Origin of the sequence: Paracoccus sp. M683 (genome assembly GCF_007096355.1) — a bacterium.
GTDB lineage: Bacteria > Pseudomonadota > Alphaproteobacteria > Rhodobacterales > Rhodobacteraceae > Paracoccus.
Map to the genome: position 1 here is coordinate 1 of NZ_VKDF01000002.1, position 55,712 is coordinate 55,712.

55 protein-coding genes, 1 pseudogene and 1 riboswitch are annotated in these 55,712 nt (G+C 63.9%); of the genes and pseudogenes, 33 read left to right on the forward strand and 23 right to left on the reverse strand.

The features are described 5' to 3' along the window. A partial coding sequence (locus tag FNJ84_RS21910) for a hypothetical protein (RefSeq protein WP_185968406.1) occupies window positions 1-294 on the forward strand: 294 nt, incomplete at its 5' end. A gap of 6 nt (window positions 295-300) precedes the next feature. Here FNJ84_RS21910 and FNJ84_RS03205 read toward each other — a convergent pair. From FNJ84_RS03205 to asd, 5 genes are all read right to left on the reverse strand, one after another. Then, window positions 301-930 (reverse strand): sulfite oxidase heme-binding subunit YedZ, encoded by a 630-nt coding sequence (locus FNJ84_RS03205; protein ID WP_143791499.1) that lies wholly within the window; start codon window positions 928-930, stop codon window positions 301-303. Then, window positions 930-1,838, reverse strand: coding sequence for a protein-methionine-sulfoxide reductase catalytic subunit MsrP (gene msrP / locus FNJ84_RS03210; RefSeq protein ID WP_143791500.1), 909 nt, complete (start codon window positions 1,836-1,838; stop codon window positions 930-932). The genes FNJ84_RS03205 and msrP overlap by 1 nt, the downstream gene beginning before the upstream one ends. A 294-nt stretch (window positions 1,839-2,132) precedes the next feature. After that, complete coding sequence (recQ, locus tag FNJ84_RS03215; RefSeq protein ID WP_143791501.1) at window positions 2,133-4,169, reverse strand: DNA helicase RecQ; 2,037 nt, start codon at window positions 4,167-4,169, stop codon at window positions 2,133-2,135. Further along, a complete protein-coding gene (locus FNJ84_RS03220; protein ID WP_143791502.1) occupies window positions 4,169-4,462 on the reverse strand; it encodes a YggT family protein in 294 nt (97 codons plus the stop codon). Before FNJ84_RS03220 ends, recQ begins: the two co-directional genes overlap by 1 nt. A 12-nt stretch (window positions 4,463-4,474) precedes the next feature. Beyond that, entirely contained in the window at window positions 4,475-5,632 is a 1,158-nt protein-coding gene (gene asd, locus FNJ84_RS03225; protein WP_221931926.1) for an aspartate-semialdehyde dehydrogenase, read from the reverse strand. Between the two features lie 133 nt (window positions 5,633-5,765). On the opposite strand from asd, the gene FNJ84_RS03230 reads away from it, so the two are divergent. From FNJ84_RS03230 to FNJ84_RS03245, 4 genes are all read left to right on the forward strand, one after another. Further along, window positions 5,766-6,326 carry an acyl-CoA thioesterase gene (locus FNJ84_RS03230; RefSeq protein ID WP_143791862.1) on the forward strand — a complete coding sequence of 187 codons (561 nt, stop codon included), beginning with the start codon at window positions 5,766-5,768 and terminating at the stop codon, window positions 6,324-6,326. 84 nt (window positions 6,327-6,410) lie between these two features. Further along, window positions 6,411-7,769: an MFS transporter gene (locus tag FNJ84_RS03235; protein ID WP_143791863.1), complete on the forward strand. Its 1,359-nt coding sequence runs from the start codon at window positions 6,411-6,413 to the stop codon at window positions 7,767-7,769. Continuing rightward, a complete protein-coding gene (mepA, locus tag FNJ84_RS03240; RefSeq protein ID WP_143791503.1) occupies window positions 7,766-8,650 on the forward strand; it encodes a penicillin-insensitive murein endopeptidase in 885 nt (294 codons plus the stop codon). The genes FNJ84_RS03235 and mepA overlap by 4 nt, the downstream gene beginning before the upstream one ends. Next, on the forward strand, window positions 8,623-9,528 hold the full coding sequence (locus tag FNJ84_RS03245; RefSeq protein ID WP_143791504.1) for an esterase-like activity of phytase family protein: 906 nt from the start codon (window positions 8,623-8,625) through the stop codon (window positions 9,526-9,528). The genes mepA and FNJ84_RS03245 overlap by 28 nt, the downstream gene beginning before the upstream one ends. Before the next feature lie 34 nt (window positions 9,529-9,562). On the opposite strand, the gene FNJ84_RS03250 is transcribed toward FNJ84_RS03245, so the two are convergent. After that, complete coding sequence (locus FNJ84_RS03250) at window positions 9,563-10,099, reverse strand: hypothetical protein (RefSeq protein ID WP_143791505.1); 537 nt, start codon at window positions 10,097-10,099, stop codon at window positions 9,563-9,565. Window positions 10,100-10,282: 183 nt separating this feature from the next. On the opposite strand from FNJ84_RS03250, the gene FNJ84_RS03255 reads away from it, so the two are divergent. Then, window positions 10,283-10,894 (forward strand): queuosine precursor transporter, encoded by a 612-nt coding sequence (locus FNJ84_RS03255; protein ID WP_143791506.1) that lies wholly within the window; start codon window positions 10,283-10,285, stop codon window positions 10,892-10,894. Window positions 10,895-11,167: 273 nt separating this feature from the next. Here the strand turns inward: FNJ84_RS03255 and thiC are convergent, their stop codons facing one another. The 3 genes from thiC to FNJ84_RS03270 form a co-directional block, all read right to left on the reverse strand. Then, a complete protein-coding gene (gene thiC / locus FNJ84_RS03260) occupies window positions 11,168-12,973 on the reverse strand; it encodes a phosphomethylpyrimidine synthase ThiC (protein WP_143791507.1) in 1,806 nt (601 codons plus the stop codon). A gap of 89 nt (window positions 12,974-13,062) precedes the next feature. Then, a riboswitch (TPP riboswitch) is annotated at window positions 13,063-13,183 on the reverse strand. An 87-nt stretch (window positions 13,184-13,270) separates the two neighbouring features. Then, window positions 13,271-14,446, reverse strand: a complete 1,176-nt coding sequence (locus FNJ84_RS03265; RefSeq protein WP_143791508.1) for an acetyl-CoA C-acyltransferase family protein — start codon at window positions 14,444-14,446, stop codon at window positions 13,271-13,273. Window positions 14,447-14,550: 104 nt separating this feature from the next. Beyond that, a complete protein-coding gene (locus FNJ84_RS03270) occupies window positions 14,551-15,312 on the reverse strand; it encodes a DeoR/GlpR family DNA-binding transcription regulator (RefSeq protein ID WP_143791509.1) in 762 nt (253 codons plus the stop codon). Between the two features lie 138 nt (window positions 15,313-15,450). Here FNJ84_RS03270 and glpD point away from each other — a divergent pair, with 138 nt between their 5' ends. The 10 genes from glpD (at window position 15,451) to FNJ84_RS03320 (ending at window position 26,063) form a co-directional block, all read left to right on the forward strand. Further along, window positions 15,451-17,001 carry a glycerol-3-phosphate dehydrogenase gene (gene glpD / locus FNJ84_RS03275; RefSeq protein ID WP_143791510.1) on the forward strand — a complete coding sequence of 517 codons (1,551 nt, stop codon included), beginning with the start codon at window positions 15,451-15,453 and terminating at the stop codon, window positions 16,999-17,001. Next, window positions 16,998-18,068: an ABC transporter ATP-binding protein gene (locus FNJ84_RS03280; protein ID WP_143791511.1), complete on the forward strand. Its 1,071-nt coding sequence runs from the start codon at window positions 16,998-17,000 to the stop codon at window positions 18,066-18,068. The genes glpD and FNJ84_RS03280 overlap by 4 nt, the downstream gene beginning before the upstream one ends. 25 nt (window positions 18,069-18,093) lie before the next feature. Next, window positions 18,094-19,185 carry an ABC transporter ATP-binding protein gene (locus FNJ84_RS03285; RefSeq protein WP_143791512.1) on the forward strand — a complete coding sequence of 364 codons (1,092 nt, stop codon included), beginning with the start codon at window positions 18,094-18,096 and terminating at the stop codon, window positions 19,183-19,185. Further along, complete coding sequence (locus tag FNJ84_RS03290) at window positions 19,185-20,051, forward strand: carbohydrate ABC transporter permease (RefSeq protein WP_143791864.1); 867 nt, start codon at window positions 19,185-19,187, stop codon at window positions 20,049-20,051. The genes FNJ84_RS03285 and FNJ84_RS03290 overlap by 1 nt, the downstream gene beginning before the upstream one ends. Beyond that, window positions 20,051-20,872 (forward strand): carbohydrate ABC transporter permease, encoded by an 822-nt coding sequence (locus FNJ84_RS03295; RefSeq protein ID WP_143791513.1) that lies wholly within the window; start codon window positions 20,051-20,053, stop codon window positions 20,870-20,872. The genes FNJ84_RS03290 and FNJ84_RS03295 overlap by 1 nt, the downstream gene beginning before the upstream one ends. A 181-nt stretch (window positions 20,873-21,053) precedes the next feature. Continuing rightward, window positions 21,054-21,368, forward strand: a complete 315-nt coding sequence (locus tag FNJ84_RS03300; RefSeq protein ID WP_143791865.1) for a DUF2160 domain-containing protein — start codon at window positions 21,054-21,056, stop codon at window positions 21,366-21,368. A gap of 41 nt (window positions 21,369-21,409) precedes the next feature. Next, a complete protein-coding gene (locus FNJ84_RS03305) occupies window positions 21,410-23,122 on the forward strand; it encodes an ABC transporter substrate-binding protein (protein ID WP_143791514.1) in 1,713 nt (570 codons plus the stop codon). 133 nt (window positions 23,123-23,255) lie between these two features. Further along, the gene (glpK, locus tag FNJ84_RS03310; protein ID WP_143791515.1) at window positions 23,256-24,731 is read left to right on the forward strand and encodes a glycerol kinase GlpK; all 1,476 of its coding nucleotides are present in this window, start codon (window positions 23,256-23,258) and stop codon (window positions 24,729-24,731) included. A 73-nt stretch (window positions 24,732-24,804) separates the two neighbouring features. Continuing rightward, window positions 24,805-25,386: a lytic transglycosylase gene (locus FNJ84_RS03315; RefSeq protein ID WP_143791516.1), complete on the forward strand. Its 582-nt coding sequence runs from the start codon at window positions 24,805-24,807 to the stop codon at window positions 25,384-25,386. A gap of 89 nt (window positions 25,387-25,475) precedes the next feature. Beyond that, window positions 25,476-26,063: a glutathione S-transferase family protein gene (locus tag FNJ84_RS03320; protein ID WP_143791517.1), complete on the forward strand. Its 588-nt coding sequence runs from the start codon at window positions 25,476-25,478 to the stop codon at window positions 26,061-26,063. A 4-nt stretch (window positions 26,064-26,067) separates the two neighbouring features. Here the strand turns inward: FNJ84_RS03320 and FNJ84_RS03325 are convergent, their stop codons facing one another. From FNJ84_RS03325 to FNJ84_RS03355, 7 genes are all read right to left on the reverse strand, one after another. Next, window positions 26,068-26,472, reverse strand: coding sequence for a carboxymuconolactone decarboxylase family protein (locus FNJ84_RS03325; protein ID WP_143791518.1), 405 nt, complete (start codon window positions 26,470-26,472; stop codon window positions 26,068-26,070). Further along, window positions 26,472-27,287: a cyclase family protein gene (locus FNJ84_RS03330; protein WP_143791519.1), complete on the reverse strand. Its 816-nt coding sequence runs from the start codon at window positions 27,285-27,287 to the stop codon at window positions 26,472-26,474. The genes FNJ84_RS03325 and FNJ84_RS03330 overlap by 1 nt, the downstream gene beginning before the upstream one ends. 66 nt (window positions 27,288-27,353) lie before the next feature. Beyond that, a complete protein-coding gene (locus FNJ84_RS03335; protein ID WP_143791866.1) occupies window positions 27,354-28,514 on the reverse strand; it encodes a TIGR03862 family flavoprotein in 1,161 nt (386 codons plus the stop codon). An 8-nt stretch (window positions 28,515-28,522) separates the two neighbouring features. Then, window positions 28,523-29,551: a DNA polymerase III subunit delta gene (gene holA / locus FNJ84_RS03340; protein WP_143791520.1), complete on the reverse strand. Its 1,029-nt coding sequence runs from the start codon at window positions 29,549-29,551 to the stop codon at window positions 28,523-28,525. Next, window positions 29,548-30,057 carry an LPS assembly lipoprotein LptE gene (gene lptE / locus FNJ84_RS03345; RefSeq protein WP_143791521.1) on the reverse strand — a complete coding sequence of 170 codons (510 nt, stop codon included), beginning with the start codon at window positions 30,055-30,057 and terminating at the stop codon, window positions 29,548-29,550. Before lptE ends, holA begins: the two co-directional genes overlap by 4 nt. Further along, window positions 30,044-32,584 (reverse strand): leucine--tRNA ligase, encoded by a 2,541-nt coding sequence (gene leuS / locus FNJ84_RS03350; RefSeq protein WP_143791522.1) that lies wholly within the window; start codon window positions 32,582-32,584, stop codon window positions 30,044-30,046. Before leuS ends, lptE begins: the two co-directional genes overlap by 14 nt. A gap of 78 nt (window positions 32,585-32,662) precedes the next feature. Then, a complete protein-coding gene (locus tag FNJ84_RS03355; RefSeq protein ID WP_370454556.1) occupies window positions 32,663-33,175 on the reverse strand; it encodes a DUF3576 domain-containing protein in 513 nt (170 codons plus the stop codon). Window positions 33,176-33,417: 242 nt separating this feature from the next. Between FNJ84_RS03355 and FNJ84_RS03360 the strand changes: the two genes are divergently transcribed. Beyond that, on the forward strand, window positions 33,418-34,446 hold the full coding sequence (locus FNJ84_RS03360) for a porin (RefSeq protein WP_143791523.1): 1,029 nt from the start codon (window positions 33,418-33,420) through the stop codon (window positions 34,444-34,446). A gap of 70 nt (window positions 34,447-34,516) precedes the next feature. Then, window positions 34,517-35,170, forward strand: coding sequence for a YggS family pyridoxal phosphate-dependent enzyme (locus FNJ84_RS03365; protein WP_143791524.1), 654 nt, complete (start codon window positions 34,517-34,519; stop codon window positions 35,168-35,170). A 22-nt stretch (window positions 35,171-35,192) separates the two neighbouring features. Here the strand turns inward: FNJ84_RS03365 and FNJ84_RS03370 are convergent. Together FNJ84_RS03370 and ribA are read right to left on the reverse strand one after the other, a co-directional pair. Beyond that, a pseudogene (locus FNJ84_RS03370) lies at window positions 35,193-35,695 on the reverse strand (L,D-transpeptidase). Beyond that, window positions 35,692-36,750 (reverse strand): GTP cyclohydrolase II, encoded by a 1,059-nt coding sequence (ribA, locus tag FNJ84_RS03375; protein WP_143791525.1) that lies wholly within the window; start codon window positions 36,748-36,750, stop codon window positions 35,692-35,694. The pseudogene FNJ84_RS03370 and the gene ribA overlap by 4 nt, the downstream one beginning before the upstream one ends. 133 nt (window positions 36,751-36,883) lie before the next feature. Between ribA and FNJ84_RS03380 the strand changes: the two genes are divergently transcribed. The 3 genes from FNJ84_RS03380 to FNJ84_RS03390 all read left to right on the forward strand — a co-directional run bounded on the left by FNJ84_RS03380 (window position 36,884) and on the right by FNJ84_RS03390 (window position 38,771). Continuing rightward, window positions 36,884-37,570 (forward strand): response regulator transcription factor, encoded by a 687-nt coding sequence (locus FNJ84_RS03380; RefSeq protein ID WP_143791526.1) that lies wholly within the window; start codon window positions 36,884-36,886, stop codon window positions 37,568-37,570. Between the two features lie 422 nt (window positions 37,571-37,992). Beyond that, window positions 37,993-38,391 (forward strand): hypothetical protein, encoded by a 399-nt coding sequence (locus tag FNJ84_RS03385; protein WP_143791527.1) that lies wholly within the window; start codon window positions 37,993-37,995, stop codon window positions 38,389-38,391. Between the two features lie 89 nt (window positions 38,392-38,480). Next, a complete protein-coding gene (locus FNJ84_RS03390) occupies window positions 38,481-38,771 on the forward strand; it encodes a hypothetical protein (protein WP_143791528.1) in 291 nt (96 codons plus the stop codon). Between the two features lie 405 nt (window positions 38,772-39,176). Here the strand turns inward: FNJ84_RS03390 and FNJ84_RS03395 are convergent, their stop codons facing one another. Genes FNJ84_RS03395 through FNJ84_RS03405 form a run of 3 tightly spaced genes read right to left on the reverse strand, consistent with a single transcriptional unit; the run spans window position 39,177 to window position 42,315 of the window. Beyond that, complete coding sequence (locus FNJ84_RS03395) at window positions 39,177-39,944, reverse strand: calcium-binding protein (RefSeq protein WP_143791529.1); 768 nt, start codon at window positions 39,942-39,944, stop codon at window positions 39,177-39,179. A gap of 30 nt (window positions 39,945-39,974) precedes the next feature. Next, the gene (locus FNJ84_RS03400; protein ID WP_143791530.1) at window positions 39,975-40,949 is read right to left on the reverse strand and encodes a glutathione S-transferase family protein; all 975 of its coding nucleotides are present in this window, start codon (window positions 40,947-40,949) and stop codon (window positions 39,975-39,977) included. 43 nt (window positions 40,950-40,992) lie between these two features. Next, window positions 40,993-42,315, reverse strand: a complete 1,323-nt coding sequence (locus FNJ84_RS03405; protein WP_143791531.1) for an MFS transporter — start codon at window positions 42,313-42,315, stop codon at window positions 40,993-40,995. Window positions 42,316-42,468: 153 nt separating this feature from the next. Here FNJ84_RS03405 and FNJ84_RS03410 point away from each other — a divergent pair, with 153 nt between their 5' ends. From FNJ84_RS03410 to FNJ84_RS03465, 12 genes are read left to right on the forward strand one after another with little or no spacing between them, the layout of a single operon-like run. Then, window positions 42,469-43,254 carry an exodeoxyribonuclease III gene (locus FNJ84_RS03410; protein WP_143791532.1) on the forward strand — a complete coding sequence of 262 codons (786 nt, stop codon included), beginning with the start codon at window positions 42,469-42,471 and terminating at the stop codon, window positions 43,252-43,254. A 3-nt stretch (window positions 43,255-43,257) separates the two neighbouring features. Continuing rightward, a complete protein-coding gene (locus tag FNJ84_RS03415; RefSeq protein ID WP_143791533.1) occupies window positions 43,258-44,739 on the forward strand; it encodes an FAD-binding protein in 1,482 nt (493 codons plus the stop codon). Next, complete coding sequence (locus FNJ84_RS03420) at window positions 44,736-45,128, forward strand: DUF4383 domain-containing protein (protein ID WP_143791534.1); 393 nt, start codon at window positions 44,736-44,738, stop codon at window positions 45,126-45,128. Before FNJ84_RS03415 ends, FNJ84_RS03420 begins: the two co-directional genes overlap by 4 nt. Next, on the forward strand, window positions 45,125-46,171 hold the full coding sequence (locus FNJ84_RS03425; RefSeq protein WP_143791535.1) for a hypothetical protein: 1,047 nt from the start codon (window positions 45,125-45,127) through the stop codon (window positions 46,169-46,171). Before FNJ84_RS03420 ends, FNJ84_RS03425 begins: the two co-directional genes overlap by 4 nt. Further along, entirely contained in the window at window positions 46,171-46,446 is a 276-nt protein-coding gene (locus FNJ84_RS03430; protein WP_185968407.1) for a hypothetical protein, read from the forward strand. Before FNJ84_RS03425 ends, FNJ84_RS03430 begins: the two co-directional genes overlap by 1 nt. 60 nt (window positions 46,447-46,506) lie before the next feature. After that, window positions 46,507-47,421 (forward strand): thioredoxin, encoded by a 915-nt coding sequence (trxA, locus tag FNJ84_RS03435; RefSeq protein WP_143791868.1) that lies wholly within the window; start codon window positions 46,507-46,509, stop codon window positions 47,419-47,421. Further along, entirely contained in the window at window positions 47,421-48,050 is a 630-nt protein-coding gene (locus FNJ84_RS03440) for an LON peptidase substrate-binding domain-containing protein (RefSeq protein WP_143791537.1), read from the forward strand. The genes trxA and FNJ84_RS03440 overlap by 1 nt, the downstream gene beginning before the upstream one ends. Beyond that, window positions 48,047-48,268 (forward strand): Trm112 family protein, encoded by a 222-nt coding sequence (locus FNJ84_RS03445; protein WP_143791538.1) that lies wholly within the window; start codon window positions 48,047-48,049, stop codon window positions 48,266-48,268. The genes FNJ84_RS03440 and FNJ84_RS03445 overlap by 4 nt, the downstream gene beginning before the upstream one ends. Continuing rightward, window positions 48,261-48,938: a rhomboid family intramembrane serine protease gene (locus tag FNJ84_RS03450; RefSeq protein WP_185968408.1), complete on the forward strand. Its 678-nt coding sequence runs from the start codon at window positions 48,261-48,263 to the stop codon at window positions 48,936-48,938. Before FNJ84_RS03445 ends, FNJ84_RS03450 begins: the two co-directional genes overlap by 8 nt. 25 nt (window positions 48,939-48,963) lie before the next feature. Then, window positions 48,964-50,286, forward strand: a complete 1,323-nt coding sequence (locus tag FNJ84_RS03455; protein WP_143791540.1) for a histidine kinase — start codon at window positions 48,964-48,966, stop codon at window positions 50,284-50,286. Further along, window positions 50,283-50,927: a response regulator transcription factor gene (locus FNJ84_RS03460; RefSeq protein ID WP_143791541.1), complete on the forward strand. Its 645-nt coding sequence runs from the start codon at window positions 50,283-50,285 to the stop codon at window positions 50,925-50,927. Before FNJ84_RS03455 ends, FNJ84_RS03460 begins: the two co-directional genes overlap by 4 nt. A gap of 57 nt (window positions 50,928-50,984) precedes the next feature. Continuing rightward, a complete protein-coding gene (locus tag FNJ84_RS03465) occupies window positions 50,985-52,148 on the forward strand; it encodes a glycosyltransferase 61 family protein (RefSeq protein ID WP_143791542.1) in 1,164 nt (387 codons plus the stop codon). Window positions 52,149-52,157: 9 nt separating this feature from the next. Here the strand turns inward: FNJ84_RS03465 and FNJ84_RS03470 are convergent, their stop codons facing one another. Continuing rightward, entirely contained in the window at window positions 52,158-53,426 is a 1,269-nt protein-coding gene (locus FNJ84_RS03470; protein WP_143791543.1) for a hypothetical protein, read from the reverse strand. Next, window positions 53,423-55,624: a hypothetical protein gene (locus tag FNJ84_RS03475; RefSeq protein ID WP_143791544.1), complete on the reverse strand. Its 2,202-nt coding sequence runs from the start codon at window positions 55,622-55,624 to the stop codon at window positions 53,423-53,425. The genes FNJ84_RS03470 and FNJ84_RS03475 overlap by 4 nt, the downstream gene beginning before the upstream one ends. Window positions 55,625-55,712 lie beyond the last annotated feature (88 nt).

Here is a 55,712-nt window from a genome sequence, read left to right on the forward strand (position 1 = left end):
AACGTCATACGTCGATTAACGACCAGACCGCCCGCATATCTCTTCAGATATACCATCAATGTCAAAAAGCAGTGGAAACAAAAACAACCAAACCGCGCCATAACCTTTGGCGCCGTCAAGCCGTCCAAGTTCCCAGATTTTCCTTCGGTCGGTTCCTTTTTCAAGGCCTTTCCCGATCCCGTTCAGCGTCTGCCGCCGTTCGGTGAAGCGGTATCTAGGGTCTGCGCCGGATGGGCGCAAGCAGAAAAATCCGAAAAAATGCTGCGGTCGCACAAATATTGGATAACATATTGAATTTACTCAATTTGTTTTCTGAAGAATCTGCGTTCGACGCCTCAGGGGCCGGGGAATCGCCAGCCGCAGCAGCAGCAGAAGCAGAATCGCCCCGAGGATCATCAGGGGCTTCTGCTCCCAGAGTTTCAGGGCCCAGATCCAGTGTATGCTGGCCAGAACGGCCGCAGGATAGACAAGCCGGTGCAACCGCCGCCATCCGGCCGCGCACATCCGTCGAATCGAGGAATCATTCGAGGTGACAGCCAGCGCCACCAGCATGACCAGCGCGCTCATCCCGAAGATCAGATAGGGGCGCTTGACCACGTCGCCCAGCATCTGCTGCCAGCGAAAGCCCATTTCCATGCTGACCCAGGACGCGACATGCAGCATCGCATAGGAAAAGCAGATCAGACCCAGGGCGCGACGGAATCGCATCAGGCTGATTCCGGTGATACGCAGCAATGGCGTCACCGACAGCGTGGCGATCAGGAAATACAGCGCCGTCCGACCCAGGCGATGTTCGATGTCGCGCACCGGCTCGACCCCAAGCCCGCCGGTGAAGATGTCCCAGATCAGCAAGCCAAGGGGAAATGCGCCCGCCAGCCAGACCGCCCAGACCGGGATGCGCCGCAGCCATTGATTGATTTGCCGGGCCATCAATAGTTCTTTGCCAGATCCATGCCCTGATACAGGCTGGCCACCTGATCCGCATAGCCGTTGAAAGGCAGCGTATCCTGCCGGCCGGCAAACAACCCGCTGCCCACGCGCCGCTCGGTCGCCTGGCTCCAGCGGGGATGGTCGACCTGAGGATTCACATTGGCATAGAAGCCGTATTCCTGCGGCTGCATATCCTGCCATGTGCAGCTGGGCTGCTGGTCGGTCAGCGTGATGCGAACCACCGACTTGATCGACTTGAACCCGTATTTCCACGGCACGACCAGCCGGATCGGCGCACCGTTCTGGTTGGGCAGCGGATCGGAATACAGCCCCGTCGCCAGAATCGTCAGCGGATGCATCGCCTCGTCGATCCGCAGCCCTTCTCGATAAGGCCAGTCAAGGATGGCGCGTTGCTGGCCCGGCATTTCCTCGGGCCGCATCAGGGTTTCGAAGGCGACGAATTTCGCGCCGGGCTGCACGCCGATCTTGTTCAGCACCGCAGCCAGGGGCACGCCGATCCAGGGGATGACCATCGACCAGGCCTCGACGCAGCGCAGGCGATAAATGCGTTCTTCCAGTGCGTTTTCGGGGGCAAGGTCGGCAACGGAATAGCTGCCGGGACGCTCGACCATGCCACCTATTTCGACCGACCAGGGGTCGGTGGTCAGGCTGCCGGCATTCCGGGCCGGGTCTTCCTTGCCGGTGCCGAATTCGTAAAAGTTGTTGTAATTGGTGATCTCGGCGATGGTATTCGGCTTTTCATCGGTCGACAGCGCCGAGGGTCGCCCCGTCAGGGCCATCGCCGGCGGGGCAAGGCCCGCCATACCCGCCGCCATGCCTGCGACCATGAACGCGCGGCGGTCCAGATAATCGACCCGCGGCGTAACATCGGACCAGTTCAGCTTCATCTGCGATTTCCTTCCTGTCTTGCCAGGCGGCAATGTCCTTGCAGCATTATGCCACAGGAATGGCCCGAAAGCCCGCCCTACGCGCCGCCCGTTACTGCCCTTCGTTCCTATATAGCCCGCTGTTACAGACCCGCCCGATGACATTCGCGCGACCCCGCCAGTGAATCATCCGCCGGGTCAGAGCGACTGGTGGAACCGGATTTCTGGGCCTGGCTGTCCCAACGGGGGTTTCGCACCCCCGGCTCCGGCCCTTGGCCGGATCTCCCCCGCGGGATATTTGCGCACGGCTGATGATCAGTCGGCTGCGTTGATCTCATCCAGGAAGGCTGTGCCGAACCGGTTCAGCCGGGCCTGATCAAGATGGCGCGACAGGGCATCGTGGTCGGCGGGGCGGGTTTCGGCGATGCGGCGCAATTGGCCGGTCGAGCAGGAAAGCGGCTTGTCAGCGCCCGTCTCGCCCCGGATCAACCGGGCCTGCGCCTCGGCCAACCGGTCGAACAGCACGCCTTCGGGGCGGCCCGCCAGTTTGCGGCGGGCGGGATGCATCTGCGGCGCCTCGCCTGCGATCACCGACAGGAAATCGCGGCCATAGCTTTCCAGCTTTTTCGCGCCCACACCGCTGACCTGCGCCATCTCGTCCAGAGTCTGCGGGCGGCGTTCGGCCATCTCGATCAACGTTCGGTCGGGGAAGATGACATAGGCGGGCACGCGCGCGGCCTCTGACAGGGCGCGGCGTTTGGCTTTCAATGCCGAAAGCAGGGGTTCATCTTCTTCCGCGACTTGCGTGCGCAGGGCGACCGAAGGCTTGGTGCGCATCGCGGTATCGTGGCGCAGGGTGATCTGAGCCTCGCCCTTCAGGATCGGATGTGCGGCGGGCGTCAGGTGCAGGGCACCGTGGCGTTCAGGATCGGGGCGGCACAGGTCGCGGCCCATCATCTGCCGGAAGATCGCCTGCCATTGGCCACGGCTGTATTCGGCGCCGATGCCGAAGGTGGGCAGATGGTCATGGCTGCGGCTGCGGATCTTTTCGGTCGCATTGCCGGTCAGGATGTCGATCAGATGGCCAGCGCCGAACCATTCGCCGGTGCGCAGCATTGCCGACAGCGCCTTTTGCACCGCCTGCGTGGCGTCGAACAGCCTGGGCGGCGCGGCGCAGATATCGCAATTGCCGCAATCTTCGGCCATATCCTCGCCGAAATAGGCCAGCAACTGCCGGCGGCGGCAGCCGGTTGCCTCGGCCAGCCCCAGAAGCGCGTTCAGCCGGCCGTGATCGGCCTCTTTGCGGGCATTCTCGGCAAGGCCCTCGTCGATCTGGGTGCGGCGCAGGCGGATATCGTCGGGGCCGTAGAGGGTCAGCGTCTCGGCCGGGTCGCCATCGCGGCCGGCGCGGCCGATTTCCTGGTAATAGGATTCGATGGATTTCGACAGATCGGCATGGGCCACCCAACGGATATCGGGTTTGTCTATGCCCATGCCGAAGGCGATGGTGGCGGTGACGATCAGCCCGTCTTCCTGCTGGAACCGCGCCTCGACCTCGCGGCGACGATCAGCCTCCATCCCGCCGTGATAGGCGACGGCGGCCATGCCTTCGCGCATCAGCGCATCGGCCAGGGTTTCGGTCTTGGCGCGGCTGGCGCAATAGACGATGCCGGACTGGCCCCGGCGCGCACGGGCGAAATCCATGATCTGCCGGCGGGGGCCATCCTTGGGCTGGAAGGTCAGGCGGATATTCGGGCGGTCGAAGCCGCGCAGGAAGCTGTCGGGGGCGCGACCATCGAAAAGGCGGGTGACGATCTCGGCCCGCGTCTCGGCATCGGCGGTCGCTGTGAAGGCGGCCAGCGGCACATCCAGATCGCGCTTCAGATCACCGATGCGAAGATAGTCGGGGCGGAAATCATGGCCCCATTGGCTGACGCAATGCGCTTCGTCCACGGCGATCGCCGTTACACCGGCGCGGCGCAGCAAGGTCAGCGTCCCGCCCGAGGCCAGACGCTCGGGCGCCATGTAGAGCAGTTTCAGCCGGCCGTCACGCAGGGTTGCAAAGACCTCGTCCGTCTCGGCCTCGGTATTGCCGCTGGTCAGGGCGCCCGCTGGCACGCCAGCCTCGCGCAGGGCGCGGACCTGATCGCGCATCAGGGCGATCAGGGGCGATATCACCACCGTCACCCCGTCCCGCATCAGCGCCGGCAGTTGAAAGCACAGCGACTTGCCCCCGCCCGTCGGCATGATCGCCAGCACATCGCGACCCTCGGCCACGGCACGGACGATTTCCTCTTGTCCGGGGCGGAAACCGTCGAAGCCCCAGACCTGGCGCAGCAGATCCGTGGGCATCAATAGCCCAGGAAGAAACCGGCGTTATTGGCAAGCGCCTGGCGCAGGACGATGATGATGACGAACACCACCAACGGCGCCAGATCCAGCGCGCCGGTATCGGGCAAAAGCCGGCGGATCGGGGAATAGATCGGTTCCAGCAGCCGGTTCAGCCCGTCCCAGATCTGCCCGACGATCGGCTGGCGCAGATTCAGCACCTGGAAATTGATCAGCCAGGACATGATGATGTGGACGATCATGATGAACCAGACCACATCCAGAATCAGCATCAGCGCCTGAAACAGCGTTATCATTGGCCCACCCCCTTACGCTTCGATCAGGATGCGCAGCATCCGGCGCAGCGGCTCGGCCGCGCCCCACAGAAGCTGATCACCAATGGTGAAGGCGCCCAGATAGTCCGGCCCCATCGCCATCTTGCGGATACGCCCGACCGGAATGGTCAGCGTGCCCGTGACGGCCACCGGGGTCAGCTCGCGCATCGTCGCCTCTTTTTCATTGGGGACGACTTTGACCCATTCGTTATCCTCGGCGATCATTGCCTCGATCTCGTCAACCGGCACGTCGCGCTTCAGCTTGAAGGTCAGAGCCTGGCTGTGGCAGCGCATCGCGCCGATGCGCACGCAGAAGCCGTCGACCGGAACGGCCGGTTCATTCGCGCCGCCGATCGCGTCGGGGCCAAGGCCGAGGATCTTGTTCGTCTCGGCCATGCCCTTCCATTCTTCCTTGGACATGCCATTGCCCAGATCCTTGTCGATCCACGGGATCAGGCTGCCGCCAAGCACCGCGCCGAACTGCCGCGATTCATCGCTGTCCAGCATGGCTTGCTGGCGGGCCAGAACCTTGCGGTCGATTTCAAGGATGGCCGATTTCGGATCGTCCAGCAGGTCGCGAACTTCGGCGTTCAGCCTGCCGTATTGGGTCAGCAACTCGCGCATGTGCTGCGCGCCCCCGCCCGAGGCCGCCTGATAGGTCTGGGTCGACATCCACTCGACCAGCCCGGCCTTGTACAGCGCGCCCACGCCCATCAGCATGCAGCTGACCGTGCAATTGCCGCCAACCCAGTTCTTCGTGCCCGACGCAATCGCGTTGTCGATGCCGGGCCGGTTGACCGGGTCCAGCACGATCAGGGCGTCGCCGCTCATCCGCAGGGTCGAGGCTGCGTCGATCCAATGGCCGTTCCAGCCGGCGGAACGCAGCTTGGGGAAAACCTCGCTGGTATAGTCGCCGCCCTGGCAGGTGATGATCGCCTCGCAGGAAGCCAGCGCCTGAATGTCATGGGCATCGCCCAGCGGCGCATCGCCGCGAGGCGCCTTGCCGCCAGCGTTCGAGGTCGAGAAGAAGATCGGCTCGATCAGGTCGAAATCGCCCATCGCGCCCATCCGGTCCATCAGCACCGATCCGACCATGCCACGCCAGCCGACCAGACCGACAACAGGCTTGCTTCCGTTTTTTCCCAGCGCCACGACCCTGTCCAATCCTTGCAGAAAACGACGCCTTCTCTAGTGCAGCATGCCCGGCGGCGCAATGGCTGCCGCACGGTCGCGGTTGACCTTGCCGGGCGGGCGCGTCAATCCGGGCGCAGAAAGGCAGGTGCGCATGTATCCCTTCATTCGTTTCGTCAAGGAAATGGTCAAGTTCCGCTCGGCCCCACCGCTGAAGGTGGATGGCACCCATATCTCGACCCATATGTGCTGGCCCTGGGATCTGGACCCATGGATCGAGTTGAACAATGGCCGCACGCTGACCCTGTATGATCTGGGGCGGATTCCCATGGCCGCACGCACCGGGCTGATCGGCATCTTGCGCAAGAAAGGCTGGGGCATAACGGTCGCGGGCAATTCCGTTCGCTATCGGCGGCGGATCCGGGCGTTTCAGCGGTTCACGATGGTATCGCGCGTGATCGGATGGGACGGGCGTTTCGTCTATATGGAACAGTCGATGTGGCGCGGCGGCGAGTGCTGCAACCACATGCTTTTGCGTTCGGCCGTGACCGGCGCCAAGGGGATCGTGCCGCCAGCCGAGGTGATGCTGGCAATCGGTGGCGACACCGAAAGCCCGCCCCTGCCCGATTGGGTCATGGCCTGGATCAAGGCCGATGCAGAGCGGCCCTGGCCGCCCGTTTTGCCGCCTGACGTGAAAGGCAGCTTGCCAGGCTGATCGCCGATGGGCCTTATGGCAAGATCGGACCGGGGCGCCGCCCCGGACCCCGAGGATATTTGCGTGAAGAAGAAAAGGGCCGCCATGAACCGCAAGCGCATCTGGGGATGGTGGTTTTTCGATTGGGCCAGCCAGCCCTATGCGACGCTGCTGCTGACCTTCATTTTCTCGATCTATTTCGGCGAGGTCGCGCGGACTCATTTCATCGCCATGGGCGAAGGCGCGACCGTCGCTGGCGCGCAGGCACAGACCTTGTGGGGCACCGGGTTGGCCATTTCGGGGGTGATCATCGCCGTCTTTGCGCCCATCCTTGGGGCCATCGCCGATACGACCGGGCGGCGGATGATGTGGATCTGGGTGTTCTCGGCCTTCTATATCGCCGGTTCGCTTGGGCTGTGGTTTCTTGCCCCGCAGCAGCCCGATCTGGTCATGGCGCTGGTGTTTTTCGGGATCGGGCTGATCGGGATGGAATTTGCCACCATCTTTACCAATGCCCTGCTGCCGGCACTGGCGCCCAGGGAAGAGATCGGCCGTATTTCCGGCAGCGGCTATGCCTTCGGCTATCTGGGCGGGCTGGTGGCCCTGGTCTTCATGCTGCTGCTGTTTGCCGAAAACCCGGTGACCGGGCTGACGCTGGCCGGTATTCCGCCGATCTTCGGGCTGGATGCGGCGGCACGCGAGGGCACCCGTTTTGTCGGGCCATTCACAGCAATCTGGTATGTGATCTTCATGATCCCGTTCTTTTTATGGGTCAAGGAACCACGACTGCCGCGCCGCGCATTTGGCGTGGACCGGACCCTTGCCGATCTGTGGCGCCTGATCGCCAGTCTGGGTCAGCGCCGATCGCTGGCGGCGTGGCTGCTGTCCTCGATGTTCTCGCGCGATGCGCTGAATGCGATGTATGCCTTTGGCGGCATCTATGCCGGCACGGTGCTGGGCTGGCCGGTCTTTCTGTCGGGGGTGTTTGGCGTCGTCAGCGCGCTTGCCGCCGCCGTGATATCGCAATTGGGGGGGCGGGCCGACCGAGCCTTCGGGCCCAAGCCCGTCATCATCGTCTGCACGCTGGCACTGATCGCCGTCTGCATCGTCATCGTCGGCATGGATCGCACCATGCTGTTCGGCATGCCCCTGGCCGAGGGTTCGCGCATTCCCGACGCGGTGTTTTTCGCCTGTGGTGCGGTGATAGGCGGCGCCGGCGGCGCGCTGCAATCGGCCAGCCGCACGATGATGGTGCGCCATACCACGCCCGAGAAAGCCACCGAGGCCTTTGGGCTTTATGCGCTGTCGGGCAAGGCCACGGCCTTTCTGGCGCCCTTCCTGATCGCCACGGTCACTGCGATGACGGGCAATCAGCGGATCGGCATCTCTCCGTTGATCGTGATGTTCCTTCTGGCGCTGGTCCTGCTACACTGGGTCAAAACAGAGGGAGAGGCAAAGCAGTGATCCGCAAATTCCTGACAACCGCCGCCATCCTGATGGGTATGGCCCTGCCGGCATCAGCGCAATCGCCGCTGGCCAAGGATGTGTTCGGCCGGGTCGGTGGCCCGACCGGAGGATCCGCCGTCGTGGTCGGCACCTATAGCAAGGGCTGTTTCAACGGTGGCGCCGCGCTGCCCGAAAGTGGGCCGTCCTGGCAGGCGATGCGCCTGTCGCGCAACCGCAACTGGGCGCATCCCGAGACCGTGAATTTCCTTGTCGGGCTTAGTCAGGCCGCCACCAAGATGGGTTGGCGCGGGCTGTATATCGGCGACATGAGCCAGCCGCGCGGTGGCCCGATGATGACCGGCCATGCCAGCCATCAGTCGGGGCTGGATGCCGATATCTGGATGCTGATGCCGCAAAGCCTGAATTTGTCACCAGCGCAGCGCGAAAGCATTTCCTCGGTGTCGGTCGTGGCCTCGAACGGGCTTGGGCTGTCGCGCTATTGGACGCCGGCCCATGCGGCGCTGATCCAGTCGGCGGCAATGGACCGGCGTGTCGACCGTATTTTCCTCGATGCGGCCATCAAGGTCGAGTTGTGCCGCGCCAATGGCAATCGCGGCGCCTGGCTGCAAAAGCTGCGCCCCACGCCCAATCACGACTATCATTTCCACGTCCGGCTGAATTGCCCCGCAGGCAGCGCCGGCTGCCACAACACCGCCACGCCCGTCGCGCAACTGTCGGGCAATGACAATGGCTGCGGCGCGGCCATGCAGGAACTCAGCTATCGCGCCAACCCCTCGACCCGCCCGCGCGGCAAGCCGGACCCGGATTATCGCCACCCCCGCAGCTACCGGCTGAGTGAAATGCCGAGGCAATGCCAGGTTATCGGAACAGCGCGCTAGGGTTCTTTGGCCTTTTCCTGACTTTCCTGCCGGTCGTGCCACCACCCGCGACCGCAGCCAGTCTGGATTATGTCGCAACCTATGTCTGGTCCCTGCCGCAGGACCCGGATTTCGGTGGCTTCTCGGGCATCGAGATCAGCGACGACGGCAAGGGCTTTAACGTGGTGACCGACCGCGCGAACCTGTATTGGGGCAGCATCGACCGCGACCCGTCAGGCCGCATCCGTGGCATGAACATCGCCGGTCGCGCACATCTGCAAGACAGCAAGGGCACCCCCCTGCCCGCCGGTCGGCTGGGCGACAGTGAGGGCCTGGCCATCGGCCGCGACGGCCGGATATGGGTCACCTTCGAGGGGTTGAACCGCATGGCCATGTATACGGACGCGGACCGCCCCGCGACCCGGATCGCGGACCTGCCGCACATCCCCTCGATCCGCAAGAATTCAGGGCTGGAGGCGCTGGCCATTCAGCCCGATGGCACGATCCTTGCTGTCCCGGAACGGTCCGGCGCGCAGGATCGCCCCTTTCCGATCCTGCGTTATCGCGAAGGCGCATGGGACCAGCCTTTTACCATATCGCGCGATGGCGAATGGCTGTCGGTCGGGGCCGATATCGGCCCTGATGGCAGGCTTTACCTGCTGGAACGCGCGTTTCACGGCCTGCTGGGGTTTTCCTCGCGCGTCCGCCGCTTTGACCTGACCGAGGACAGTATCAGCGCGGGGGAGGTGCTGCTGGAAACCCGACCGCTGCAATATGACAATCTTGAGGGGCTATCGGTCTGGGACGATGGGCAAGGGATCCGTCTGACGATGATCTCGGACGACAATTTCCTGTTCGTCCAGCGCACGGAACTGGTGGAATATCGCCTGCGCGAGTGACGGCCGTTCCTGTGACCAGCATGTTCCGGTCTGGTCAGGAAACGCCGCGCATGACCGAGAGAGCCTCGTTTATCGCGTGCAGAATATCCTTGATCCATTTGCGCTTGATCCGTCTTTCGATCTGCTCTTTGAGTGAATTTGTAACAGTCGTCGTCGCTTCTTCGTCGGCATCGGCATCCGTTCCATTACCTGTTGACTGGTCAACCGCGTATTGCAGCGCCTCCATTTCCTCTGCCAATGCACCGCGTCGGACGCCTTCCAGAAAATCGCGTATTTCGGCGGTATCTGCGCGTTCCGGCCCCTCCAGCAGGAACTCCCGCAGCTCGGCCAACAGCGCATTGACCCTGTCCTGATAGATCAGCACGAAGCCGTCATAGCGGCCACCCGTCGCCGAACGCCGGATACGTGCCTGCAAGATCAGTAGCATCAGGGCAAACAACGCCGTCGCCGCCTCAATGTAAGACCGCGACAATTCCGCTAACCTCTCGTCGTCATTAGCAACCCCGTCTGGATAGTCGCGCATACGCCCGGCCAAGTCGTAAAATGCACCTGTTTGGAATCCATATGCCATTTGCCCATCTCCTCTGTTAACGGCAGCGATATTGTAACACGACTCGGGCTCGACCTCCGCTGCGCCTGCTCGGAATGCCGGCTCGGCCTGATTGTTGACAAGTCATGCCGTCTGGGCGTATGCGCCCCGCTGTCCCGACAGTCGGGGCCGAGTTCTTCCGCAACCTTGTAAAACGGAAACCCTATGACCCGTCACCTTCCCGGCATCATTGCCATGGCCGCAATCGTCGTGGCCTCGAATATCCTTGTGCAGTATCAGCTGGGCAATTGGCTGACCTATGGCGCGCTCAGCTATCCCATCGCCTTTCTGGTCACCGACGTGATGAACCGCGTCTATGGTGCGGCGGCCGCGCGGCGGGTGGTGCTGGCAGGCTTTGTCGTGGGGGTGATCTGCTCGTTGATCGCGGCCGGGCTGGATGCGACGACCTTGCGCATCGCCATCGCATCGGGCACGGCCTTTCTGGTGGCGCAACTGCTGGACGTGGCGGTGTTCGACCGGCTGCGGCAGGGGCGCTGGTGGCGGGCGCCGCTGGCCTCGACACTGGTGGGATCCTTCGTCGATACCGCGCTGTTCTTTTCCATCGCCTTCTCGGCCAGCCTGTCTTTCATAGACCCGGCCGATGATGTCAGCTGGGCAAACGAACTGCTGCCGCTGGTTGGAACCGGCCCCGAGGCGCCGCTTTGGGCGTCATTGGCCTTTGCCGACTGGCTGTGCAAACTGGCGCTTGCCCTACTTGCCCTTGTGCCTTTCCGCCTCATCGTTAACAATTTGTTGAGCAAGACCCAAGAAATCTGATTGACAGATTCCGAAACTGTGGCACCCTTTCAATTATAACGGCAACCAATTGAAAGGAGGTGGTCCAGTGTCGAGAGTGATATTGGAGAGAGGTGTCGGAACAGTCAGGGGGGCCGTGGCCTGAGGGCAGCCCTAAGGGTCGTAAACCCTGATTGGGACCGGACGGGTTTCTTCCATCCCTAACCGGACCATCTCCGTGGAACTCGCGGGCCGCCAGCTTCGGGGCGGCCCGTTTTCATTTGTGACGCGGCTGCGGCGCCCTGGCCTGGTGCATCAGCCCGCATCCTCGCTGACCGGCAGATACAGCTGCCCGCCTTCGCGGAATTTCTCGGCCATGCTGTCCATACCCGCCTGACGCTCGGCCTCGGCCCGGATGTCGTGGCTGATCCGCATGGAACAGAATTTCGGGCCGCACATGGAACAGAAATGCGCGACCTTATGGGCCTCGGCCGGCATGGTTTCATCATGCATGGCACGCGCCGTATCGGGATCCAGACCCAGGTTGAACTGATCCTGCCAGCGAAATTCGAAACGTGCCCGCGACAAGGCATCGTCGCGGCGCTGTGCGCCCGGGTGGCCCTTGGCCAGATCGGCGGCATGGGCGGCCAGCTTATAGGTGATGACCCCGGTTTTCACATCATCGCGGTCCGGCAGGCCCAGATGCTCCTTGGGAGTGACATAGCAAAGCATCGCTGTGCCGAACCAACCGATCATCGCCGCACCGATGGCACTGGTGATATGGTCATAGCCCGGCGCAATATCGGTGGTCAGCGGCCCCAGGGTATAGAAGGGTGCCTCGTGGCAGTGGCGCAGCTGCTCGTCCATATTGGCCTTGATCTTGTGCATCGGCACATGGCCCGGCCCCTCGATCATCACCTGGCAGTCCTTGGCCCAGGCAATTCTGGTCAACTCGCCCAGGGTCCGCAGCTCGGCGAATTGTGCCTGGTCATTGGCATCGGCGATGCTGCCCGGCCGCAACCCGTCACCCAGGCTGAAGCTGACATCATAGGCGCGCATGATGTCGCAGATCTCGTCGAACCGCTCATACAGAAAGCTTTCGCGGTGGTGATGCAGGCACCATTTTGCCATGATCGAGCCACCCCGCGACACGATCCCCGTCACCCGCGTGGCGGTCATCGGGATCATGTGCAGCCTGACACCTGCATGGATGGTGAAATAGTCCACGCCCTGCTCGGCCTGTTCGATCAGCGTGTCGCGGAACACCTCCCATGACAGATCCTCGGCGATGCCTCCGACCTTTTCCAGCGCCTGATACAGCGGCACCGTGCCAATGGGCACCGGCGCATTGCGGATGATCCAGTCGCGGATGTTGTGAATATTGCGCCCCGTGGACAGATCCATGACCGTATCGGCGCCCCAGCGGATCGCCCAGACCATCTTCTCGACCTCTTCTTCCATCGACGAGGTCACAGCGGAATTGCCGATATTGGCGTTGATCTTGACCTTGAAATTGCGGCCGATGATCATCGGCTCAAGTTCCCGGTGATTGATATTGGCGGGGATGATCGCCCGTCCTGCCGCGATCTCGGCCCGGACAAATTCGGGTGTCACCAGATCGGGCAGTTCCGCGCCGAAGGGCTGGCCATCGCGCGACGGCATCGCCGCCAGCCGGCCCTCGTTCTCGCGAATGGCGACAAATTCCATCTCGGGGGTGATGATGCCGGCGCGGGCATAGGCAAGCTGGGTCACGGCGCGACCGGCCAGGGCGCGGCGCGGCGCGGGCGAAACCGGAAAGGCGGGAACCAGCCGCGCCCCTTTGGCAAAGCCGTTATCGGCTGCGGTGATCGCCCGCCCCTGATAGCGTTCGACATCGCCGCGCCGGTCCAGCCAATCGCCGCGGGCATCGGCCAGCCCCTGCGTGATGTCGGTCCGCACCGCCTGATCCGTATAGGGACCAGAGCTGTCATAGACCGTCAGCGCGGGCTCGTCCTGAACGGCAATTTCGCGCATCGGCACGCGAATGTCGTGAATCGCGCCGGCAACATGGATCTTGCGCGAGGCCGGCAGCGCGCCTGTGGTAATGCTGGGGGTGGTGGTCTGGGTGGTGACGTGGTCCATCTGGTCCTCTCTTGCGAAAATACCCAGATGAAACGGTGCGCAGAAAGGGGCCAAGCGGCCCGAAAGGACCGCCCCGGCTGATGGTTGGGGGGAACGCCCTTCGGTCTTCCTACGCCAGTATCAACTGGGTCAGGTTCAAAGGGTCGCGTCACCGGGGTTGCCCCCTGTCAGCCTCTCAGTCCCCTAGGTGGGACTCCCCCGACATGGGGGGACCATTGCCCGTTCCGGGGCTCGGGTCAAGCACCATACTGCGTCTGGCCGCCCGCCCCGCTTCAGGGCAGGCGGCCGGGGGTTGGGTCAGACCCGCTCGATGGCGATGGCGATGCCCTGACCGCCGCCGATGCACATGGTGATCAGCCCGGTCTTGCCGCCGGTCCGTTCCAGTTCATACAACGCCTTCACGGTCAGGATAGCGCCGGTCGCGCCGACCGGATGGCCCAAAGCGATGGCGCCGCCATTGGGGTTCACCTTGGCCGGATCAAGGCCCAGCTCCTTGCTGACCGCCAGCGCCTGCGAGGCAAAGGCTTCGTTCGATTCGATCACGTCGAAATCCTCGGCCTTCAGCCCGGTCTGTTCCATCAGCTTGCGCACGGCAGGGATCGGGCCGATGCCCATGATCCGGGCCGGAACGCCGGCAACGGCATAGCCCAGCACACGTGCGCGGGGGGTCAGGCCCGCCGCTGCCGCAGCATCGGCGCGGGCCAGAACGATGGCCGCCGCCCCGTCATTGATACCGCTGGCATTGCCGGCCGTGACGCTGCCATCCTTCTGGAACACCGCCTTCAGCGCGCCCAGTTTCTCAAGGCTGGTTTCCTTGGGATGTTCGTCGGTGTCAAAGGCCACCATGCCCTTGCGGGTCTTGACCTCGACTGGAACGATCTGGTCCTTGAACAGCCCGCCGGCAATCGCCGCCGCCGCCCGGCGCTGCGATTCCAACGCGAATTCGTCCTGCTGTTCGCGGGTGATCTGATGTTCGGCGGCGACGTTTTCCGCCGTGACCCCCATATGGCCGGTGCCCATGGGGCAGGTCAGCGCGCCGGTCATCATGTCCAGCATCTTCTGGTCACCCATCTTGGCCCCGAAGCGGGCCGAGGGCACCGCATAGGGCGCGCGGCTCATGCTTTCGGCACCGCCGGCGACGGCGAAATCGGCATCGCCCAGTTGCAGCGCCTGGACGGCGGAAACGATGGCCTGCGCGCCGGAACCACAAAGCCGGTTGACGTTCATTGCCGGCGTGGTGTCGGGCACACCCGCATCCAGCATGGCCACGCGGCTAAGATACATATCGCGCGGCTCGGTGTTGATCACATGGCCAAAGACGACGGTGCCGATCTGATCGGCGCTGACACCGGCGCGCTGGATCGCGGCCTTGGTCACCGTCGAGGCCAGTTCGATCGGCGGAATCGCGGCCAGGCTGCCACCAAAGGCGCCGATCGCGGTGCGCGCGCCGGACAGGATGACGATATCGGTCATTTGAATTGCTCCCCCATGATACGTTTCGGTGCAACACTAGCGCCGCACCACCAAGGCCGAAAGCCCTGGCGTAACGGCATTTCGCTCATCCGATGACGCGCGGATCAGCCCGCGACGACCACGCGGGTGCCCCATTCCCTGCAACGCTGCATCAGCGGGACGGGCAGCGGGCGGTCCACAAAGACCGTGTCCAAGACCTGCATCGAAATGATCCGCATCGGCGCCGAGCGTTCCAGCTTGCTGAGATCGGTGACCAGAAAGGCCCGGCGCGCCTGTGCGACAATGGCCCGGCTGACGCGGACCTCGGCCATGTCGAAATCCAGCAGATCGCCATCGGCATCCAGCGCCGAGGTGCCGATCACGGCGAAATCCGGCTTGAACTGGGCCATGAACTCGATCGTCAGGTCACCCACCAGCCCGCCATCCGACCGCCGCAGCGCCCCGCCCGCAACCATCACCTCGCAACTGTCATTGGCGACAAGGATATTGGCCACGTTCATGTTGTTGGTGATGACCGTCAGGTTGCGATGGTTCAGCAATTCGCGGGCAACGGCCTCGGTCGTGGTGCCGATATTGATGATCACCGAGGAATTGTCGGGGATTTCGGCCGCGCAGGCACGGGCAATGGCGGCCTTGGCTTCCTCATGCATGCGCCTGCGTTCGTCATAGCCGATATTGCTGACACCGCTTGGCATCACCGCACCGCCATGCACGCGGTCCAGAATGCCCTGATCGGCCAGTTCACTCAGGTCGCGGCGGATGGTCTGGGCCGCGACCTCGAATCGCGCGGCAAGATCATCGACCGAAACGCGACCGCTGGCCTTGGCCAGCTCCAGTATTTCCAGCTGCCGGATGTTCAGAACCATGGACTCTCTCCCCTGACGCCACGTAAGAGGCATGTTCGTTTTCTGTCAATACGAACATTGACGAACTAAAACGAATAATTTCGATTGACAGAACGCACGCGGCCGTGATCGGATGCGCCGCAATGGGAGAGGGGAACCATGCCGGAAACGACCGACCTGTTCATCATTGGTGGCGGCATAAATGGCTGCGGCATTGCGCGTGACGCGGTGGGCCGCGGCCTGTCGGTGCGCCTGGCCGAGATGGGCGATCTGGCGCAGGCGACCAGTTCGAAATCGACCAAGCTGTTCCATGGCGGGTTGCGCTATCTGGAATATCTGGAAATCCGTCTCGTCCGCGAGGCGCTGAAGGAACGCGAGGTGCTGCTGCGCGCCATGCCGCATATCAGTTGGCCGATGCGTTTCGTGCTGCCGCTGGACCCGCATATGACCTTTGAATCGACCACGCCGGTGGGCCGTGCGGTGGCGATGGTCATGCCCTGGACCAAGGGCCACCGCCCGAATTTCCTGATCCGCGCCGGGCTGTTTCTGTATGACAATCTGGGCGGGCGTAAGATCCTGCCGGGCACGAAATCGGTCGATCTGAAAACCGGGGTCGAGGGGCGCCCGCTGCAAGACCGCCTGCAAGCGGCCTATGAATACAGCGATTGCTGGGTCGATGATGCGCGCCTTGTGGCGCTGAACGCCCGCGATGCGGCGGAACGCGGCGCGGATGTGCTGGTTGGCGCCGAGGTTGCCGATGCCCGGCGCGACGGCGCGCTGTGGAAGGTGACGCTGACCGATGGCCGCATCTTCCATGCCCGCGCTTTGGTGAACGCGGGCGGCCCTTGGGTCGGCCATGTGATCCATGACGTGATCCACCTGCCCAGCACGGAATCGGTGCGGCTGGTGCGCGGCAGCCATATCGTCGTCCCCAAGCTTTACGACCACGATAAGGCCTATTTCTTCCAGGGCGCCGATGGCCGGATCATCTTTGCCATCCCGTACGAGCGCGACTTCACCCTGATCGGCACCACCGATCAGGACCATCAGGGCAGCCCTCTCGATGCCGAATGCACGCCTGCGGAACAGCAGTATTTGTGCGATTTCGCCAGCAAGTATTTCAAGCAGCCGGTGACGCGCGATCAGATCGTCTGGACCTATTCCGGCGTTCGGCCGCTTTATGACGATGGCGCGAAATCGGCCACTGCGGCGACGCGCGAATATGTGCTGTCGCTGGATACGAACGGCGCGCCCTGCCTCAATGTCTTTGGCGGCAAGATCACTACCTATCGCAAGCTGGCCGAGCACGCGCTGCAAAAGCTGGCGCCGCATTTCCCGCAGGCCGGGGACGATTGGACCGCAGGCGTGCCCCTGCCCGGCGGGAATTTCCCGGTTGATGGGGTTAGTCGGCTGATCGCCTCGCTGCGGCAGGACTATCCCTTCCTGACCGAGGATTGGGCGCATCGCCTGATCCGCGCCTATGGGCTGGACGCCCGGCAGATCCTTGGCGATGCCCGCAGCGCCGCCGATCTGGGCCGCGATTTCGGCGGCACCCTGTCCGAGGTCGAGTTGCGCTGGTTGATGCGCCATGAATTCGCCCGCCATGCGGCAGATGTCGTCTGGCGGCGCAGCAAGCTGGGCCTGCGCATGCAGCCCGACCAGATCGCCGCGCTGGATGCGTGGATGACCGAGAAAAGGGCCGCAGCATGACGCTGGAACTTCGCAATATCTCGAAATCGGTTGGCGGGCGGGTGCAGATCCACCCCACCGACCTGACCCTGCAACCGGGCAGCATGAACGTCCTGCTGGGGCCAACCTTGGCGGGAAAGACCACGCTGATGCGGCTGATGGCGGGCTTGGACAAGCCCACCGAGGGCCGCGTTTTCTGGAACGGTCAGGACGTGACCGACCAGCGCGTGCAGGACCGCAAGGTGGCGATGGTCTATCAGCAGTTCATCAACTACCCCTCGATGACGGTCTATGACAACGTCGCCTCGCCCTTGCGCCTGATGGGCGTAGGCCGCGACGAGATTGACCGCCGCGTCAAGGCCACCGCCGAGATGATGCGCCTGACGCCGATGCTGGCGCGCAAGCCGCTGGAACTGTCGGGCGGCCAGCAACAGCGCTGCGCCCTTGCCCGCGCGCTGGTCAAGGGCGCCGGTCTGGTGCTGCTGGATGAGCCGCTGGCCAACCTCGATTACAAACTGCGCGAGGAGCTTCGCGCCGAAATCCCGCGCATCTTTGAAGAATCCGGCGCGATCTTCGTCTATGCCACCACCGAACCCGAAGAGGCCCTGCTGCTGGGCGGCAATACCGCGACGCTGTGGGAAGGCCGGGTGACGCAATTCGGCCCGACGCCGAGTGTCTATCGCGCGCCCCGCGACGCGACCACGGCACGGGTGTTCAGCGATCCGCCGATGAACTTCAAGACGGTGAAACTGTCGGGCGGCCGCGCCAGCATCAATCAGGCCAGCTGGGATGCGGCGGGTCTGGCCGATGGCACCTATCTGGCGGGCTTCCGCCCCTCGCATCTGTCGCTGTCGGAAACACCCGGCGCGCTGCCGCTCTCTGCCGTGCTGAACACGACCGAGATCACCGGCGCGCAGACCTTTATCCACCTGCATCACGAGGGCGACCGTTGGGTCGGTCTGGTGAACGGCGTCCATGACCGCGAACACGGCCAGCAACTGACCGTCTGGCTGGACCCTGCGCATATCTATCTGTTCAAGCCCGATGGCGCGCTGGCCCGACCCGCGCCCTATGCCGCCGCTGCCTGAGCCGCCGGTCAGGGGAGGAGACCACATGACCAAGATCACACTGGAAAATCTGGCGCATAGCTATTCGCCCAATCCCTCGAAGGATTCGGATTATGCGCTGAAGTCGATGACCATGACCTGGCAGGATGGCGGCGCCTATGCCCTGCTGGGCAGCTCGGGTTGCGGAAAATCGACTTTGCTGAATATCATCTCGGGGTTGCTGGTGCCGTCGCAGGGGCGCATCCTGTTCGGCGATCAGGACGTGACCCAGCTGCCGACCGCCGACCGCAATATCGCGCAGGTGTTTCAGTTCCCGGTTGTCTATGACACCATGTCGGTGCGCGATAATCTGGCCTTCCCGCTGCGCAATCGCGGCATGGCCGAGGCCGAGGTCGCCAAGCGTGTCGCCGAGGTCGCCGAGATGATCGGCATGGCCGAGGTTCTGGACCGCCGCGCCCGTGGCCTGACCGCCGATGCCAAGCAGAAGATCAGCCTTGGCCGTGGCATGGTGCGGCAAGACGTGAACGCGATCCTGTTCGATGAACCGCTGACCGTGATCGACCCGCATATGAAATGGGAATTGCGCACGCAGCTGAAGGACCTGCACCGCCGTTTCGGCCATACGATGATCTATGTCACCCATGACCAGACCGAGGCGCTGACCTTCGCCGATCAGGTCGTGGTCATGTATGATGGCCGCGTGGTGCAGGCGGGCACGCCGCAGGCGCTGTTCGATGCGCCGGAACATACGTTTGTGGGTTACTTCATCGGCTCGCCCGGCATGAACGTGCTGGACGCGCGGGTCGACGGCGCCACCGCCCATGTCGCAGGCGCCACGGTCGCACTGAATCACGGCTATTCACCCAAGGGCAGCAAGGTCCAGATCGGCGTGCGCCCCGAATTTGCCACGCTGGCTGTGGGCGGCGCGGGCCTGCCCTATGCCATCCGCCGGATCGAGGATGTCGGCCACCACCGCATCGTGCGCGGTCAGGTAGGCCCGCAGGATTTCAACGTGATCGTCCCCGAAGGCCAGCCGATCCCCGAGGGGGCCGACCGCGTGATCGTCGATCCCGCCCATACCCATGTCTATGTCGATGACTGGCGGGTCGCCCCCGCCGCAGCGGAAAGGGCCGCATGATGGATAAACCCGTCAACAACCGTGCCTGGTTCCTGGTTCTGCCGGTTCTGGCGCTCGTGGCCTTTTCGGCGGTGCTGCCGCTGATGACGGTCGTTAACTACTCGATCCAGGACACGTTCGGGAACAATCAGTTCTTCTGGGCGGGCCTAGAATGGTTCGAGGATGTCATCAATTCCGACCGCATCCGCGCCGCGCTTGGCCGCCAGATCCTGTTCTCGGCCATCATCCTTGCCATCGAGATCCCGCTTGGCATCTTCATCGCCCTGAACATGCCCAAGAAGGGCGCATGGGCGTCCTTCTGTCTGGTGCTGATGGCGCTGCCGCTGTTGATCCCGTGGAACGTCGTGGGCACCATCTGGCAGGTCTTTGGCCGCGTCGATATCGGGCTTCTGGGCTATACCCTGGCCAAGCTGGGCATTGATTACAACTATGTCAACGACGCGCTGGATGCCTGGGTGACGATCATCGTCATGGATGTCTGGCACTGGACCAGCCTCGTCGCGCTGCTCTGCTATGCCGGTCTGCAATCCATCCCCGACGCCTATTACCAGGCCGCCAAGATCGACCAGGCGTCGCGCTGGAAGGTCTTCCGCTATATCGAGTTGCCCAAGATGCAGGGCGTGCTGCTGATCGCCGTCCTTCTGCGTTTCATGGACAGCTTCATGATCTATACCGAGCCCTTCGTCGTCACCGGCGGCGGTCCGGGCAATGCCACCACCTTCCTGTCGATCGACCTCGTGAAAATGGCCGTGGGGCAGTTCGACCTTGGCCCGGCAGCGGCCTTCAGCCTGATCTATTTCCTGGTGATCCTGCTGATTTCCTTCGTCTTCTACACCGTCATGACCAAAGATCAGGGGGCGCAATAATGGCCGCTGTCGCAGAATCCAAAGGCCGCGGATCCGCCATCGTCATGGCGATCTACCTGCTGTTCCTGCTGTTGCCGATCTACTGGCTCTTGAACATGTCGCTGAAGACCAACCGGGAAATCCTCGGCGCCTTCAGCCTCTGGCCGCAAAACCCGACGCTGGCCAATTACGCGACGATCCTGACGGACCCGTCGTGGTATATGGGCTATGTCAACAGCCTGACCTATGTGGTGATGAACACGGTCATCTCGATCACCGTGGCGCTGCCGGCGGCCTATGCCTTCTCGCGCTATCGGTTTCTGGGCGACAAACACCTGTTCTTCTGGCTTCTGACCAACCGCATGGCCCCGGCGGCGGTCTTTGCTCTGCCCTTCTTCCAGCTCTATTCATCCATCGGCCTCTTCGACACCCATATCGCCGTCGCACTGGCGCATTGCCTGTTCAACGTGCCCCTCGCCGTCTGGATCCTCGAAGGCTTCATGTCCGGCGTCCCGCGCGAGATCGACGAGACCGCCTATATCGACGGGTATTCCTTCCCGCGCTTCTTCGTGAAGATCTTCATGCCGCTGATCGCGAGCGGCATCGGCGTCGCCGCCTTCTTCTGCTTCATGTTCTCATGGGTGGAACTGCTGCTCAGCCGCACCCTGACCTCGGTCAACGCCAAACCCATCGCCGCGACGATGACCCGCACGGTCAGCGCATCCGGCATGGATTGGGGTGTGCTGGCAGCTGCGGGTATCCTGACGATCATCCCCGGCGCGTTGGTGATCTGGTTCGTCCGCAACTACATCGCCAAGGGCTTTGCCCTGGGGAGGGTGTAAAAATGCCCACCCTGCCGCTTCTTCTTCATGCAAATATCCTGGGGGTCCGGGGGCAAAGCCCCCGGCTGTCGCGGGACGCAAATCAAGGTGCAAGCCAATGACCAAATCCGTCAACACCGGCTTCGCCATCGTCGGCCTGATCTGGCTCGGCTTCCTCTTCTGGCTGACCACCCTTGTGCCCATGAAGGACGAGGCCAAGGACTGGTTCGGCAGCCTCGACCCCGGCGGCTGGATGGCTTGGACCTTTCCATCCGCCCTGTTCTTCACCATCATCGCGGGCCTGTTGATCCTGTTCACCTGGCTCGCCATCCGCTTCCCCGAAACGCCGCGCAAGGGCATGTTGGGGATCATGACGACGCGCGGCGACCGGCTGTTCATCAGCCTGCTCGGCTCGGCCTTCATCTGCCTCATCTGGTTGGGGGTGATGGGGATGCCGGTCTGGGGCGGGCTGGCCGTCGCGCTGATTTACGCCGCAGCGGTATTCCGCTGGGTGTGACAACCGCCGGGTAACCGGCACCAACGGGAGGGAAACCCCAAATGAAACTTCACCTGACGACCGCCATGGCGCTTGCGCTGATGGCAACGGCCGCCCAGGCTGGCATGGACGAGGCCAAAGCCTTCCTCGATGCCGAAATCGGCGACCAATCAACGCTGGACCGCGCCGGCCAAGAAGCCGAGATGCAATGGTTCATCGACGCAGCCGCCCCCTTCGCGGGCATGGAAATCAACGTGGTGTCGGAAACCATCACCACCCATGAATACGAATCCAAGGTGCTGGCCCCGGCGTTCTCGGCCATCACCGGCATCAAGATCACCCATGACCTGATCGGCGAAGGCGATGTGGTCGAAAAGCTGCAAACCCAGATGCAGTCGGGCGAAAACGTCTATGACGCCTATGTCAACGACAGCGACCTGATCGGCACCCATTGGCGTTACCAGCAGGCGCGCAACCTGACCGACTGGATGGCCAATGCCGGCGCCGATGTAACCAACCCGAACCTGGACTTGGCCGATTTCATCGGCGCCTCCTTCACCACGGCGCCAGACGGCAACCTGTATCAGCTGCCCGACCAGCAATTCGCGAACCTCTACTGGTTCCGCTATGACTGGTTCAACGACGAGACGATCAAGGCCGAGTTCAAGGAAAAATACGGCTATGACCTTGGCGTTCCGGTGAACTGGTCCGCCTATGAGGACATCGCCGAATTCTTCACCGGCCGCGAGATCGACGGCAAGCAGGTCTATGGCCATATGGACTATGGCAAGAAGGACCCCTCGCTTGGCTGGCGCTTCACCGATGCCTGGCTGTCGATGGCCGGGAACGGCGACAAGGGCATTCCGAACGGCAAGCCGGTCGATGAATGGGGCATCCGCGTCGATGAAAACAGCCGTCCGGTCGGGTCCTGCGTGGCCCGCGGCGGCGACACCAATGGCCCGGCCTCGGTCTATGCGATCCAGAAATACCTGGACTGGCTGGGCAAGTTCGCGCCTCCGGCGGCTCAGGGCATGACCTTCTCGGAATCGGGCCCGGTCCCGGCGCAGGGCGAAGTGGCCCAGCAGATGTTCTGGTACACCGCCTTTACCGCCGACATGGTCAAGGAAGGCACCCCCGTGGTGAACGAGGATGGCACGCCGAAATGGCGCATGGCCCCCTCGCCCAAGGGTGCCTATTGGCAGGACGGCATGAAGCTGGGCTATCAGGATGCCGGTTCCTGGACGCTGCTGAAATCGACCCCCGATGACCGCGCCAAGGCTGCCTGGCTTTACGCGCAATTCGTGACCTCGAAAACGGTGGACGTGAAGAAAAGCCATGTCGGCCTGACCTTCATCCGCGAATCCACCATCCAGCACCAAAGCTTCACCGACCGCGCGCCCAATCTGGGCGGTCTGGTCGAGTTCTATCGCTCGCCTGCCCGCCTGCAATGGTCGCCCACCGGCACCAACGTGCCCGACTATCCGAAGCTGGCGCAGCTGTGGTGGCAGGCCATCGGCGATGCCTCATCGGGCGCCAAGACCGCACAGGAAGCCATGGACAGCCTCTGCGCCGAGCAGGAAAGCGTGATGGAGCGGTTGGAGCGTGCCGGCGTTCAGGGCGATATCGGCCCGAAGATGAACGAAGAGCATGATCTGGAATACTGGAACACCTTCGCCAAGGAAAACGGCACCATCGCGCCCCAGCTGAAGCTGGAGAACGAGAAGCCGCAGCCGGAAACCATCAGCTATGACGAGCTGGTGAAAAGCTGGCAGTAACAACCATGGATCGGGGGTGGGCGCTGCCTGCCCCCTTTCTTCTTCATTCAAATATCCAGATCCTGGTGGTGATGCCGGGTGCCTCCGGCGGGGATATTTTGATGAAGAAGAAAGCCTGACAAAGAGGAATGCGATGACGATTCTGGCCATAGATCAGGGCACGACCTCGTCGCGGGCGCTGGTCTTTTCTGCAGAGCTACAGGTGGCGGCGACCGCGCAGCAGGAATTTCCGCAGCATTTCCCGCAATCGGGCTGGGTCGAACACGATCCCGATGACATCTGGACCACCACCGCAGCCACCGCACGGGGCGCCATCGAGAAGGCGGGCAACCCGCGCATCGACGCGATCGGCATCACCAATCAGCGGGAAACGACGCTGATCTGGGATCGCAGGACCGGCCAGCCCATTCACAACGCGATCGTCTGGCAGGACCGACGCACCTCTGATCTGTGTGCGAGGCTGAAGGACGAGGGGAACGAGCCCGCCGTCACCGCAGCGACGGGGTTGCTGCTGGATCCCTATTTCAGCGCCACCAAGATCAGCTGGATCCTGGATCATGTCGAAGGCGCAAGGCTGCGGGCCGAAAAGGGCGATCTGGCGTTCGGCACTGTTGACAGCTTTCTGATCTGGAAGCTGACCGATGGCCGCAGTCATGTGACCGATGCGACCAATGCGGCGCGGACAATGCTGTATGACATCCGCAAGGGCCAATGGTCCGAGGATATGTGTCGCCTGTTTGGCGTGCCCATGTCGATCCTGCCCGAGGTTCGCGACAGCGCCGCCGAGTTCGGTGTGACCCGCGCCGATCTGTTCGGCCGCGAGATTCCGATCCTGGGCGTGGCCGGCGACCAGCAGGCTGCGACCGTGGGGCAGGCCTGTTTCCAGCCCGGCATGATGAAATCGACCTATGGCACGGGCTGTTTCGCGCTGTTGAACACAGGCACCGAGGCCGTCACCTCGGATAACCGGCTGCTGACCACGATTGCCTATCAGCTGGACGGCAAGCCGACCTATGCGCTGGAAGGCAGCATCTTCATTGCCGGCGCGGTGGTGCAATGGCTGCGCGACGGGTTGAAGCTGATCCGCGAGGCCAGCGAGACCGGCCCCCTGTCGGCCAAGGCCGACGAAAGCCAACAAATCATCATGGTCCCCGCCTTTACCGGCCTTGGGGCACCGCATTGGAACCCGAATGCGCGCGGCGCCATCTTTGGGCTGACGCGCAATACCGGCCCGGCCGAATTCGCCCGCGCCGCGCTGGAAAGTGTGGGCTTTCAGACCCGCGACCTGTGGCAGGCAATGCTGGCCGACTGGCCCGGCGCGGACGATGCCGTCCTGCGTGTCGATGGCGGCATGACAGCCAGCGAACCGGCGATGCAGTTTCTGGCCGACATCCTCGGCGCGCCGGTGGATCGGCCGGTGAACACCGAAACCACCGCCCAGGGCGCCGCCTGGCTGGCGGGTTATCGCGCCGGGCTGTGTCCGGGGCCGGATGAATATGCCCGCGCCTGGCGACTGGACCGCCGGTTCGAGCCGCAGATGGACAGCGCCACCCGCGATGCGCGCTATGCCGCCTGGAATCGCGCGGTTCAGGCGGTGATCAGCGTCTGATCCATTCGTGATTTCACCTCGCCGTGATTTTCCGTATGATCATCGGAAAAAGATAAAATGTGGGGCGAGCGATATGAACTGGCTTTTGAAACTGGCCATCGTCGGGCTGGTGGCCTCTTGCGGTGGGGGCAGCTATAAGGCACCGCGCAATCTGGACAATGCCTGCGCCATCGCGGCCGAGCGGCCGGCCTATTTCCGCGCCATGAAGGCGGCGGAACGAAAATGGGGCGTGCCGGTCTATGTCCAGATGGCCTCGATTCATCAGGAATCGAAGTTCATCGGCGATGCGCGGACGCCGCATCAATATGCCCTTGGTGTCATTCCCATCGGCCGGCAATCCTCGGCCTATGGTTACAGCCAGGCGCTGGACGGCACCTGGGAGGAATATCAGCGCGAAACCGGCAATCGCCGCGCAAAACGGGATGATATCCGCGATGCGACGGATTTCATGGGCTGGTACATGCATGGATCTACACAAAGGCTGGGTATCTCGAAGCAGGATGCGACCTCGCAATATCTGGCCTATCACGAGGGGCGGTCGGGCTTTGCGCGGCAATCCTATCTTGGCAAAAGCTGGCTGGTGCGGGTGTCGAACCAGGTCGGCCAGCGCGCCCAGATGTATCGCGCACAGCTGGCATCCTGCGGCCGTCGTTAGGACGGGCCACCGGCAACATTTGACCTGTTGACGCCGGCCGCGCGCTGCGGCCTGATGGAGGTCAGCCCGCAGCCAGCCTCGGAGAAGCGATGTATACCGTCATCGGCACCGTCAACAGCCGCACCCTGCGCGTGCTGTGGATGCTGGAAGAGTTGGGGGCCGAGTATCAGCACGTCCCGGCCAATCCACAAAGCGACGGCGTGGTCGAGTTCAACCCCGCCGGCAAGGTTCCGGTTCTGGTGGCCGATGGCACGCCGATCACCGATTCGACCGCGATCCTGACCTTTCTGGCCGATCATCACGGCGCGATGACCCACCCTGCCGGCAGCATCGAGCGTGCCCGGCAGGACAGTCTGACCCAGCTGATCCTGGACGAATTCGACGCGGCCCTTTGGATGGCCGCCCGCCACAGTTTCATCCTGCCGGAAGAACTGCGCATGTCGGCCATCAAGAACACCCTGCGATGGGAATTCGAGCGCAGCCAGAAAACCCTGATGCATCGCATGGGCGAGGGCGATTTTCTGATGGGCGAACAGATGACCGTTCCCGACATCATCCTGACCCATTGCCTGACCTGGGCGCTGGTCGCCCGCTTTCCCATCGTCGAGGCGCGGCTGTCCGACTATCTGGACCGCATGCGCGCCCGCCCTGCCTTTCAGAGGGCGGCGGCGCGATAGCCGCTCATCCGGCCTCGGCCTGAAACCTGCCATCGACCGGCACCCCAAGGGCGGTGGCCAGCGCATTGGTCTGGCTGGCCATGGCGATGACCGCCAACAACTCGGCATGCTGCTGATCGGTCATGCCCTTGGCGCGGGCGGCGGCAGTGTGCGAATGCACGCAATATGCACAGCCATTCGCCGTCGACACCGCCAGATAGACCAGTTCCTTCACCAGCGGGTCCAGGGCGCCTGGCGCCATCACCTGCTGAAGCCGCCCCCATGTTGCGGACAGCAATGCCGGATCATGGGCCAATGCCCGCCAGAAATTGTTGATATAGTCGGTGCCGCGCGCCTCGCGGATCGCATCGAAAACGGCCCGGCTTTCCTTGGGCGCCTGCTCATCGGACAAAAGCGGGACGGTGGCCATCAAATCACCGCCATGACCCGCGCCGGCCCGCCGGTGCCCCGCGCATGTTTGGGCGCACCCACGAACAGGGTCGCGCCGGTGGCAGGCAACTGATCCAGATTGGCCAGCGCCTCGATCCCGTATCGCCCGCCCGGCAGCCACGAATTATGCACGGCGAAATCCGGGGAATTTCCGGGATCCAGCGACAGCGTGTCAACCGCGATCGCCGCCACGCCCAGTTCCGCCAGCATATCCGTGGCCGAGGTCGCAAAACCCGGAAAGGCAAAACTGCCATCGGGCGCTGTGCGGAAACCGGTATCGCCGACCTTCGCGGCCCAGCCCGAATGCATCGCCACACAGGCCCCAGACGGAATGGCACCATTGGCCGAAACCCAGGCCTCGATATCGGCGGCATCAAGCATGGCATTGGCATCCTCGGCCGCCTTGGCGCTGATGTCGATCACGCAAAGCGGGCAGATCAGCGTCTCGGGCGCCAGTTCCGCGACGCTAAGACCATCGCGCGAAAAATGCAGCGGTGCGTCGATATGAGTACCGGAATGTTCGAATATCGTCAGCTTCCACAGCTGATAGCCCGACGTGTCGAAATTCACGGCCTCTTCATAGGCAATGCCGGGCACGCCGTCGAAGGTCGGGAAATTCTCGTCAAGCACATGGGTCAGGTCGACGACCCTGCCACCTGATTGCGCAAGCGCAGGTCGCGCTGCAAGGGCGCCGGCCGCGATGGCGGCGGTTCCGGCGGCGGCAGCGCCAGAGAACAGCTGCCGCCGGCTCAGCATGGATCTCTTTACGGAATCAATGACGCAAGCATGACACATTCGGGCATCTCCTTGGCTGGTCCAGGGTAAAGGATGCCATGCCCCCTGCCCCACGCAAGGGCTTTCTCAGGTCACCAGCAGCCGCGCTGCCGCCCGCCCGGCGCGACGCCCGGTCGCAAGGCAGGTGGTCAGAAGATAACCACCGGTCGGGGCCTCCCAGTCCAGCATCTCGCCAGCCGCGAAAACGCCGGGCAAGGCATGCAACTGCAAATCCGCATCCAACGCGGCCGCCATGATCCCGCCAGCCGAGGAAATCGCACGATCCAACGGCATCGGCCCCTGCAACCGCATCGGCAAAGCCTTGCACAACCGCGCCAATTCGTCAGGTGTTTCGGGCAGGGGACGCCCCCATTCCAACAACAATGCGACCTTTACGGAATCGCCAAGCACCCGGCGCAGCCAGTTGCCCACCGACAACTTGCCCCTTGGCCGCGACATCCGCCCTGCCAGCGTCTCGATCCCCAGATCGGGCGCCAAATCCAGCACGGCTGGCGCACCATCGCGAATGATCGCCGACAGTTCATAGACCCCGCCACCCTCGATCCCGCCTTGCGAGATCACCCATTCGCCCCGGCTGTCCTGACCGCCGGCCCGGATCGCCACACCCTTCACCGCCGCACCGTAATATTGCTGCATCGGCTGAGACCAATCGACCCGAAACCCCATATTCGCCGGTCGGAACGGCGCGACCTCGACACCCGCATCGCGTATCCATGGCACCCATCCCGCGTCCGACCCCAGCCTGGGCCAGCTTGCCCCACCAAGCGCCAGCACCGCCACCTTTGGCCGCAGGACCTGCACGCCATGCGGCGCCTGAAAGCGGAAACCATCGTCGAAACCCGACCAGCGCCAACCTGTCCGCAACTCGATCCCGGCGCCGGCCAGCCGCCCCAGCCATGCCCGCAGCATCGGCGAAGCCTTCATGCCCACAGGAAACACCCGTCCGGTCGAGCCCGTGAACAGCTCGACCCCCAGACCACGCGCCCATGCCAGCACCTCGGCAGGGCCAAACCCGGTTTCTTTCTCGTCCAAATACCCACTGACCCGCGCTGCAAATGCCTCGAACGGCTCGTCTTTCGTCAGGTTCAGACCCGACTTGCCCGCCATCAGGAATTTTCGCGCCGGCGTCGGCATGGCCTCGGCCACAACCACCCGACGCCCCGGCGCGGCCAGTTGTTCGGCCGCCATCAGACCGGCTGGCCCCGCGCCGATGACCAGCGCGTCCAAGATTTCGCTCACCTGCGGCCCCGTGGCATCATCGCCAACCGGATCAGCGCGCGCTCGATCAGCGGCATCTGCGGCGCGCGGCTGCTGGATCGCAGCGTCAGGTCGGTCTCCAGCAGGTGATGCACCGCCTCTTCCAGCGGGCGCATGCCCCAGCTTTGCGCCTGCCGCGCCATGCGGTCGCGGCGCGGGCCAAAGACCGGAGGGCGCTGGCGCATCAGCCCTGCCACCGGCCCACCCGGATCGGCAGAGGCAGCATGCAGCGCGCGGAAATGGCGCAGCGCGGTGATGCACAGCGTGACGGGATTCGTCCCTTGCGCCTCGATCCGGCGCATCAGCGGGCCGAACTGACCGGGTTTCCCTTCAGCGACGGCATGGATCAGGTCGTCCAGATCGGCCTCGATGCTGGCGGGCGCCATCAGCGCGATCTCGGCAGGCGCCAGCGGGGACGAATCGCCATGCTTGTAAAGGCCGATCTTCTCGATGGTCTGGCGCAGATCGCCGGGGTCCAGCGCACGGGCCAGGGCCATCATGTCGCCCATCGCATCGCGCGGCACCTCGCGCAGGCCGGCATCGGCCAGCCATTTCGCAATCTCGTCCTCGCCCGGCGGATCGTCATAGATCGGCGCGGTGACGGCGGTGGCATGCCCCTCGAAAAACTTGCGCAGCACCGATGACTTGGCCAGCCCGCCCGCCGTCACGACGATCACGGCATCGCCGGTCTGCCATTCGCCCACAGCCGTCCTGACCGCATCGGCGGCGCTGTCGGGCGTATCCTCGACCAGCACCACCCGCTGACCGGGAAAGAAGCCGACCTCTTTGATGGCATCCAGCAATTGCGCAGGATCCTTGCGCAGATCACCGCCCGCCATGCGGGTCAGGCGCATTTCCTCATCGGCATGAGGCCCGGTCAGCGCCGCCACCGCCTCGGCCCGCTTCAACGAGACCCGCATGGCGTCCTGACCATAGATCAGCAGGCCTGCGCGCGTGGGATCGGGCTGTGCCAGATAGCGCGCGATCTCGCCGCCCTTTAGGATCAAGGTGCTGCCGCCAGAAGTCGCGTCACGACCTGATCGGCCAGCATCCGCGCCAGCCTCTGCCGCGCGTCATATTCGGCGGTGAGGGTGGCGACGGTCGTGCCGGTGGTCGAATATGAAGTGAAGGTGCTGACCTGTCCCTGCGTCACGGTCGCGCCGGTGGCATTGTCGGTCAACCGGAAATCGGCGCTGCCGTTCAGCGAATAGCGCGTGGTGATCTCATCCGGGGTGACACCCTGGGCCACCGCACCGATGCGCAGCGTATAGTCCAGCGCATAAGCTTCGCCCTCTGGCCCAAGCCGTTCAGCGATGCGGTGGTTGAAGATGAAAGCATCCGGCGTGTCGGGATCGACCGGGCGGACCTGACCGAACAGTTTTGAAGCCGCCCCGCCTGGCCCGTAAACCGGCTGCAAGCCGCAGGCGGCCAGCGCCAGAACGGCTGCCAGCAGCGCCCGGCGGGGCAGCCGGGATTGGGTATTTGGACGAGAAAGAACCTCAGGCAACCACATTGACGATCCGCCCCGGCACCACGATCAGCTTTTTCGGGGTCGCCCCTTCAAGGAAGCGTTGCACGATTTCATCAGCCATGACCATGGCCTCGATCTGATCCTTGGGCATGTCCTTGGGCACGGTGATTTCCGCCCGGCGCTTGCCGTTGATCTGAATGGGCAGGGTGACGCTGTCATCTTCCAGCATGGCCGGATCAGCCTTGGGCCAGGGGGCATCCACGACCATGCCCTTACCGCCGGCCATGGCCCAGACATCCTCGGCCAGATGCGGGACCATCGGGGCCAGAAGCTGTGCCATGATCCGCAGGACCGCGCGGCGCGATTCGCCGCCGGCGCTGGATTTGGCCGTCGCATTGGCCAGTTCATAGAGTTTCGCCACGGCCTTGTTGAAGGCAAAGCCCTCGATCGCCTTGGTCACGTCGGCGATGGCGCGATGGGCGGCGCGGGTCAGGTCGGGATCGTCGATGCCATCCGCCGGTGCCTCGTCGGCCAGGCGCCAGACGCGGGCGAGGAACTTGTTGGCGGCCTCGGCGCCGGCGGCGGTCCATTCCACGTCACGCTCGGGCGGGCTGTCGGAAAGCATGAACCAGCGGGCGGTATCAGCGCCGAAATTGGCGACGATGTTCACCGGGTCGACGACGTTCTTTTTCGACTTGGACATCTTGGCCGAGGGGATGATTTCGACCGGGGTGCCATCTGCCAGTTTGCCGTCCGTCACATCCTCGGGCAGGTGATAGACCGGGCGGCCCTTGTCGTCGCGGGTCATGTAGATTTCATGCGTGACCATGCCCTGCGTGAACAGCGCATCGAAGGGCTCTTTCGCGGCTTCGGGCAGATGCCCGGTTTTCACCATCGCGCGGGCGAAGAAGCGGGAATAGAGAAGGTGCAGAATCGCATGCTCGATCCCGCCGATATACTGGTCGACGTTCATCCAGTAATCGGCATCCGCGCGGACGGTCGGCGTGGCCGCATGGGGCGCGGTGAAGCGGGCGTAATACCACGAACTGTCCACGAACGTGTCCATCGTGTCGGTTTCGCGGGTGGCCGGACCGCCGCAGACCGGGCAGGTCGCCTGGCGCCATGTCGGGTGCCGATCCAGCGGGTTGCCGGGCACGTCAAAGCTGACATCCAGCGGCAGAAGGACGGGCAGGTTGGCTTTGGCCTCGGGCACGGTGCCGCATTTTTCGCAATGCACGACCGGGATCGGGCAGCCCCAATAGCGCTGGCGCGAGATGCCCCAGTCGCGCAGGCGGAATTTTGTGACGCCCTCGCCCCAGCCCTGCGCCTCGGCCACGGCAATGGCGGCGGTGACGGCGGCATCGCCGGTCTGATCGGCCTCGCCCGCGAAGCCGCGCACATAGGTGACGGTGTCGGATTTCAGCGGGGTATAGGCGGCCTTGGCCACCAGCGCATCGGCCTGATCGAGGCTCATGCCGCGTTCGCCGAAGGTGGCGGGGATGGCCAGCCCGTATTTCGTGGCAAACTCGTGGTCGCGTTCGTCATGGCCGGGCGAGCCGAAGATCGCGCCGGTGCCGTAATCCATCAGTACGAAATTCGCGATCCAGATCGGCAGATGCCAATCTGGGTCCAGCGGGTGGCGCACGGTCAGCCCGGTGTCATAGCCCATCTTGGGCGCGGTCTCGATCGCCTCCTCGGTGGTGCCGATGCGGCGGCATTCCTCGGTAAAGGCCTCGACCTTCGGGTCCGAAGCCGCCAGATGCTTGACCAGCGGGTGATCGGGCGACAGCGCCACGAAGGAGGCGCCCAGCAGGGTGTCGGGGCGGGTGGTATAGACCTCGATCCGGTCGAAACCCTCGGGGGCGTCCACCGTTTCAAAGCGGAATTGCAGCCCGCGCGACTTGCCGATCCAGTTGGCCTGCATCAGCCGCACCTTGTCGGGCCAGCCGTTGAGGTTATCCAGCGCCTCCAGCAGTTCCTCGGAGTAATCCGAGATGCGGAAGAACCATTGCGTCAGTTCCTTGCGCTCGACCGCCGCGCCGGAACGCCAACCCTTGCCGTCGATCACCTGTTCATTGGCCAGCACGGTCATGTCGACCGGGTCCCAGTTCACCTGGGCCGATTTGCGGGTGATCAGCCCGGCTTCGAGGAAATCCAGAAACAGCGCCTGCTGCTGGGCGACATAATCGTCGTCGCAGGTGGCGAATTCGCGGGTCCAGTCGATCGACAGGCCAAGCGGCTTCAACTGATCCTTCATCGTCGCGATATTGGCATAGGTCCAGTCGCGCGGATGGCCGCCCTGCTCCATCGCGGCGTTTTCGGCGGGCATACCAAAGGCGTCCCAGCCCATCGGATGCAGCACGCTGAAGCCTTGCGCGCGTTTGAACCGCGCCACCACGTCACCCATCGTATAGTTGCGGACATGGCCCATATGGATGCGCCCCGAGGGATAGGGGAACATCTCAAGGACGTAATATTTGGGCCGCTCGTCGCGCACGGCCAGGAAGGTGCCCGCATCTTCCCAGGCTTTGCGCCAGAGCGGTTCGCTTGAAGCGGGATCATAGGGCATGGGACGTCCTCGGGCCTTTGGATTGCCCGCCGGGTTTATACGTCCGCGTTTGTCAGGTCCAGTGGCGCGCGCGGCGCCTTACAGCTTGCCGTCCTGAATGCGCAGCTGCCGCGCGCGGGTCAGGATCGCGTCTTCGACCGCGCGGACGGTGCCCGGCTCGACCGCCGAGCCGCCGGCGCCTTGCAGGGCAAGCTTCAGGCTGCGCGCATCCAGTGCGGGATCGCTGATCTTGATCGTCGCGCGATAGGAACGGCCACCGCCGGGCGGCGTGCCATAGCCGGTGACGATCACCCCGGTATAAGGATCGACCGATTGCACCGGCAGGAAGTTCAGCACATCAAGGCTGGCATTCCACAGATACTTGTTCACCGCGACGGTGTGGTTCGGGTTCTCGTTATTGCCGAACAGATCCCAAAGCGTCGATTCCGCCCGTTCAGGGGAATCACCTTCCAGCCGCGACGGTCCGGTATCCTGATTCCCGCCGCCCCCAAGGCGCAACGAGTCGGCGCCGCAGGCGGCAAGCCCGGCACAAAGCGTCATGGCGAATGTCAGGCGCGCGGCGCGTGCGATCATCTTGCTGTCCCCCGTCATCTGGGTTTTCCCTGCTTGCCGCAGCTTTAGCCCGGAACGGCCTGCGGCCACAAGCGTCTTGGCCCGATGGGCAAATACAGGCCCCGCAACCCGACTGTGGCGCATGTGCATCACAGAAAAGAGCAAAGAATTGAGCAGGCAGGCGATTCCGTTGCATCCGCGGACCGAAAGAAGGATGACAGTTGCATCCCCAAGGCGGGCGATCCGATTTGGGCATGAGAGAGACAAGAGGGATCAAAACCATGAAAAAGGTTCTTTTCGCGACCACCGCGCTGGTTCTGTCGGCTGGTTTCGCCGCTGCTGAAGTCAGCGTTTCGGGCGACGGCCGCATGGGTTTCGTTTATGACGGCAACGACATGCAGTTCGCGAGCCGCGCTCGTGTGAAATTCACCCTGACGGGCGAATCGGACGCTGGCCTGTCGTTCGGCGGTTCGTTCCGCGTTGACCACGAAAACGCCGGTGGCGGCCTGGCCTCCAGCGGGACCGCCGGTTCGGTCTACGTTTCGGGCACCTATGGCAAGCTGAGCATGGGCGACGTCGTTTCGGCTGCTGAAGCCATCAACGGCGACCTGTACGAAATCGGCTATACCCTGGGCGCTTTCGGTAACGACATCGAAGAAATCAACTACATCACCGGCGACGGTGTGAACCTGGATCAGGGCGCTAACGTTCTGTATGAATACAGCATCAACGGCTTCAACATCGCCGCGTCGATGAGCGATGGTTCGACCAACGTTTGCACCGGTGCTGTTGCAGGCGGCGGCAGCATGGTTGACACTGATGGCGACGGCGTCCTCGAGTCGGTGAGCTGCTTTGATGGCGAAGACAGCGACGCTGCCTACTCGGTCGCCGTTGGCTATGACCTGAACGGCTACAAGCTGGGTCTGGGCTACTCGGATAACGGCACCGTCAGCGAGATCGTGCTGAGCGGCGAAGCTACCTTCAACGAATTCACCGTTAAAGGTATCTACCAGGACCTGAGCGACGCGGTCGACTCGGACGGCGTCACCGCCGTCGAGTGGGAGCGCACCTACGGTCTGGCCGCCAAGTACGACATGTCGAACGGTGTTGGCATCCAGGGCTTCTGGCGTCGTGACGAGTACACTCTGACCGACATCGCCTCGGGCGCTGATCTGGACGAAGAGTACGACAGCTTCGGTATCGGTGCCAGCTACGACCTGGGCGGCGGCGCCACCCTGGCTGGCGGTATCATCGACAGCGACTACAACGACGACACTGTTGCCGACATGGGCATCCGCTTCACGTTCTGATCCTTGTCAGAACCGAAGTATGGAAAGAGCGGGCCTTGCGCCCGCTCTTTTCTTTTTGGATGGTCGCATCATGGAACTGGAACAAATACGGGCGCGCATTGTCGCCGCCGCCAACCGTGCTGGCCGAGACCCCGCCGACGTCACGCTGATTGCCGTCAGCAAGGTGCAGCCTGCCCAACGCGTGCAGGCTGTTCTGGACGCAGGCCAGCGTGTCTTTGGCGAGAATTATGTGCAGGAAACACAGGAAAAATGGCCGGGCTGGCGCGCTGTCTTTCCGGATGTGCAGGTCCATATGATCGGGCCGCTGCAATCGAACAAGGCCAGGGCCGCGATCGAGCTGTTCGACGCTATTCACACGCTGGATCGGATGTCGCTGGCCAAGAAGCTGGCCGCGCGCGCGGCCGAGGGTGATACACTTCCGCAGCTGTTCATTCAGGTGAATACCGGGGACGAGCCGCAAAAGGCCGGGATCCTGGCCGATGAATTACCAGGTTTTCTGGCGGCGTGCCGTGATCTCGGCCTGTCGCCCGAAGGCTTGATGTGCATCCCCCCCGAGGATCAGGATCCGGTGCCGCATTTCCGCCTGCTGCGGCAGCTGGCAGGGGATAACGGGCTGCCGTTGCTGTCCATGGGGATGAGTGCCGACTTCGAATCGGCGATTGCAGAAGGTGCGACCCATGTGCGGGTCGGGTCGGCCATTTTCGGGGCGCGGGATTACGGCTGAGGCCGGGCTTTTTCGGGTATTTTCACGAGAAAGAAGGCACGATCAGCCTGGTGCCCGGCGTGGCGCGGGCGGCGATCCAGATCAGGTCGCGGCGGGCAAAGGCGATGCAGCCCTCGGTTCCGAAATGCGGGCGACGCCATTGGTGCAGAAAGATTGCGCTGCCCCGGCCCGGTTCTGCATCGGGCCAGTTCCAGTCGGTTGTCAGGATCAGGTCATAAAGTGGATCGGCCCGGCGCAGGCGTTCATGGCTGGCGGCCAGCGGGGCGCGGGTATGGTGGTTGTAATTCGCGTGGTCGGGCGCATCGCACCACAGGTCGCCGGGGCCGATGGCGCGTGCCCAGGGGGCCGGCTGACCAGCCGGTCCGGCCGATACCACAAACCCGTGATGTGATGATGGCCTGCGGGCGTGGCGCCATCGCCTTCGCGTTTGGCGGTGGTGATGCCGGTCTTGCCGATGCTGCACGGAATGGTCCGGCCGTGAAAGCGAATGCCTTGCCGGGTCAGCACCAGATCGCCGGGGGTCACAGCAGATGCCCTGACTTTTCGGCCTTCACATCCAGATAGTCGGTATTGAAGCGGTTGCGCGGGGTGATCAGCGGCACGCGCTGGACGCAGCCGATGCCGTGGCTTTCCAGCATGGCGACTTTGCGCGGGTTGTTGGTCAGCAGCCGCACCTTGTCAAAGCCCAGCTTGCGCAGCAATCCGGCACCGATGCGGAAATCGCGCTCGTCATCCTCGAATCCCAGCCGGTGGTTGGCCTCGACCGTGTCGAAACCCTGGTTTTGCAGCGCATAGGCGCGCATCTTGTTGGCCAGGCCGATGCCGCGGCCTTCCTGGTTCAGATAGAGCAGCACACCTGCCCCCTGCTGCCCCATCAGGTTCAGCGCCGCGTGCAATTGTGGTCCGCAATCGCATTTCAGGCTGCCCAGGACATCGCCGGTAAAACAGGCCGAGTGCAGCCGCGCCAGCACCGGCTGATCGCGCGGCGGATCGCCGATCTCGACGACGTAATGTTCCTCGCCGCCGTCATCGGGGCGAAAGATATGCAGCTTTGACCGTTCGGCTGCCTGCAAGGGCAGCCGCGCCGCCGCAACCGGGTTCAGGGCCGTTTCGCGCGACAGTTCGGCCATCATCGGGCCGGGGTCCAGCGCCGTCAGCCCCGGTTGCGGCGACGCCGGCACCATCAGCACCGCCGGCAGCAGCTGCGCCGATTTCACCAGCGCCAGCGCCGCCAGATGCGGGCCGGTATCGCCGCCGCGATCGGTGAACAGCGGCCCCTTCAGCGGCGTCATCAGATCGCCCGAGGGATCCGCGATGGCGCGCAGCCAGCGCAGGTCGGCATCGGCCGGCACCTGCACCCGCGCCAGCCCCGCGTCATAGGCGCGCGCCTTCAGCGTTTCGGCCCGACGCTCGGTAATGGTCAGCACCGCCGGCCCAAGTGCACACATTGCTGCCAGCCGGGGCGGCGACAGCGTTTCGACTGCCGCCGCCAGATGGGTGCCGATCAGCACCGGCAGGCCCATGCGCAGATCGGCGCGGGCGCGGGATATGGTTTCGGCAAGGGTCGGGATCAGGCTCATCGGGTCCGGGATTCTGAAACAAACTGAAACATAGTGCCTTCTGCTGACAACTCCATGTGAGATTTCCGACATGAAGCTGGACGGACGGCGCATGCAGCCCCATCCATCACCCAATGAGGCAAAGGAGGCAAGCATGCCTGGACTGAAAAAGATCCTGCTGGTCGACGACGAAGAGGACCTGCGCGAAGCTCTGGCCGAGCAACTGGTCGCCACCGATGATTTCGATGTGCTGGAAGCCGGCACCGGCGCCGAGGCTGTCGAGGCCACCAAGGGCAATATTTTCGACCTGGTGATCCTGGATGTGGGCCTGCCCGATACCGATGGGCGCGAGCTGTGCAAGAAGCTGCGCAAGCAGAACGTCAAATGCCCCATCGTGATGCTGACCGGCCATGATACCGATGCCGACACCATCCTCGGGCTGGATAGCGGCGCCAATGACTATATCACCAAGCCGTTCAAATTCCCGGTTCTGCTGGCCCGTCTGCGTGCGCAGTTCCGCACGCATGAACAGTCGGAGGACGCAATCTTCCAGCTTGGGCCCTATACGTTCAAGCCCTCGATGAAGATGCTGATCGACCAGAAGGATCGCAAGATCCGCCTGACCGAGAAGGAAACCAACATCCTGAAATTCCTGTATCGCGCACAGGATGGCGTGGTGCCGCGCGATATTCTGCTGCACGAGGTCTGGGGTTATAATGCGGGCGTGACCACGCATACGCTGGAAACCCATATCTATCGCCTGCGCCAGAAGATCGAGCCGGATCCCAGCAACGCCCGGCTGCTGGTCACCGAATCTGGCGGCTATCGCCTGGTCGCCTGACCCTGTCGCACCATTCGATCTGCCCCGGCCCGGCCTGATGCGCCGGGCCGGGGCCTGGCTTTGGGCCATATCCTCTTGCCGCCAGCCACCATGGCCATAAATCGGCGGCCGTCCCCGGCTTCGGCCCCATCTTTTCCAAGCCATTCATCCCATGCCAGAAAACACCGCAGCGTTGACAGGAAAACATCAGACGCAATTGGCAGGCCCCGGAAATTCTTTGATTTGGCGAATGAATGGCAATGCGGCCCTTTGCCCGATATTTCGGCAGCAATAGCAAAAAAAATCCACCGCACTTCGTTCAATTGCTAAATATTAATATGCAGACCAAATTTGCCTTTACCGGCTGATCGCACCGCCTTATCTTTCAGGATTATCGCACAACCTGCGGCAGAAGCGCTGCGATCCTGTCAAAGAGGCCCGGCATGCCGACCTTTGAGCTTAACGCCGACTGTTTTGGTGCCTTCGTCCTGCCGGTCGATTGCGCCGGCCCTGACGTCATGGCCAAAGTGACGGTGACCTCCGGGTTTTCCGGCACGATCATGGTGGACTGTCTGCCTGGCGGCAGGACGGAAGCGGTCAACCTGAACCTGCCCGCGGGCTGGAGCGTGTTGCAGATCCGGCGTGAGCAGATCCAAGCCGAGCGGCCGGGATGCATGGATTTCGGCTATATCATCTATGATGACGAGGATATGCCGGTTGGCACCGTGTCGCTTCGCGCCGATCATCCGGGGGAAGACCTGCTGATCTGCTCGACGCCGGAAAGACTGACGGCAATGGCCGATCGCAACCGGCCTGTCGCAGCTGCGCGGCATGTCCGCTGATCACCGCATCCGGCGGCCCTTGTCCGCCGCGCGATAGTGGTTGGCAGTTTGGGCTTGTGCGCCTCGTTCCGCCGGGCCACGCTGACGGCATGCAACGTTTTTTTGGTATCCTGCTTTTGATTGCCGCCCCGATCTTGCTGATCGGATCATTCCTTGCCTTTTTCTATCTGCTAGAGCTTGCCTGCGGCATGAACACCACCGGCTGTCACCAGGCCACTGGCCAGCTTTATGCAGAAGCCATCACAAGCGGGGCGATTGCGATTTTGCTGGTGCCCATGGCTCTTGCAGCCGCGCTTGGCGCTTTGGGCTGGTGGTTGTTGCGCCGCAGCGCTGCAGATTCGATCCCGGTCCGCACCGCCGAGCCACCAGTGCGACACTGACGGCACGGTTCACGTTCCTGTCAGCGCGGCAATGCCGATCCGCATTCATTGGAACCGCATCAGCGCCGGGACGTTTCTGTCCTGAAGCCCAGTGGTCGGAGGATACGGCCACACCTCTTTCTCTGAAGCCCCGCGCATGACCTGCGCCGGGGCTTCGTCATTTTTGCACCCATGGCGGCCAGGACCGTTTGATCGCGATCAGAACAGGAAGTCGTTGGCCGCCAGATCGTCGATCGAGACATCGACAAGGCGAATGACATTGCCATTGCCGGCATTGATCAGCACGTCGCCATTGACCTCGGACAGGTGGTTGTTGCGCAGATCATTGAACCCGGTGATCGCGCCGACATCGCGAAGGTCGATCCGCTCGCCGGCGACATCGGGGTCGAAATCCTGGATCGTGTCCTAGCCAAAGCGGCCGCTGAAGACGAATACGTCGGCACCGTAACCGCCGATCAGCCGGTCGGCACCAAGCCCGCCATCCAGAACGTCGCGCCCGACGCCGCCGGCCAACAGGTCGCGCCCCATACCGCCCGCCAGAAGGTCGCCACCCATGCCACCCCAAAGCTGATCGGCACCAAGGCCACCGGCCAGTTGATCGGCCCCAACACCGCCGCGGATGACATCGGCACCGGCCAGCCCTGACAGCCGGTCCGGCCCGCCCAACCCCAGCAGCAAATCATCGCCTTCATCGCCTTTGATGATATTGGCGACGGCTGTGCCGGTGATGCGGAAACCGATGATGCCAACCACGCCTTCACCGGTCTGATATGGCAGCCCGTCCACGTTCACCAGAACCGTATCGCTGGTAAAGCTGAGGTTCCGGGCAGGGATTTCCAGCGTGTTCAGGGCGTCGATGACCTTGATCGAATGGATCCGCATCGACGGATCCTGCCGCAGCCCCAGAAGGGTGATGGCATAGCCGTTAAAGCCGGTCTCATCATCCACATCCGCGAACCAGCCGGAATTGCCGATCACCGTATAGCTGATCCGTGCGCCGGAAATATCCAGCTGCGCGGGCACGACATAATAGGGATCGCCATTCAGGTCGTAATAGGCGGTATTGTCGAATTCAATCGCGTCATCGTCGATCTCTACCTGCGCGGTCCGTGCGGCCAGCGTATTGATGTCAGGTACAAGAATGCGCAAATGGACGTCCGTGCCTTCCAACATAGCAAATTCCCTTCGAAAACCGTTACATGATCAGCCCCTTCCATGAGGCTGGTTCCAATCTATCTGCGGATTGATCGGAATGATACGATGAGGGTTAATCGTCGGGTGGCTGTAATGGTAATGCCGCACGATATGGTCGAAATCGACGGTGCCCGCCACACCCGGCCATTGATACAACTCTCGCGTCCAGCCCCACAGGTTCGGATATTCGCGCAGCCATTTGCGATTGCATTTGAAATGCGTGTGATAGACCGGGTCGAAACGCAATGCCGTGGTCAGCAGCCGCCAGTCGGCCTCGGTCACCCGGTCGCCGGTCAGATAGCGGCTGCGTGACAGCGTTTCCTCCAGCCAGTCGAGGCTGTCGAACAGTGGCCAGACCGCCTTGTCATAGGCATCCTGACTGGTCGCGAAGCCGGCCTTGTATACGCCATTGTTCACCGTGTCATAGATGCGCTGGTTCAACTGCTCGCATTCCTTGCGCAGGGAAGGCGGGTTGTAATCATCCTCGTTCCCGGTCAGGCCGTTGAAGGCGCTGTTGAACATACGGATGATATCGGCGCTTTCATTCGATACGATCGTGTCACGCTCGCGGTCCCACAGGACCGGAACCGTCACCCGCCCGCTGGCCTTGGGGTTGGCGCGCAGATAGATGTCGCGCAGAAAGGCCGAGCCGAACAGCTTGTCACCCGTCGCACCGGGAAAATCGGTGCGGAATTCCCACCCGTCCGACAGCATGTCGGGATGCACGATCGACACGTCGATATGCGGGGTCAGCCCCTTGATCGCGCGAAAGATCAGCGTGCGATGCGCCCAGGGACAGGCCAGCGAGACATAAAGGTGATAGCGCCCGCTTTCGGCCTTGAACCCGCCTTCGCCACTTGGCCCGGCCGAGCCGTCCGCCGTGACCCAGTTTCGGTGACGCGCGCTGTCCCGCACGAAAGCGCCGCCTGACGCGCTGGTGTCATACCAGACATCGTGCCATTCACCGTCGACCAGTTGACCCATCCAATCCTCGCTAGCTTGCTTTCGTTCCCCCCGAACCTCGCGGTCAGGCGATGGCCTGATCGCGCGTCTCGGTCCTGACCAGCAGCATAAGCGCCACGGCCGCCAGAACCAACAGCCCCGCAAAGGTGCCAATGGCCACGCCAAAGCCCTTGGCGATGATCGCGCCAAGCAGGCTGGGGGCAATGATGCCGCCAAGCCGCGCCACGGCGCTGGCCGTGCCCATGCCGGTGCCGCGCAGCGGTGTTGGGTAAAGTTCCGGCGTGAAGGCGTAAAGCGCGCCCCATGTGCCCAGCAGGGCAAAGCTCATCAGGATAAGCGAGACGGCGACCATGGCGGGCGATCCGGCGATGGTGAACAGGAAACAGCCCGCCGCGCTGGCCAGCAGAAACAGCGCCAGCGTGACCCGCCGGCCCCAGTTTTCCACACCCCAGGCCGCCAGCGCATAGCCCGGCACCTGCGCCAGCGCCAGAACCAGCAGGAAGCCATAGCCGCGCACGAAGCCGAACCCCTCGCCCGCCAGCTGGCCGGGCAACCAGATGAACACACCGTAATAGGACAGCGAGACAAGGAACCAGACCGCCAGGATGCCAAGCGTCCGCGACCGCAGCGCCGGTGCAAAGATCGAACGCTCTGCCGCCGGATCATGGGGCGCCGCGACGATCCTTGTATCGCCGCCAAGGGGCTGTGCCCCGTTGGTGATCAGCACCCGGTTCATCACTGCACGCACCTCGTCCTGGCGGTCGTGGCGCACCAGAAACATCGGCGATTCCGGCAGCCACAGCCGCAGCCAGAACCCGATCAGCGCCGGGATGGCGGCCACGGCAAAGATCCAGCGCCACGCCTCGGCCACGCCATTCACGCTGGCGATCCAGGCGGTCAGGGCGATGACGATGGTGCCGATGGCCCAGAACCCCTCCAGCCAGACCAGCCAGCGGCCCCGGTTCTTGGGCGGCAGGAACTCGGCCATCATGGCATAGTCGACGGGCAGCGTGCCGCCCACGGCCATGCCGGTGAGGAAGCGCAGGATGATCAGCACGTCCAGACTGGGCGAAAACGCCGCCGCAATGCCAAAGACCGCATCGGCGCCAACCGTCAGCAACAGCACCTTGCGGCGCCCGATCCGGTCGGCCAGCCGGCCAAACAGAAACGCGCCCACGAACATGCCCAGAAAGAACATCGTGCCGGTGGATTTGATCGCCTCGGGCACGGTCAGCCCATAGCTGGCGGCAATCGAGGGCGCGGAAAACCCGACCGAGATCACCTGCATCGCATCCGCGGCCCAGACCAGCCCGAAGATCCCCAGCAGCCGCCACTGGAACCGGCCGGTTCCGCCGCGCGTCAGCGCCTCGTCGATTGTCAGGTCCATGGCCGCCCTCTTTGCCCTTATGCTGCGCATGCATCCTGTATCGGGCAACCGCCGGCAGACAACGCCTTTTCTGGCGTTTCAGCGGTTTTTTGGCGGAACTCGACACGGCCAGCCGGCACGTTTACTGTCCCGCGCATCAGATCAAGAGGTCCCATGTTCACGATTGCCACCTGGAACATCAACTCGGTCCGCCTGCGCGAGGCACTCGTCTGCCGCCTGCTGACCGAAGAAGCCCCTGACATTCTGTGCCTTCAGGAAATCAAGTCGCCGGTCGACAAGATGCCGGTCCAGGGCTTTGCCGATCTGGGTTACCGGCATGTCGTTGCACGGGGGCAAAAGGGCTATAACGGCGTGGCGATCCTGTCGCGCCTGCCGATCGAGGATGCGGGCGACCGCGACTATGCCGGGCTGGGCCATGCGCGACATGTGGCCGCGCGGCTGGAAAACGGGGTCACGATCCACAATTTCTATGTCCCGGCGGGCGGCGATATTCCCGACCGCGACCAGAACGAGAAATTCGGGCAGAAGCTGGATTTTCTGACCGAGATGCGTGACGTTTTCCATGCCGACAAGCCGCAGCGGTCGATCATGGTGGGCGACCTGAACATCGCCCCGCGCGAGGATGACGTCTGGTCGCACAAGCAATTGCTGAAGATCGTCAGCCATACCCCCATCGAGGTCGACCATCTGGACGCCGCGCAGGACGCCGGCAAATGGGTCGACATCACCCGGCAGGACATCCCCCAAGGCCTGCTTTACAGTTGGTGGTCCTATCGCGCGAAGGATTGGGACGCGGCCGACAAGGGCCGGCGGCTGGATCATATCTGGGCCACGCCCGATATCGCCAATGCTGCGCATGGCAGCCGCATCCTGCGCCCGGTGCGCGGGTGGGAACAACCAAGTGACCATGTCCCCGTCCTTGCCAGCTTCGACCTGTAAACCATGGGCAAGCTGACACGCCGCGCGCTGCTTCTGGGAACCGGCGCCGCCATCGGGGGCTGGGCTGCGACCCGGCTTGCCCCCTGGCATGACACGTTGGACGGGGTGCCACTGACCGGCCCCACGCCCGAGGGGATGCTGAACGACGCCTCGCTGCTGTCGCCCACGCCCGTCGCCAAGCATATCGTCCTGACCGAGGATCCGGGCGAGGCGCTGATCGCCCGCCTGCGCGCCGAACTGGCCGAGGCGCGGGCGGCGAACCGCCCCCTGTGCCTGTCTGCCGCGCGGCATTCCATGGGCGGGCAATCCCTGCCGATGAATGGCACAGCGCTTGGCTGGGACAATGGCACCATCCAGATCGACAGCACGGCGCAGACCTATCTGGCGCCCGGCAATGCCCGCTGGTCGCAGATCATCAATGCGCTGGACCCGGCGGGCCTGTCACCCAAGGTCATGCAGTCCAACCATGATTTCGGCGTTGCGGCGACCTTCAGCGTCAATGCCCATGGCTGGCCGGTGCCGCATGGGCCGATGGGGTCCACGGTGCGCAGCCTGACGATGATGCTGCCCGATGGCCAGGTCGCCACCTGCTCGCGCAGCGAAAACCCCGATCTGTTCGGCATGGCCATGGGCGGCTATGGCCTGATCGGGCTGATCCTGACGATGGAGGTCGAGGCCGCGCCGAACATGCGCGTCACGCCGACCTTCCAGCAGATGCCGGGGACCGGGTTGGCCGATGCCTTCATGGCGGCGCTGGACGACCCGGCCGTTGGCATGGCCTATGGCCGGCTGTCGGTGGACCGGGCGCGGTTTCTGGACCAGGGGCTGATGATCGCCTATCGCCCCGATGCCGATCAGTCCGACCTGCCGCCTGCCGCCGGCTCGGGCTGGGTGTCGCGGGCGGCGGCGCATATCTATCGCGCGCAGCTGTATCGCGAGCCGATGAAGCGCCTGCGCTGGTGGACAGAAGCCAGCCTGAACCCGCGCCTTGGCGGCACATCCACCCGCAACAGCCTGATGAACGAACCCGTGGCGACACTGGACGACGGCGACCCGACGCGGACCGACATCCTGCACGAATATTTCGTGGAACCGGCCCGCTGGTCCGATTTCATCGCCGTCTGCAAGGATGCGATCCCGCCCAGCTATCAGGAAATGCTGAACGTCACGATCCGCTATGTCGCGGCCGATCCTGACAGCTGGCTGGCCTATGCGCCCACGCCCCGGCTTGCGGCGGTCATGTCCTTCAGCCAGGAAATGTCCGAACGGTCCGAGGCCGACATGGCCCGCATGACCCGCGACCTGATCGACGGCATGGCCGGCATCGGCGGCAGCTATTACCTGCCCTATCGCCCCCACGCCACCATTGACCAGTTCGCGACTGTCTATCCTCGGGCTGCGGACTTTGCCGCTGCAAAGCGCGCACTGGACCCCAGCCTGACCCTGCGAAACGCCCTGTGGGACAATTATCTGAGGACGCTATGAGCTTTCATCAAAAGGTTGCCTTGTTTTATGCCGTCGCCCTGTTCGGTGCGGCAGCGATCAATTACGTCCCCGGCCTGACCGACCCCGACGGGCTGGCCTTCGGCATCTTTGCGCTGGATATATTCGACGACCTGCTGCACCTGGCATCCGGGCTTTGGGCACTGGCGGCGGCGCTGATTTCCGCCCGTGCGGCGCGGAACTTCCTGCTGATCTTTGGCGCGCTTTATCTGGCCGACGGTGCGATGGGTCTGGCGGTCGGGTCGGGCTATCTGGACCTTGGCATCATCAATAACGGCGTGCTTGACTTGCCCTTCGGCTTCAAGATCCTGGCCAATGCGCCCCATATCCTGCTGGGCGGCGGCGCCCTGCTGGCGGGGCTGCGGAAGTGAGGTTCCTGTGGCGATGGCTGAAACGGCTGGCGCTGGCGCTGCTGGTCGTTGTTGTGCTGCTGGCCCTGCCGGTTATCCGAAACGAAACCATGTGTCGGGGCACGCCGCTGGCGCAGGATCACGCGCCCATCGTCGGCCAGACCCGCGATGAATCGCGGACTTTCACCACCTATCCCGAATGGCATATCGTCCATGCCTATGCCGATTATGCCCGCGTCATCGCCAAGGATGACCCGCATGATTTCGGCTTTTTCACGGCGATGCGGGGCTTCTGGTCCTCGCTGTGCCCGCTGACCGAAATGGCCGATCAGCATGGCGGGTTCACCACCGAATCCAAGATGACGATCTATACCATCGGGGTCAGCTTTACCGCCGAACTGGCACTGAAGGCCGCCTATGAGGAAACGCTTGGCCGGGTGGCCACATGGATTCGCGGACCCGAACACAGCACGCTGGACCAGTTGTCAGCCCAGCAGGCGGCCGACTACGCCGCCTTCCTGCAACAGACGCCGTGGTACAAATGGGACTTCGCCGCCGACGCGCAGGCGCTGGACGATACAGCTACCGATGCCTTCCGCGACCGCGAGAGGCGGCTGGCGCTTGGGTTGGAATATCGCGCCAAGGCCGCCTATGCCGGCGTGATCGCCAATGCTGTCGCCGCCACCGGCACGGACGAGCTGACATTGCGCGCGGTCGTCACCGGCATGACCGAGACGCAACTGACAGCCATCCCCGGCGTCACCGTCATCCAGCGCCGCCCCGAAGGATGGGAGATCGAGACGCCCCGCTATCGTGAACTGACGCAGATCCTTGCCCGGATCGCGCAGGATGGCGGGCAGATGGTGGAAATCGCCGGCAATGACGACATTTTGCTGACCGCAATCACCGATGGACCTGCCGATCTGGGCGCGATCTTTACGTTCCCCATGCAGGGCAGCGATCAGGTGCGGCATCTGGTCGTCGTCAAGGTGCCGGACCTGGCGGGCCGGCTGCGCGATCTGGCCGCCGGCGGCGCGCGGCTGGAACATATCCACGACTATTGATGCGGCGCGTGGTGGCATATGCGCTGGCCGTGGCGCTTGGCTGGCTGGCGCTGATGGCGGGCGGCATGTTCATTCCGGGCGCGGCGCCCTCGGCGCTGGTGATCCTGCCCTCACCCGACCTGCTGGCGCGGCTGCCCGATGCCGGGCTGGTCCATGCCTCGCGCTGGACGGCCACGATCAACGGCGTGACGGCAGGCGACATCTATCAAAGCCGCGCCGGATGGCTGGTCCTGCCCGCGGGATTGCCACTTTGCATGGCCCTGCCCGACCGCTGACCTTGCAACCATCGGGGGCATAGCCCTATCTATGCGCAAACCCATGCGATGAGAGATGCGATGCTGACCCTTGGTTCCGAACCCGCCGCCGCGCCCACTACCAGCGATTTCATCAAGGACGTGACCGAGGCCGATTTCTTGGCCGAGGTGGTCCAGAAATCCATGGAAGTCCCGGTCATCGTCGATTTCTGGGCGCCCTGGTGCGGCCCCTGCAAGACGCTTGGCCCCCAGCTGGAGGCCGAGGTGGCCCGCCACAAGGGCCGCGTGCGCATGGCCAAGGTGAACGTGGACGAAAACCAGATGATCGCTGGCCAGTTGCGCGTGCAGTCGATCCCGACGGTCTATGCCTTTTTCCAGGGCCAGCCAGTCGATGCCTTTCAGGGCGCGGTGCCGCCAAGCCAGATCAAGCAATTCGTCGAAAAGCTGATCGCACTTGGCGGCGATGATGGCGGGCTGGCCGATGCGCTGGCCGCCGCCGAGGCGATGCTGGAAGAAGGCGCGCATGGCGATGCCCTCGAAACCTTCGCTGCCATCATCGGCGAGGAACCCGAAAGCGCCGATGCCTGGGGCGGGCTGATCCGCGCCAATCTGGCAGCCGGTGACGATGCTGCCGCCGCCGAGGCACTGGACCAGGTGCCCGCCGCCATCGCCCGCACCGCCCAGATCGAGGCTGCCCGCGCCCAGTTGCAGCTGGCCCGGCAGGCACAGAATGCCGGGCCCCTGGGCGACTTGCAGGCGCGTGTTCAGGCCGACCCGGATGATCAGCAGGCACGGCTGGAACTGGCCCAGGCGCTGCATGCGGCCGGTGACGTCGAACAGGCCATCGACGTGCTGCTGGACAGTTTCCGCCGCGACCGCGACTGGAACGACGGCGCCGCCAAGGCGCAGCTGTTCACGATTTTTGACAGCCTGAAGCCCAATGACCCGCTGGTGCAGAAAAGCCGGCGCCGGCTGTCCTCGATGATCTTTTCCTGATGCGGACCCCGCATCCGCTGCCTGAACGGATCGTGCTGTTCCCCTTGCCGGGGGCCCTGCTGTTGCCGCGGGCGCGGCTTCCCTTGCAGATTTTCGAGCCGCGCTATCTTCAGATGCTGGAAGACGTTCTGAAATCGGGGCACCGGATGATCGGCATGATCCAACCCTGCGAGGATGGTCTGGCCGAAGTCGGCTGCGCCGGCCGGGTGGTTGCCTTCAGCGAAACAGACAATGGCCGGATGCTGATTCAACTGCGTGCCGTTTGCCGCTTTCGCCTGAACCAGGTGGAAGAGGGGTTTCACCCCTATCTGACAGGGTGGGCGGATTGGTCGGGATTTGCGGATGATCTGTCCAACAGCGCCGAGACCGACCCCGGCTTTGACCGTGCCCCCTTCATGGCGCGGCTGCGGCGCTATATGCTGGCGCATGAGCTGTCGACCGACTGGGAAACCGCCGGTAATGCTGAAACCGAAACGCTGATCAATTCGCTGTCGATGCTGCTGCCGCTGCCACCCGAGGAAAAGCAGGCCCTGCTGGAAGCGCCGACCCTGGCGGAACGCCGTGCCCTGCTGGACGGGCTGATCGAATTTGCACTGCGCAGCGGCGAGAACGAGGAACGATTGCAATGACCGAGGACACCCAGCCGCAGGCGCCCGGCTTTGACCGCCAGATGCTAGAGGCGCTGGTCTGCCCGGTGACCCATACGACGCTGCATTATGATGCGGCCCGGCAGGAACTGGTGTCACGGACGGCGGGGCTGGCCTTTCCGATCCGGCAGGGGATTCCGATCATGCTGATCGACGAGGCACGCCAGATCAAGGCCAATGGCGACGGGTCGCATGGCTGACGCCGGGACAGACAGGCATCCCCGGACCGGACATGAAGGCTGGCGACAGCTGCCTGTCTGGGTCGTGGGGCTGATCCTGGTCTGTTGCGTGATCGAGGCCGCAATCATCGGCCTGACCCTGACCGGCATGGCTGATGCCCGGCAGATCGCGACGATCTATGGCGGTTTCTGGACCGAGCTTCTGGCCGGGAACTGGTTGCCGGCCTATGCCGCGCAGCCGGTGGTGATGTTCTTCAGCTATGGCCTGCTGCATGGCGGGGTGCTGCATCTGGCGATGAACATGATCTCGCTGGCGGTGGTGGCGCGTGAATTGGTGCGCCTGGTTGGCGCGGGCTGGATGGCGGTGATCTATCTGATCTCGCAACTGGCGGCGGCGGGGCTGTTCGCGGCAATGGCGCCGGGGCCGGCGCCGATGGTCGGGGCCTCGGGCGCGATCTTCGGGCTGGCGGGGGCGCTGGTCGTGCTGGTGGCGCTGCTGCGGCGGCGGCGGGGGCAACCGATGGCACCGCTGTGGCGAGCCGTCGCCAATATCGTCGTGCTGAATCTTGGCCTGACGCTGCTTGCGCCCGGCATCGCCTGGCAGGCGCATCTGGGCGGCGCCATCGCGGGAATGGCCTGCGGGCTGTTGCTGTGGCTGCTGTTCGTCCCCAAACAACCGATGGCAAAGTGACACGGCTTGGGCCAGGCTGCGGCGCATGAGCCGGCTGACCCTGACCCAACGCATTCTTGGCGTGATCCTCGTGATCCAGCTGGCGCTGCTGGTGGCGCTGGCGGCGGCCAGCCTGCGCAACCTTCGCGCCGAGGTCGGGGCGGAACTTGCGGCCGGTGTCGACACTGCACGGTCTCTGGTGCTGGCCACAATCGGCACCTTGCAGACCGCCGTTCCCCCCGACCGGCTGATGGCCACCCTGCCAGAACGGCTGATCGCGCCCGGCGATGCGACGATCACCATCCTTGACGCGCGCGAGCCGGTGGCCCGCCAGGCCCAGGCCGCCGGCACATCACCGCAATCCGCCCCCGCCTGGTTCGCGCGCCTGATCGCGCCCGAGCCGCAGGAAACCCGCCTGCCGGTGGTGATCGACCAGCGCATGCTGGGCTTTGTCATCATCGCGCCCGATGCATCGGCGCTGATCGCCTCGGCATGGGGCGATATTCGCCGCATTGTCGGCCTGACCGCGATGGCCGCGCTGTTGCAGGGCCTGCTGATCCTGTGGCTGACCCGCCGCGCGCTGCACCCGGTCGAGACGATCTCGGCACGGTTGACCGAGCTGACACAGAGTCAGCTGGATGCCCGCGTTGGCCCGTTGCCGCAGCCTGACCTTGCGCCGATCAGTCGCCGCGTCGATCAGCTGGCCGAAGCGCTGGAACAGGCCCGCACCGAACGCGAGCGCTTGCAGCGCCAGGTCGTCGCCCGCGCCGATCAGGAACGCAAATCCATCGCCCGCGACCTGCATGACGAGATGGGGCCCTGCCTGTTCGGCCTGCGGGTCGAGGCCGAGGCGCTGCGCAACAGCAGCGACGCGCCCCAGATCCGCGACCATGCCGACGCGATCACGGCCATCGCCGATCAGATCAGTCGCGTGAACCGCGCCCTGCTGGATGACCTGAGGCCCGTCCCGGTCGGGCAATTGCCGCTGGCCACGGTGCTGACCGGCCATGTCGAGGATCTGGCCACCCGCTTTCCCGGCCATGACATCCGCATGGCTGTTCCCCCCGGCATCGAGGAACCCGACGAGGCCACGGCCCTGACCCTGTTCCGCATCCTGCAAGAGGGCATCACGAACGCATTGCGCCATGCCGATGCACGGGCGATCAGGGTGACGCTGGCCACGGATCCGGCGCATTGGATCATGACCGTGCAGGATGATGGCAAGGGCATGGCACCCGGCACCGCACAGGGCACCGGCCTGTCAGGCATGGGCGAAAGGATCGCGCTTCTGGCTGGCCGACTGGACATTCGATCGGATAGAACGGGAACCACGCTGATCGCGCAATTGCCAAGGAAGCCACGGCCATGAAATCCGCGCTTGTCATCGACGACCATCCCGTCACCCATCTGGGTGCAGGGCGGTTGCTGCGTGACCTGGGATATGAAGACATCCACCAGGCGATGAATGCGCAGCAGGCCATGCAGCAGGCGCGCGACCGCCAGCCGGGCCTGATCGTTCTCGACATCACGCTGCCCGATGGCGACGGGCTGGCGATGATCGCCGAGCTGCTGGAAGCCGCGCCCTCGGCCCGGATCCTGATCTTTTCCATGAACGACCAGACCGGCTTTGCCGCCCGCGCCCTGGAACTGGGCGCCCATGGTTTTCTTTCCAAGAACGCCCCGCCCGAGGATTTCCGTCAGGCCGTCCGCGCGCAAGAGGCGGGCGAGTTCTATCTTAGCCCGAAACACGCCATCGCGCTGGCGACGATGCGTACCGGGGCCACCGCCGACCCCCTCGCCCAGCTGACCCCGCGTGAGACCGATGTGCTGCACCATATCGGGCAGGGCCTGTCCTTGCAGGGCGTGGCGGACAGGCTGGGGGTCAGCTACAAGACGGTCGCCAACACATCCTCGGCGCTGAAGAAGAAACTGGGTGTGGACGGAATGAACGGGCTGATCCGCATCGCCATGGATCGGGGCGCGCAATCCGGCGGGGCGCAGCAGCGTTGACAAAAACCCTGCCAGCGGCAATGCCGGGCAGGTGGCGAGTGAACGGGAAATACGGTCATGTATCTGGACCTGGACGATACCAGCAAGACGATCTCGATCATCGACAACGCGATCATCGTTCCCCCCTCGCGCGAGAGGGGGCCGAACAACCGCTTTCAGGCCTCGGGCGTGCTGACAGCCGAGGGCGAGCTGGTCGAGAACTCGATCACCTGGGGCGAGGGGCGGCAGGTCAATCAGGGGCCTGTGATGCCCGATCCCGACACCATCCAGCATCTGCCGGGCCAGCACATGTTCGGCGGCATCATGTTCGGCCATTTCGGGCATTTCCTGGTGGAATCGACCACCCGGCTTTGGGCTTTGGACGAATTGCGCGCCGCGATCGCAAGCATCGTCTATACCCCCAAGATCAACGCCCGCCCGATGCAGTTCGTGCGCCAGTTCCGGCCGTTGTTCAATGTGCTGGGCGCGACCGTTCCCGTGCGCTCGACCCCGGTGCCACTGCGGGTCGACCGGCTGTTCGTGCCGCGCCAGGGTTTCGGCCAGTTCGAGCTTATGCGCGGATCCGAGGCCTATCGCGCCTATATGCGCCGCCATGCGGGCAAGCGCATTCCCGCGCGCGGTGCCGAAAAGATCTATATCTCGCGTTCCGGCTTGCAGCGCGACAGGGGCGGGCTGATCGGCGAATGGCTGCTGGAAGAACAGATGCGCCGCGAAGGGTATGAGATTTATCACCCCCAGAACCACCCGCTTGTGGATCAGGTGGCGCAATACAAGGCGGCCAGGCATATCGTCTCGGTCGATTGTTCGCCCCTGCATCTGGTGGGTTTTGTCGGCAATGCCGATCAGAAAGTTGCCATCATCAAGCGCCGCAGCATCGAGTTGATCCCCTATTTCGTCGAACAACTGACCCTGTTTCAGGGTATCGACGCCTTCGAGGTCGATGTGCTGGTCGATGACTGGCTGCCCCATCCCGACCGCCGCCCCGGCCGCCGGTCCTGTGGCGAGATCAGCTTTTCCGGGCTGCATGATGCGCTGGCGGCCAAGGGCATGGTCTCGGGCGGGCAGCCATGGCGCGACCTGACCGATGCCGAACGCGAGGACGAACGCGAACGCCTGCGCGTGCTGCATGAAGGGACCGAGTTTTTCCGCATGCCCAATCGCGAAAGGTTTCTGGAACGGCAAAAGGCCGGCCCGGTGCGTGGTGCCGACAAGTTTGCCTGATCCGGGGGCCTAGCCCTGTTCCATCTCGGCAAAGGGGATGCTGAATCCCGGCACCCATTGATGGATCCGCCGTCCCGGCAGCACCATCGAATCCATCGCCCTGACACTGCGCCAGCCGCCACGGCCGGCTGGCATCGGCGTGTCCAGACGCGCATCCTCGCGATGGACCATCTGATAGGCATAGGTCAGGGCCGCGCGCGGATTGTCATATGGCGTGCCATCCAGTGTCACCCTGACACTGCGCGGCCCGGTCTGCTCGGCGGCGATCACCCGGCAGCGGGAATGGATCGTTGCGGCAAAGCCTTCGACCGTCAGATTGGGGTCGCTGATGCCAGGCACCAGTTCGAAATGCCGCGTCCCGTCCAGATGCAGATCGACCGCATTGCCATGAAACACGGCGCGGCGGATTCCCGGCGCATCCAGAAGCCAGCCGTCATCGGTCTTGCCGCCATCGGCGCGGGCCAGCAATTCCGCTGCCGCAAGCCCGAAATGTTCGCCGAACAGGGCGCGGGCCTCGCTGCCATAATGGATAACGTCATCCAGCGGATAACCGTAGCCCGCCCCGATCAGGTGAACATTCGCGGTTGCATCGGCCACGTCGCGCATGGCCAGCCGGCAAGGCCAGCTGTTTCCGCTGCCGGTGATCGAGGTGCCCGCCGGATCGAGGATCAGCCAATCCGTCGCCAGCCCGAACGCCTGCGTCACCTCTTCGGTGCGGCTGATCAGGGTCAGCAGATTGTCGCGATATTGCGCGGTCTCGGTGGACCTGTCTGCCTCGCCATGCAGGAAATTCACGATGACCCGCCGCAGCGGCGCGCCCTGCCCGGCGGCCAGTTCGGCGGCCTGCCGGATGGTCTGGAACATGTTCAGCAGAATCTGGGAATCGCTGCCATCGGCATTGTTCAGGATGCCTTCGACATGCTGGCCCTTCTTGCTGATGATGCCGTGAAACCGCCGGCCACCCCGCCCCTCGGCCCGGACGATGACCCGATGCGGTGCATTCACGCCCCGTTCCCGCAACAACCGCGCAGCCGCCGCGATCTGGAAGGACTGATAATCGCGGCATTTCTTGGTCTCGTACGAGGCTGCGGCAGCCGGCACCAGCGCCGTCGGCGGCTGTTTTGCAACCGCGCCCAGCAGGCCGCGAAAGGCATTGCCGTCATCAAAGGTGACAATGCGCGGATCATCAAAGGCTGGGCAGGGCAAGGCCGGGATCGACGGATACAGATCGGCATTTGACTGGCCGTAAGCCAGCAGCAACACGGAATAATCACTCATTCAGGGGCTGGCCCTTCCTTGTTCTCGGGGGTCAGGCCCAGCACCGCCTGAACGCCCTGCATGTCGCCGATGGGCACACCGCCGCCATCCAGCGCGGCCTGGGCGCGGCGGCGCGCCTCGTCGATATGGCCGTCGCGATGCAGCAGTTGCGCCACCAGCGCGCCGGCGGCGCGATGAGGGCCGGCCTCGTCGGCAAGCCGGGTCAGGCGCGGCATATGCGGGAACGGCCGGCCGCTGCGCAGGGCGCGCCGCACCCGCCCGGTCAGATGCGTTTCCGCCCAGCCTGTTTCCTCTAGCAGCTGATCGTAAAGCGCGTCGGCCTCGTCATCGCGCTTCAGCCGGTCAAGCAGCTGGATCTGGCGCGGAACAAAGACCAGATAGCGCAGTTTTCCCGGTGGATTGACCCGCTGGAACTGTTCCAGCGCGATCTCGTTCTCGCCATCGCGCATGATCGTTCCAGCCAGATAGCCGGCATAGACCGGCTCGTCCGGGAAGGCCTCGGCAAGGCGCGCGAACCAGAAGCGCGCGCGCTGATATTTCCGCATCTGCAACAGGTTCAGGGCGAAACGCTGCGCCGCCCAACGGTTTTCCGCGATCGGCGCGTCATCGGCCATCTCGCGCGACATGGCCAGCGCGGATTCGGGGTCGGGGCCTTCCATCTCGATCTGGCTGCGAAAACTTTTCAGCGCGCGTTCGGCCGGCGTGCCGCGAATGTCGTCCTGTGCCTCGACCGCCAGAACCCGGTCGCGCAGATCGGCATCCGCACCCGCCGCCGTCAGCGGGCCGCGGAAGGTATTGGCAAGGAAATGGCGGATTTCCCAGATCAGGCTGCGCATATCGACGCGCTTTTGCGGTTCGCCGCGCGACAGGCTGACCAGATCCAGAACCAGCGGCTCGAACGGATAGAACGGTTCGGGCGAGGGCGGGGCCAGCTGCCAATTGCGCACGGCGGCCGACGAAAAGGCGTGCAGCGGCCACTGATACAGCGCCCGACGCAACAGGATCGTGGCCGGGCCGGTCTGCCCGGCACCCAGATGCAGCAGCGCCCGCATCGTGTCGATTTCGCTGAGGACATGGGGCAGCGGGATCATCGCATCGCGCGCCTGCCGGCCGGTTTCGGCAAGGGCGGCGATATCGCCGGCGCGATAGGCATCCTCGGCCCGCATCCGATACATCAAGGGGACGGTATTGCCCTGATCCAGCTGCCGGTCCAGCAGGTCGGACAGCTCGGCCGCCTCGCCCTGCTTGTCCAGCCAGCGGCGCAGATGCACCGTGGCCTGCGCGATCTCGCCATCGTTCAGAAAGCTGCCGGCATCCTGTTCCAGCCGCTGTTGCAGCGCGGTCATGGCCTGGCCCATCGCCGGATCGGTCAGCGACTGGCCGACATCCTCGATCGGCACGGCGCCGATGGCGGCAGCGACACGGGAAAAGCCGCTCATTTCCGGGGCGACGATCAGCGAGGCGCGCGACATCGCATAAAGTTCGAGGAAGTCGAATTGCAGCGAATCCAGCCCCTCCAGCCGGATCAGATCGGGCAGGCGCAGGGTACCCGGCTGGCGCGCGGCCAGCCAGTCGATCGAGGCCGGCGTGTCCGAGATCAGCAGCGCCGGGCGGTCCGGCCCGGTGCCGGACTGGCGCATATGTTCCAGATAGATCTCGGGCGGGACGTATTTGTTGGGCCAGGCCTTGCCGCGCGCGCGATAGCTGCTGGTCACATCGCCATGGCGGATGTGATAGGCGGTAACCTGCCGGCCCGCAAAGGCGGCGTCGATCTGGTCCATCATCTGCCGGATCTTGGGGGTAAAGCTGATCATCGACATCGCGGCGCGATACTGGCGGGCGACCTCGGCCGGGTCTTCGCCCGACAGGGTGGCGGGGCCGGTGGTTTCCTCGATGAAATAATCCGCCTCGGGATCGGCCTGGTCGATGAACTGCTGCGGCGTCAGCTTCTGGAACCGGTTGGCCGGAATGATCCGCAGGCGGCGGGTGCGGGCCTCGGCATCGGTGATGAAATAGCGGGCGCAGAACTCGGGCGCGAACAGGCCGTGATAGTGGGACACATTGGCGCGCTGATCCTGCGAGGGCCAGTGGACGCGCAATGTCGCGCCGGTCGATTGCGCCAGACGCAAGGCGCTGAGCAGCGGGATCAGCCGCGCGCCAAGCCCGTCATTGCGCGACATCAGGATACTGGGGACCATGCGACTGTTCGCCTAAGTGATACTCGGACCGGTCACGCATATCGTTTATCGCGGCCGCTGTCACGCCGACGGGCGGGAACTTGCGCTT

What these genes read in the sequence shown, in the direction of transcription:
- FNJ84_RS03205 (WP_143791499.1), bottom strand. Translation starts at nt 930, where the DNA reads ATGGCCCGGCAAATCAATCAATGGCTGCGGCGCATCCCGGTCTGGGCG.
- msrP (WP_143791500.1), bottom strand. Translation starts at nt 1,838, where the DNA reads ATGAAGCTGAACTGGTCCGATGTTACGCCGCGGGTCGATTATCTGGAC.
- recQ (WP_143791501.1), bottom strand. Translation starts at nt 4,169, where the DNA reads ATGCCCACGGATCTGCTGCGCCAGGTCTGGGGCTTCGACGGTTTCCGC.
- FNJ84_RS03220 (WP_143791502.1), bottom strand. Translation starts at nt 4,462, where the DNA reads ATGATAACGCTGTTTCAGGCGCTGATGCTGATTCTGGATGTGGTCTGG.
- FNJ84_RS03230 (WP_143791862.1), top strand. Translation starts at nt 5,766, where the DNA reads ATGTATCCCTTCATTCGTTTCGTCAAGGAAATGGTCAAGTTCCGCTCG.
- FNJ84_RS03235 (WP_143791863.1), top strand. Translation starts at nt 6,411, where the DNA reads ATGAACCGCAAGCGCATCTGGGGATGGTGGTTTTTCGATTGGGCCAGC.
- FNJ84_RS03245 (WP_143791504.1), top strand. Translation starts at nt 8,623, where the DNA reads ATGCCAGGTTATCGGAACAGCGCGCTAGGGTTCTTTGGCCTTTTCCTG.
- FNJ84_RS03250 (WP_143791505.1), bottom strand. Translation starts at nt 10,099, where the DNA reads ATGGCATATGGATTCCAAACAGGTGCATTTTACGACTTGGCCGGGCGT.
- FNJ84_RS03255 (WP_143791506.1), top strand. Translation starts at nt 10,283, where the DNA reads ATGACCCGTCACCTTCCCGGCATCATTGCCATGGCCGCAATCGTCGTG.
- thiC (WP_143791507.1), bottom strand. Translation starts at nt 12,973, where the DNA reads ATGGACCACGTCACCACCCAGACCACCACCCCCAGCATTACCACAGGC.
- FNJ84_RS03265 (WP_143791508.1), bottom strand. Translation starts at nt 14,446, where the DNA reads ATGACCGATATCGTCATCCTGTCCGGCGCGCGCACCGCGATCGGCGCC.
- FNJ84_RS03270 (WP_143791509.1), bottom strand. Translation starts at nt 15,312, where the DNA reads ATGGTTCTGAACATCCGGCAGCTGGAAATACTGGAGCTGGCCAAGGCC.
- glpD (WP_143791510.1), top strand. Translation starts at nt 15,451, where the DNA reads ATGCCGGAAACGACCGACCTGTTCATCATTGGTGGCGGCATAAATGGC.
- FNJ84_RS03280 (WP_143791511.1), top strand. Translation starts at nt 16,998, where the DNA reads ATGACGCTGGAACTTCGCAATATCTCGAAATCGGTTGGCGGGCGGGTG.
- FNJ84_RS03285 (WP_143791512.1), top strand. Translation starts at nt 18,094, where the DNA reads ATGACCAAGATCACACTGGAAAATCTGGCGCATAGCTATTCGCCCAAT.
- FNJ84_RS03290 (WP_143791864.1), top strand. Translation starts at nt 19,185, where the DNA reads ATGGATAAACCCGTCAACAACCGTGCCTGGTTCCTGGTTCTGCCGGTT.
- FNJ84_RS03295 (WP_143791513.1), top strand. Translation starts at nt 20,051, where the DNA reads ATGGCCGCTGTCGCAGAATCCAAAGGCCGCGGATCCGCCATCGTCATG.
- FNJ84_RS03300 (WP_143791865.1), top strand. Translation starts at nt 21,054, where the DNA reads ATGAAGGACGAGGCCAAGGACTGGTTCGGCAGCCTCGACCCCGGCGGC.
- FNJ84_RS03305 (WP_143791514.1), top strand. Translation starts at nt 21,410, where the DNA reads ATGAAACTTCACCTGACGACCGCCATGGCGCTTGCGCTGATGGCAACG.
- glpK (WP_143791515.1), top strand. Translation starts at nt 23,256, where the DNA reads ATGACGATTCTGGCCATAGATCAGGGCACGACCTCGTCGCGGGCGCTG.
- FNJ84_RS03315 (WP_143791516.1), top strand. Translation starts at nt 24,805, where the DNA reads ATGAACTGGCTTTTGAAACTGGCCATCGTCGGGCTGGTGGCCTCTTGC.
- FNJ84_RS03320 (WP_143791517.1), top strand. Translation starts at nt 25,476, where the DNA reads ATGTATACCGTCATCGGCACCGTCAACAGCCGCACCCTGCGCGTGCTG.
- FNJ84_RS03325 (WP_143791518.1), bottom strand. Translation starts at nt 26,472, where the DNA reads ATGGCCACCGTCCCGCTTTTGTCCGATGAGCAGGCGCCCAAGGAAAGC.
- FNJ84_RS03330 (WP_143791519.1), bottom strand. Translation starts at nt 27,287, where the DNA reads ATGTGTCATGCTTGCGTCATTGATTCCGTAAAGAGATCCATGCTGAGC.
- lptE (WP_143791521.1), bottom strand. Translation starts at nt 30,057, where the DNA reads ATGTGGTTGCCTGAGGTTCTTTCTCGTCCAAATACCCAATCCCGGCTG.
- leuS (WP_143791522.1), bottom strand. Translation starts at nt 32,584, where the DNA reads ATGCCCTATGATCCCGCTTCAAGCGAACCGCTCTGGCGCAAAGCCTGG.
- FNJ84_RS03355 (WP_370454556.1), bottom strand. Translation starts at nt 33,175, where the DNA reads ATGACGGGGGACAGCAAGATGATCGCACGCGCCGCGCGCCTGACATTC.
- FNJ84_RS03360 (WP_143791523.1), top strand. Translation starts at nt 33,418, where the DNA reads ATGAAAAAGGTTCTTTTCGCGACCACCGCGCTGGTTCTGTCGGCTGGT.
- FNJ84_RS03365 (WP_143791524.1), top strand. Translation starts at nt 34,517, where the DNA reads ATGGAACTGGAACAAATACGGGCGCGCATTGTCGCCGCCGCCAACCGT.
- ribA (WP_143791525.1), bottom strand. Translation starts at nt 36,750, where the DNA reads ATGAGCCTGATCCCGACCCTTGCCGAAACCATATCCCGCGCCCGCGCC.
- FNJ84_RS03380 (WP_143791526.1), top strand. Translation starts at nt 36,884, where the DNA reads ATGCCTGGACTGAAAAAGATCCTGCTGGTCGACGACGAAGAGGACCTG.
- FNJ84_RS03385 (WP_143791527.1), top strand. Translation starts at nt 37,993, where the DNA reads ATGCCGACCTTTGAGCTTAACGCCGACTGTTTTGGTGCCTTCGTCCTG.
- FNJ84_RS03390 (WP_143791528.1), top strand. Translation starts at nt 38,481, where the DNA reads ATGCAACGTTTTTTTGGTATCCTGCTTTTGATTGCCGCCCCGATCTTG.
- FNJ84_RS03395 (WP_143791529.1), bottom strand. Translation starts at nt 39,944, where the DNA reads ATGTTGGAAGGCACGGACGTCCATTTGCGCATTCTTGTACCTGACATC.
- FNJ84_RS03400 (WP_143791530.1), bottom strand. Translation starts at nt 40,949, where the DNA reads ATGGGTCAACTGGTCGACGGTGAATGGCACGATGTCTGGTATGACACC.
- FNJ84_RS03405 (WP_143791531.1), bottom strand. Translation starts at nt 42,315, where the DNA reads ATGGACCTGACAATCGACGAGGCGCTGACGCGCGGCGGAACCGGCCGG.
- FNJ84_RS03410 (WP_143791532.1), top strand. Translation starts at nt 42,469, where the DNA reads ATGTTCACGATTGCCACCTGGAACATCAACTCGGTCCGCCTGCGCGAG.
- FNJ84_RS03415 (WP_143791533.1), top strand. Translation starts at nt 43,258, where the DNA reads ATGGGCAAGCTGACACGCCGCGCGCTGCTTCTGGGAACCGGCGCCGCC.
- FNJ84_RS03420 (WP_143791534.1), top strand. Translation starts at nt 44,736, where the DNA reads ATGAGCTTTCATCAAAAGGTTGCCTTGTTTTATGCCGTCGCCCTGTTC.
- FNJ84_RS03430 (WP_185968407.1), top strand. Translation starts at nt 46,171, where the DNA reads ATGCGGCGCGTGGTGGCATATGCGCTGGCCGTGGCGCTTGGCTGGCTG.
- trxA (WP_143791868.1), top strand. Translation starts at nt 46,507, where the DNA reads ATGCTGACCCTTGGTTCCGAACCCGCCGCCGCGCCCACTACCAGCGAT.
- FNJ84_RS03440 (WP_143791537.1), top strand. Translation starts at nt 47,421, where the DNA reads ATGCGGACCCCGCATCCGCTGCCTGAACGGATCGTGCTGTTCCCCTTG.
- FNJ84_RS03445 (WP_143791538.1), top strand. Translation starts at nt 48,047, where the DNA reads ATGACCGAGGACACCCAGCCGCAGGCGCCCGGCTTTGACCGCCAGATG.
- FNJ84_RS03450 (WP_185968408.1), top strand. Translation starts at nt 48,261, where the DNA reads ATGGCTGACGCCGGGACAGACAGGCATCCCCGGACCGGACATGAAGGC.
- FNJ84_RS03455 (WP_143791540.1), top strand. Translation starts at nt 48,964, where the DNA reads ATGAGCCGGCTGACCCTGACCCAACGCATTCTTGGCGTGATCCTCGTG.
- FNJ84_RS03460 (WP_143791541.1), top strand. Translation starts at nt 50,283, where the DNA reads ATGAAATCCGCGCTTGTCATCGACGACCATCCCGTCACCCATCTGGGT.
- FNJ84_RS03465 (WP_143791542.1), top strand. Translation starts at nt 50,985, where the DNA reads ATGTATCTGGACCTGGACGATACCAGCAAGACGATCTCGATCATCGAC.
- FNJ84_RS03470 (WP_143791543.1), bottom strand. Translation starts at nt 53,426, where the DNA reads ATGAGTGATTATTCCGTGTTGCTGCTGGCTTACGGCCAGTCAAATGCC.
- FNJ84_RS03475 (WP_143791544.1), bottom strand. Translation starts at nt 55,624, where the DNA reads ATGGTCCCCAGTATCCTGATGTCGCGCAATGACGGGCTTGGCGCGCGG.